Here is a 43049-nt window from a genome sequence, read left to right as displayed (position 1 = left end):
GTCGGCACGTCAATGCCGGTTTCAATGATGGTGGAGCACAGCAGCAGGTTGTAGCGCTGGGCCACGAAGTCCTTCATCACGCGCTCCAGTTCGCGCTCGGGCATCTGCCCGTGGGCCACGGCAATGCGGGCTTCGGGCAGCAGTTCTTCGAGCTTCTGGCGCCGGTTTTGAATGGTTTCGACTTCGTTGTGCAGAAAATAAACCTGCCCGCCGCGTTTCAATTCGCGCAGCACGGCTTCGCGGATCACGCCGTTGCTTTCGCTGCGCACAAAGGTCTTGATGGCCAGCCGGCGCTGCGGTGCGGTGGCAATCACGCTGAGGTCGCGCAGGCCTTCCAGCGCCATGCCCAGCGTGCGCGGAATAGGCGTGGCGGTCAGCGTCAGCACATCGACTTCGGCGCGCATGGCTTTCATGGCCTCTTTATGGCGCACGCCAAAGCGGTGCTCCTCGTCAATGATCAAGAGGCCCAGCCGCTGGAACTTCACGTCCTTGCTCAGCAGCTTGTGCGTGCCGACCACGATGTCCACGGTGCCGTCAGCCAGGCCCTTGATGGCGGCGCTGATTTCCTTGCCGGATCGGAAGCGGCTCATCTCGGCCACCTTGACGGGCCACTTGGCAAATCGGTCCACCAGCGTCTGGTAATGCTGCTCGGCCAGCAGCGTGGTGGGCGCCAGCAAGGCGACCTGCTTGCCGCCGGTGATGGCAATGAAGGCGGCTCGCAGGGCGACTTCGGTTTTGCCGAAACCCACGTCGCCGCAGATCAGACGGTCCATCGGGCGCGGGCTGATCATGTCCTGGATCACCGCATGAATGGCGGCCAGCTGGTCGGCGGTTTCATCAAAGCCGAAATCGTTGGCAAAGGTTTCGTAGTCGCCAGGGGAGTAGCGAAACGCATGGCCTTCGCGCGCTGCGCGGCGGGCGTAGATATTGAGCAGTTCGGCGGCGGAGTCGCGGATCTGCTCGGCGGCCTTGCGCTTGGCTTTTTCCCACTGGCCGCTGCCGAGCCGGTGCAGCGGGGCCTCTTCGGCACTCACGCCGGTGTAGCGGCTGATTAAATGCAGCTGGCTGACTGGCACGTACAGCGTGGCTTTGTCGGCATATTCGAGGTGCAGAAATTCCTGCAACGACGGCGTGCCGTCGGCATTTTTCTCGCCCAGGTCCAGGTTGACCAAACCCCGGTAGCGGCCAATGCCGTGGGCGCTGTGAACCACCGGGTCGCCCACGTTGAGTTCGGACAGGTCCTTGATCAGCGCTTCGACGTCGCTGACGCGTTCCTGCTTTTTGTTGCGGCGGCGCAGCGTGACGCCGGCGGCGAACAGTTCGGTCTCGGTGACAAAGTCAATGCCTTCTTCCAGCCAGCTAAAGCCGGTGTTCAGGGAAGACGTGGCAATGCCCAGCGGCTCGCGGCTCTTCTGAAAGTCCTCCAGTGAATCAAACGCGGGCGGGCTGACGTTGCTGGCGCGCAGAAAGTCAAGCAGGCTTTCGCGCCGGCCATCGCTTTCGGCCAGCAGCAGCACGCGGTGGGCGCTATTGCGCGCATGGCTCTTGAAGCGGGCCAGCGGGTCTTCGGCGCCGCGCACCACGGCCATTTCACCGAGTTTCTGGAACTGGGCGTTGTCGGCCACGTCTTCGATGCTGCCGCGCAGCGCCAGTTGGGCGTAGTCGTTGGCGCGCGCGTAGAACTGCTCGGTGCTTAAAAACAGCGACTCGGGCGGCAGCGCCGGGCGGTCGGGCGCGTCCTTCACCAGCCGGTAGCGGTCTTTGGTGTCTTGCCAGAAGCGCTGAAACGCCGGTTCGAGGTCGCCGTGCAGGACCACCGTGGCGCGCGACGCGTCCTGGCCGAGGTAGTCAAACACCGTGGCGGTTTCTTCAAAAAACAGCGGAAGGTAATACTCGATGCCAGCGGTGGCCACGCCATTGCCCACGTCTTTATAGATGCGGCTTTTGGTCGGGTCGCCCGCCAGCAGTTCGCGCCAGCGGCTGCGAAATTTGGCGCGCGCGTCGTCGTCCATCGGGAATTCGCGGCCCGGTAGCAGCCGCACTTCGGGCACGGGGTACAGGCTGCGCTGGCTGTCAGGGTCAAAGGTGCGGATGCTGTCAATCTCGTCGTCAAACAAGTCAACCCGGTACGGCACCAGCGAGCCCATGGGAAAGAGGTCAATCAGCCCGCCGCGCACCGCGTATTCGCCCGGGCTGACCACCTGCGTGACATGGCTGTAGCCTGCCAGCGTTAATTGGGCCTTCAGGCGTGCTTCGTCGAGCTTTTGCTTGACCTTGAACTCGAAGGTGTAGCCCGCCAGAAAGCTGGGCGGCGCCAGCCGGTAGAGGGCGGTGGTGGCCGGCATGATGACCACATCCGCGCCGGTTTCCTTGTCGCGCTGCTGGATGCGCCACAGGGTTGCCAGCCGTTCGCTGATCAGGTCCTGGTGCGGCGAAAAGGTGTCGTAGGGCAGCGTCTCCCAATCGGGAAACAGGGCGCAGCGCAAGTCGGGTGCAAAAAACGCGATCTCGTCCATCAGGCGCTGGGCGGTGGTGGCGTCCGAGGTGATGATGGCCGTGACTTTGCCGGCGGCCTTTTCGCGTTGCCCCAGACGGGCCAGCAGCAAAGCATCGGCAGAGCCAGCGGGCTGGGGCAGGGTGTAGCGTTTGCCGGAAACGAGTGAAGGTAAAAGCATTAATCAGTGCGCCGTGAAGGTCAGGTCAAGGATCAGAAAAACAGTCAAAAGCACGCGACAAAAGCCCCCAAACCATTCGGAGTGGGGTGCTTTCTGGCTTTCAGTCGCCGGGCTCATTGCTGATTTTAGAATCTATGATGAAGCGATGACGAAATACAGCGCCAATACCCGTGACAGCCGTGACAGCCGTGATACCTGCCACACCCGCTTTTTTGCACTGCTGCCGTGCGCCGGGCAGGGTAGCCGGGCCGGGGTATCTGTTTCCGGCTTGGCCAAGCAATACCAGGTGATTGCAGGCCAGGCGATGGTGCTGCACACGCTGGCGGCCTTTTTGGCGGTGACGCGCCTGGCCGGCACGCTGGTGGTGGTGGCGCCGGGCGACCCGTTTTTTGAGCAGTTGCCAGAACGCTCGTTTGAGGTCGCCGCCTGTGGCGGTGCCAGCCGGGCGGCCAGTGTGCGCAACGGACTGGACGCGCTGCTCCATGCCGGGGCTGCCCCCCACGACTGGGTGCTGGTACACGACGCGGCCCGTTGCCTGGTGAGCGCCGCGCAAATCAATCAGTTGATCGATGCCTGTGAACACGATGCGGTGGGCGGGCTGCTGGCGCACAAACTTCCTGACACCCTCAAGCGCGAGGCGGGCGGGCGTGTGGTCGCCACCCTGGACCGCAGCGACAAGTGGTTGGCACAAACACCGCAGATGTTCCGCATTGGCACCCTGATGCAGGCGCTTGATGCTGCAGGCAGTGCCGTGACGGACGAATCCAGCGCCATCGAAGCGCTGGGCTTGGCCCCCAAACTGGTAGCGGGCAGCGCTCAAAATTTCAAGGTCACGTACCCCGAGGACTTTGCCCTGGCCGAGGCGATGTTGCTTGCGCGGCGCTGCGCAGGCTGATGTGCGCTGCACCGGGCGGTGCATCTGCGCAAAAAAGCAATTCTTTAAATCCACGTGAAAGACCCCGTCATGAATCCCACTCCCAGCCCTTTGATTCCACCCTTCCGGATTGGCGAGGGCTGGGACACGCATGCGCTGGTGCCCGGGCGCAAGCTGATCGTGGGCGGCGTCGAGATTGCCCACACCCTGGGGCTGCTCGGGCATTCGGATGCCGACGTGTTGCTCCATGCCATCATCGACGCCTTGCTTGGTGCAGCAGGGCTGGGCGACATTGGGTCCCATTTTCCGGATACCGATGCGCGCTTCAAGGCGGCCGATTCGATGGCGCTGCTGCGGGCGGTTGGCCACCTGCTGGCCGGGCGGGGTCACAGAATCGGCAACATCGACAGCACCGTGATCGCGCAAGCCCCCAAGCTTGCTCCGCACATTCCGGCGATGCGCGCGCGGATCGCCGAGGCGCTGGGTCTGGACGGGGCCCAAGTCAATGTCAAGGCCAAGACCGCGGAAAAGCTCGGTCCGGTGGGGCAGGGCTTGAGCATGGAAGCCCGCGCTGTGGCGCTATTATATTAGTAGCTTATGGCGCCCGTAGTTGCTGAGCCAAAGCCGTATTTTGTCATGAGTCCAGAGGCGGTCCACGGAAGCCCTTGGCATCTGACGGCCGTCCTAACTTCTGCGCAGCCTGATGTGCGCGGCCAGTCCGCCCGAGCTGGCATTGGCCAGACTGAATACGCCGCCCATGCGCTGAAGGGTTTTTTCAACAATCGCCAGGCCCAGTCCAGCACCGGACGCCGCCGTGCGTGCCGCATCCCCCCGAAAAAACGGGCCGGTGAGCTTGGGCAGGGTCTCAGGCGGCACACCCTGGCCGTGGTCGCGCACCTTGATCAGCACCCACTGGTCCCGGGTCCTGGCGGTAATTTCGACCAGGGTAATGCCTGTTTCGGGCGATTTGCCGTAACGTCTGGCGTTTTCAAGCAGGTTGGAAATGACGCGGGACAGCTCGACTTCATCGGCCAGGACGACCGTGTTGTCAGGGATGTTCACCGTCACGCGCATGTCTTCATAGTCGGCAACGGCATACACCGCGGCATCGACCACGGTATTGAGCGATACCGGTGCGAGCTGCTGCGGCTCGGGGCGCGCGTAGTCCAGAAATTTGTCAATGATGGCGTCGAGCTGGGTGATGTCGGCAGCCATGTGCTCGCGCGCATCGGGGTCTGACACGCTCATTTCGGTTTCCAGGCGCAGGCGCGCCAGCGGTGTTCGCAAATCATGGGAAATACCGGCCAGCATGATGACGCGGTCTTGTTCAATTTTGGACAGCTGCTGGGCCATGCGGTTAAAGCCAATGTTGACCTCCCGGATTTCGCTGGTTGCCACTTTCTCGTCGAGTCGGCTGGCATCGAAATCCCCGTCGCGCATGCGGCTGGCCGCAAACGAAAGGTCCTTGAGCGGGCGGTTGATCAGGCGCGCAATGAACGCGGCGCCGGCCAGGGACAAGGCACCGGCGGTCATGAGCCAGATCACCCAGGTGCTGTTGCGCGAGGGTCCGACCTTGGAGGGGTCGGTGATCAGCCAGTAGGAGTCGCCGTCAATGGCAAAGCCTATCCACAAGCCCTTTTGCCCGTTAACGCTGCTGGCCACGACGGTGTCGCTGCCTAACTTGGCCTTGAGTTTTTCGGCGATGCGTTCGCTCAGTTTGTCGCGCTCGAACACGTCGACCTTGTCCATCGGTTCACGCGGCGTGATGCGGACCTGTTCCTCGTCGGCCAGCGTTTTAATCAGCGAAACCCGGGCGATGGCGTCGGAGTAACGAAGCGCCGCACGGCTCAGGTTGACCAGAGATGCCAGTTGTTGCGCGCTTTGAATCGCGCGTGGCTCGGATTCCAGCGCGCGAAAGGTTTGCAGCCAGGCCACGATGGAGCCAAGCAGCAGCAACGCCAAAAAGAAGAAGGTTCGCCAAAACAGATTGACACCCCGGCGCGGGCGTATCTCCAGCGCTGCTGGAGCTGTTTCAAGGGGCATTGGGCTGGTATCGTCCATGGGCGCAGTGTAAGTTCGGAGCGAAAGATGGACGTCGCCGATCTGAAACAGGCTTGCTGCGGAGCCCACGAACCCCTTGATGGGGGCAGAAGGCCGCCGCGCAGCCTGTTAGGTCGGCGTGCTGTTATGGCCGCGGGTGCAATGGGGCTTAGCTGTTTCCGTCTGGTACAAAAACATAGCCAACGCCCCACACCGTCTGAATGTAGCGCGGCACCGCAGCGTCCGTCTCAATCAGCTTTCGCAGGCGCGAAACCTGCACATCGAGGCTGCGGTCAAAGGGCTCGAATTCCCGGCCGCGCGCCAGCTGCGCCAGTTTTTCGCGCGAAAGCGGCTGGCGTGGGTGACGCACGAGGGTTTTCAGCATTGCAAATTCGCCGGTCGTCAGGGGCAATTCTTCACCGTTTTTATGCAGGGTGCGCAGGCCCATGTCAAACGAAAACGGGCCGAAAGTGATCACTTCCTGATCGCTGGACGGTGCGCCCGGCACTTCAGCGGTGGGGCGGCGACGCAGCACGGCATGAATGCGGGCCAGCAGTTCACGCGGGTTGAACGGCTTGGCCAGGTAGTCGTCGGCGCCCACCTCCAGACCGACGATGCGGTCCACGTCTTCACCCTTTGCGGTCAGCATGATGATGGGGGTGCGGTCATTGGCCGCACGCAGGCGTCGGCAGACCGAAAGGCCATCTTCGCCGGGCATCATCAAGTCGAGCACGATCAGGTCGACGGCGTCACGCAGCATGATGCGGTTCAGGGCCTTGCTGTCTTCGGCCAGGATGACTTCAAAACCCTCTTGGGCCAGGTAGCGGCGCAACAGGTCGCGGATGCGGGCGTCGTCGTCAACAATCAGGATTTTGTCGGCGCGAGTGCTTGTCAAAGAGGGATTCATGTTGGACTTCAAATTTGTAACAGCGCCATTTTGAGTGCTAAATGCCAAAAGTGTCTCTTTTTTTAATCACTCTGACACACTATTACAAAAGTTTCTAATGTGTGCAGATAGTGCATGCGGTGGACGTATTCCTCGTTTAAGCTTGTCGGAAGATGATGAAAAAAGTCATTCGCCCCTCGTTGATGGGCGGCTGAAATTACCCCCCTCTTCGTCTGAAAAACACGCAAGAAACCTTTTTGAGTGCGCTTGAATCCTTTGCCTTCGCTGCGTGACATTCGCGCTGCCGCACCCGCTGGAAGGGCGGTATCAACGCCGCTTTTTGCAGTTAAAACCCGGTATTTTGTGGTCTGGACGGGCCTTGTGCCAGCCCAGCCCGGCATGAACGTCTTGACAGGTCGGTCTGATGTTTTGCTATTTTGGCCGGTACTTTTCATGGCAGGCGTCGCTCAGAGTGTGAACTGCACGCAAAATGCGCACGCCGGCCCCGTTTTTGTCATCTCTGCGCCACCGGCGCCAGAGCCTGCTCATTAATTTTTCATTGTCCAAAAGGTAAACGACATGATGCGTACTACAAAATTAATAGTTTCTTGCGCCCTGCTGGCGAGTGCTGCAGGTGTATTTGCTCAAAATATTCAACGTGAACCGCTGCAGAATGTGGCCCAGCTGTCAGCCAGCGGTTCGGTAGAGGTGCAGCAGGACCTGCTGTCCATTTCGATGAATACCACGCGCGACGGCACGGACGCCGGTACGGTGCAAGCCCAGCTCAAGCAGGCACTCGATACCGCGCTGACTCAGGCCAAGCAGGCTGCTGCCCCCGGCCAGATGGACGTGCGTACCGGCAATTTCAGCCTGTACCCGCGCTATGGCAAGGACGGCAAGATCAATGGCTGGCAAGGCTCGATCGAGCTGGTGCTGGAAGGCAGGGACTTTGCGCGCATCACCAGCACCGCCGGAAAAATCCAGACCCTCACCATGGGCAACGTCAGCTTTGCATTGAGCCGCGAGCAGCGCACGAGGGTGGAGGGCGAAGCCCAAACCCAGGCGATTGAGCGCTTCAAGGCCAAAGCCGGCGAGATCTCCAGGAGCTTTGGTTTTGCCGGCTATGCCTTGCGCGAAGTTTCCGTCAACGCCAACGAGCAGGGTTACACGCCCCGTCCCCGCGTGATGGCCATGCAGGCCAAGTCCGAAATGTCGGACTCGCCGATTGCGGTGGAAGCCGGCAAGAGCACGGTTCTGGTCAATGTGTCCGGTTCGGTCCAGATGAAGTGATGTGCCTCGGATGAAATGCCGAAAACAAGCGGAGGGCCCCCGCAACGCCCGGACTGAAAGAGGCATTGGCTGACAGACCTCCTGCCGTGCGGTGCATATGCTTGTCGCATGACTTTTCCCGATGCTTCAGCCCAGAACGCCGCGCGCTCCGGGCCTTTTTTTGTCGTCATCAATGCGGGCTCGGGCCACCACAACGTCGACGACGCGCAGCAGGTCATGGCGCGTGTTTTCAGGCAAGCCGGGCGCACGTTCGAATTTTTGCCAATCGGAAAAACCGAGCCGATCAGCGTCGTCGCCCGCCGCGCCGTGGCGTTGGCGCAGGCCCGCCAGGGTGTGGTGGTGGCGGCCGGTGGCGACGGCACCATCAATGCTGTGGCCAGCGCCGTGCTCAGTAGCGGTTGCCCGTTCGGCGTCTTGCCGCAAGGCACGTTCAATTACTTTGGTCGCGCCAACGCCATTTCGCAGGACTCCGAAGCGGCGGCCACCGCACTGGTGGGTGCCAGTATTTCGCCGGTTCAGGTCGGGCAGGTGAACGGACGGATTTTTCTGGTCAATGCCAGCGTCGGGCTGTACCCGCAATTGCTGGAAGACCGCGAAGCATGGAAGCAGCGCTTTGGGCGCAGCCGTTTTGTGGCCTTTATGTCAGGCATTGCCACACTTTTGCAGGCCCGCAAGCAGCTCCATCTGCTGGTCGAGTCGGCCGGGCGGGTGGTCGCGTTACGCACACCCACGCTGTTCGTCGGCAACAACCATTTGCAGCTCGCGCGCGTCGGCATTGACGAAAAGCAGGTCGATTCGGTCGATGCAGGCGAGTTGGCAGGCGTCCTGGTCAGGCCGATAGGCACGCTGGCGCTCTTCGGATTGCTGCTGCGCGGCCTGGCCGGGCGCCTGGGCGATGCCGACAGCGTGGACAGCTTTTCGTTTCGCCGCCTGACCATCACGCCGAAAGGCCGTAAACGCATCAAGGTTGCGACCGACGGCGAGGTCGCCTGGATGCAGGCGCCGCTGGTCTTTGAGGTGGCAGCCGAGCCCTTGCTGCTGATGGTGCCCGCGCCTGCGGACCGGGTTGAAGTGGCATGACATTGCTGCTGCACATGTCCGACCCGCATTTCGGCACCGCACAGCAGCCTGTGCTGGAGGCACTGGTGCGCCTGGCGCAGGCGCAGCGCCCCGATGTGCTGGTGCTGTCGGGGGACATCACCCAGCGCGCGCGCGCGTCGCAGTTCAAGGAGGCGCAGGCGTTTTGTGACCGCCTGGCGATTGCGCGCCTGATGGCGCTGCCGGGCAACCACGACATTCCCTTGTTCAATCTGTATCAGCGGTTATTTACGCCCTATGCGCGCTATCTGCACGCCTTTGGGCCCGCGCTGGAAACCTGTCTGGACACGCCACAGCTGCGGGTGGTGGGCGTGAACACCACGCGGCGCTGGCGGCATAAAAACGGCGAGGTGTCGGCTGCACAGATCGACCGGGTGGTGGCGCAGCTTCAGTCGGCCGGACCGGCGCAGTTGCGCGTGGTCGTGGTTCACCAGCCTGTGTATGTGATGCGGGCCGAAGACGAGCACGACCGCCTGCGCGGCTGGGAGCCGGCGGTGCGCGCCTGGGCGGCGGCGGGGGCCGACCTTGTGATCGGCGGCCACATTCACCTGCCGTATGTCTGCGAGCTGTCATCCCGCGTAGCAGGCCTGGGCCGGCGCCTTTGGTGCGTGCAGGCCGGCACGGCGCTGTCGTCACGGGTGCGCTGGGAGGCGCCCAATTCGGTCAACCTGTTGCGCTACGACGCAGCCGGTGATCCGCTGCAGTGCCAGTTGGAGCGCTGGGATTACCTGTCAGTGGCCGGGCGTTTTGAGCTTGTCGATGTCAGCGCGCTGCTGCTGGACCGCAAGTGGTCGTAAGTCCAGTTGAAGGCAAAGGTGTAGGGCAGGAAAAACAGCACAATCGCGATGTCCAGCCACCAGGCGGCCAGTGGCACCATGGCCATGACCAGGCCGATTTCAAACAATACGGCATGAACGGCGCGGGCGCCCAGCGTCCGCTGAAAATCCAAGCGACGCTGGGCCCGCCCGTTTTATCGGAGTCGCACTTTGTTCTTGAATCCGCGAGCTAAATCGAAGTTTTTCCCAATAAGTACGGGAATAGTTAGCTATTATTTGTATGGCATACATGCAGGTGTTTGCCCATGCAAAAAGCCTGCGAGCCCAAAGGCTGGCAGGCTGGGCTTGAAGGCGCTGTGCGCCCCCGCCGACTTAGAATTTGTAGCGCAAGCCCGCCGTGGTGGCGCTGACGCGGTCGCGGCCACTGCCGGCAAATTTCAGGTCATGCGAGTCGTACTGCAAGACGGCTGACAACTGGGGGTTGAACGCATATTCGGCGCCCAAACCGTAGGACACGCCAAAGCCGCTCTCACTGCCGGAAGCAACACCGGACGCGGGTGCGGCGGAAACGTCGGTTCGGCCATAGGTGGTGCCCAGTTTCCCGAGCAGATTGAACGAGGGGCTCAGCGGCAGCCGGCCAACCAGACTCAGATTAAAGCCTTGTGCCTTGGTGGTGCCACCCGCGCGGTTGACCTTGCCAAAGTCGGTAAAGCCCAGTTCCATGCCCAGGTTGTTGTTGAAATAGCTGCCGCCGTAAATGTTGTAGGCCGTGTCCTTGTTCTCGGACGCAAAAACGCCGGTTCCGTTGCCCACTGAAAAGTCTGATTTCCCGGCGTTCAGCCCAACGTAGCTGGCGCCTGGCCCGTAAAGGGAGTAATTGCTGCCTTGCGCATGCGCGACTGTGCCGGCGGCCAGTGCGGCTACGGCCAGAACGGTGGCTGAAAAACTTCGTGTCAATGAACGCATGGTGTTTCCTGTCGTAAATAAGGTGAAAGAGGCTGCCCTTATAAAAGAGCTTTTTTTTGTTTGAAAGTTCACTTTAAAAGGGCGGAGTGGACGTTTTTATCGGCGCAAAAAGTAAAGGTTTGTAGGGCAAACCGAGGCTTGCCAAGTGCATGAGGCGCCGGAGGCGGTGAGTGTTTGGTGCGCCGAGCGCGGCCTGCACGGTTTGCCATTTGCTGGAAATGATGAATCTGTTCCGGTCCAAATCCTGCTGCTAAAGTCGGGTCATGCAGCCCATTACCCATCTGCCAGGAAGCAGCGCTCTGGTTCTCGATTCCCCGCACAGCGGGACCGCTTATCCGCCGGACTTTTTGTACGCGTGTGCAACGGCAACACTGCGCGGGGCCGAGGACACGCATGTCGAAAAACTCTACGACTTTGCTCCGGCCCTGGGCGTGCACTGGATAGAAGCGCACTTTCCGCGCAGTTACCTCGATGCCAACCGCAACACCACCGAGATTGATGTCTCGCTGCTGGATGCGCCCTGGCCTGACCCGGTAGAGACCGACCCGAAAGTGCTTTCAAAGGTTCGCCTGGGCAAGGGACTGGTCTGGCGCACCATGGACGACGGCGCGCCGATTTACGCGCGCACGCTCAGTGTGGCGGAGGTTCAGGCGCGCATCGAACGCTGCTGGAAGCCCTACCACGCGGCCGTGGCGCAGGCTATTGATGCCGCGCGCCAGGCGCATGGCTACAGCATTCATATCAACTGCCACTCGATGCCCGCCATGGCCTCCAGCCATGCCACTGATTTTCCGGGCGAAGCGCACGCCGACTTTGTGGTCGGAGACCGGGACGGCAGCACCGCCAGTTCGGCCCTGTCAAGCCTGGTCTGCGAGCATTTGCGCACGCTCGGCTACAGCGTGGCTTACAACCACCCCTACAAGGGCGTGGAGCTGGTGCGGCGCTACGGTAACCCGGCCCAGCACCGGCACAGCCTGCAGCTGGAGATCAACCGCAAGCTCTATATGAACGAAGAAACGCTGGCAATACTGCCGGGGTTTGAGTCCCTCAAGACCACGCTGCGCGGTCTGGTGGATGTGCTGCTGAAAACCGACCCACGGACGCTATAAATGGATCAGATCGATTGCGTGGTGATTGGGGCCGGCGTGGTGGGACTGGCGGTGGCCCGTGCCCTGGCGCTGCAGGGCAGGGAGGTGATGGTGCTGGAAGCGGCTGACGCCATAGGTACGGGTACCAGTTCGCGCAACAGCGAGGTGATCCATGCAGGCATCTACTACGGCGAAGGCTCCCTGAAGGCCGGGCTGTGTGTGCAAGGCAAAGACCTGCTGTACGCCTACTGCGCCGAGCGCGGCATTGGTTTTAGCCGCTGCGGCAAGCTGATCGTGGCGACCAGCGACGCGCAGGTGGCCCAGCTGCACGTCATGATGGCGAAGGCCGCCGCCAACGGCGTGCATGACCTGGTGCTTCTGACGCGTGAGCAGGCCAGAGCGCTGGAGCCGCAGCTGGAGTGTGTGGCGGCCGTGCACTCGCCGAGCACCGGCATTGTGGACAGCCATGCCCTGATGTTGGCGCTGCAGGGTGATCTGGAGAACGCAGGCGGTCTGGTAGTGCTCAATTCGGCTCTGGCGCACGCGGAATTTGCGCAAGACGCTATTGTTTTGGTTGCGAAAGACGGCACGGAGTTGCAGGCCAATGCCGTGGTTAACGCCGCTGGCCTGCAGGCCCAGGCCCTGGCCAGGCGTTTTGCGGGCTTGGCTGCGGAATTTGTGCCGCCCAGCCATTACGCCAAAGGCAGCTATTTCACGCTGGCCGGACGCTCGCCGTTTGCCCGGCTCATCTATCCCGTCCCCGAGGCCGCAGGCCTGGGCGTGCATCTCACGATTGATTTGGGTGGGCAGGCCAAGTTCGGCCCGGATGTGCAGTGGGTCAGCTCGCCCGATGATCTGGTGGTGGACCCGGCGCGCGGTGATGCGTTTTATGCGGAAGTGCGCAAATACTGGCCCGAGTTGCAAGACGGCGCGCTGATACCGGGCTATGCCGGCATCCGCCCCAAAATTCAGGGGCCTGGCGAGCCGGCCAGGGACTTTTTGATCCAGGGCCCCGCTGTACATGGCGTGGCCGGGCTCGTCAACCTCTTCGGAATGGAGTCGCCTGGCCTGACCAGCGCGCTGGCCATCGGCGAGCACGTTCGCCGATTGCTGCCCTGAATTTATTGCGCGGTCCAGCCGCCATCCATGTTCCAGGCAACGCCGCGCACGTTGTTGCCCGCAGGGGAGCAGAAAAACACGGCCAGCGCGCCCAGTTCTTCGGGCGTGGTGAACTGCAGTGAGGGCTCTTTTTCGCCCAGCAGTTGCTGCGTTGCCAGTTCATTGCTGATGCCGCTCGCCTGGGCCCTGGCATCCACCTGTTTTTGTACCAGAGGCGTCAGCACCCAGCCCGGACAGATGGCGTTGCAGGTAACACCGGTCGTAGCGTTTTCGAGCGCGGTGACTTTGGTCAAGCCCACAATGCCGTGCTTGGCAGCCACATAGGCCGATTTTTCTGCGGAACCAACGAGACCGTGAATCGAGGCCACGTTGATGATGCGGCCCCAGCCCTTGCCCTGGTTGGCGGCCAGCATGGCGGGCAGCGCCAGGCGGGTCGCATGAAAGGCGCTGCTCAGATTGATCGCAATGATGGCGTCCCATTTTTCAACCGGAAAATTCTCGATTCTGGCCACATGTTGAATGCCCGCGTTGTTGACCAGAATGTCGACCTGGCCAAATTGGGCGGCCGCAAACTTCATCATGTCTTCAATTTCGGCGGGCTGGCTCATGTCAGCGCCGTGGTAGGCCACCTGCACGCCCAGCGCAGCGATCTCCGCCTTGGGGCCGTCCACATCACCAAACCCGTTGAGGATGATGTTGGCGCCCTGGGCGGCCAGGCATTTGGCGATGCCCAGACCAATGCCGCTGGTCGAGCCGGTGACGAGCGCTGTTTTACCTTTGAGCATGATGATTCTCCGTATGGTTTACGATAATTGAAACGAGCTTTGAAGAGCGCCTGCAGTTCAGGCGCCACAAAAGTTTCAAATACATTATCAAGCCTCATCCGCGGACTGCCTGCACCATGACTGAACCCAGCCTGAACTACGTAAATTGCCCGGATGCCGAAGGCAGCCACCGCATGGCCTACTGGCAGTGGGGGCAGCCCGACAGCCCGCATGTCGTGCTCTGTGTGCATGGGCTGACGCGCCAGGGGCGGGATTTTGATGCGCTGGCGCAGGCCTTGTGTGCACAGGCGGCGCAGCAGCCGGGCGGCATTCGCGTGGTCTGCCCCGATGTCGTGGGCCGCGGCGAAAGTGACTGGCTGACAGACCCCATGGGTTACCAGGTGCCCGCCTATGCGGCGGACATGCTGGTGTTGCTGGCCCATTTGCACGCCCAGTCGCCCATCACCGCGCTGGACTGGGTGGGCACCAGCATGGGCGGGCTGATCGGCATGGTGGTCTGCGGTCAGCCCGGCTTGCCGCTCCCGGTCCCGGTACGCAAGCTGGTGCTGAACGACGTTGGGCCGACCCTGCAGTGGCAGGCGATTGCGCGGATTGGCGCCTACCTGGGGGCGGCTGGGCATTTCAGTTCCGTGCAGGAAGCGGCCGACGCGATGTGGGTGATTTCCGAAAGCTTTGGCCCGCACACCCCGGCGCAATGGCTGGCGTTGTCGCACCCCATGGTCAAGCCGGCGTCTGGCGCGGCTGACGGCAAGTTTCGGCTGCACTACGATCCGGCCATTGCCGTGCCCTTCAAGCTCGCGACCGAAGCGTCGGCGCAGCAGGACGAAAAAATGCTTTGGCCGCTTTACGACAACATCACGGCCGCGACCCTTGTGGTGCGCGGCGCGCAGTCGGATTTACTGAGCCAGGAAACCGCCCAGGCCATGACGCAACGCGGCCCGCAGGCCGCACTGGTGGCGTTTGACGGTGTGGGGCACGCGCCCACGCTGATCGCGCAAGACCAACTCGCTGCCGTGACGGGTTTTTTGCTGGCTTGATGTGGGGTAACGATGTGACTGGATTTTTATGAAAAGCCATGCTGTGGGGCCGAACAGTCAAGCTAACGCAGGCACGACGGGGGGGGCATCGGCCTCTCATGGCAACACGGCCTCCATCGTGACGGCGACGGCTGACAGCCTGCCGGACCAGCCGCAGGCTTTGGCGCGGGCGCGGGCGTTTGCCGAGCCGCTGATCGCCAGCGAAACGCTGGACACTGGCGAAAACATCCTGGCACACGCCGATGCGGTGGCGGCTATCCTGAAAGTGATTGGCGGCTCGGAGGCCATGCAGGCCGCCACCTATCTGGTGCATGCGTGCCAGCATCTCAACAAGCCGCTAGAAGTGATTACCAAGGCCTTCGGCGCCAACTATGCCGCGCTCGCCGTTGAGACCACCAAGCTGGTCCTGGTGCAGCGTCAGGCGCGCAGTGCAGGCGCTCATGCGCAGCTGCACGACGATGCTGCGGCCCAGACGGAGAATGTGCGCAAGATGCTGCTGGCGTTTTCGCGCGATTTGCGCGTGGTCATGCTGCGGCTGGCCTCGCGCCTGCAGACCTTGCGCTACTTCGCGGCGGTCAAGCAGGCGGCGCCCGCATCGCTGGCGCATGAGTCGCTGCATGTGTTTGCGCCGCTGGCCAACCGGCTGGGAATATGGCAGATCAAATGGGAAATGGAAGACCTGGCTTTCCGTTTTTTTGAACCCGAGACCTACCAGAAAACAGCTCGCCTGCTCGACGAAAAACGCGTCGAGCGCGAAGAATTCATGGAGGCTTTGCGGGCGAAGCTGGAGGGCGAGCTGAACCACAATGGCATTGCCGCGCTGGTGCAGGGCAGGCCCAAGCACATCTACAGCATTGTCAAGAAAATGCGCGGCAAGTCGCTCGACTTTGAGCAGGTGTTTGACATCCGTGCCTTGCGCGTGATCGCCGCCGATGTGAAAGGTTGCTACGCGGCCTTGGGGTTTGTGCATTCGCGCTTTACGCCCATTGAGGGCGAGTTTGATGACTACATCGCCAAGCCCAAATCCAATGGCTATCAATCCTTGCACACCGTGGTGCGCGATGAAGCGGGTCGGGCGGTCGAAATCCAGATACGCACGCAAGCCATGCACGATCACGCCGAGCACGGCGTGGCAGCGCACTGGGCTTACAAGGAGGCCGGCACCAAGGGCTACAGCGGCGTTTCAGCCAGCAGTGACTACGATGCCAAGATTGCCGTACTCCGGCAGTTGCTGGCATGGGAGCGCGATCTGTCGGGCCCTGCCTCAGCGCGCGCGCGTGAAGCCAATAAAGGCTTGTTTGAAGACCGTATTTACGTGCTGACGCCCGATGCCGCCATTGTGGAGCTGCCCCAAGGCGCCACGACCGTGGATTTTGCCTACAGCGTGCACACCAGCCTGGGACACCGCTGCCGCGGCGCCCGTATTGATGGCGCCATGGTGCCGCTCAACACGCCGCTGCAAAACGGCCAGACGGTCGAGGTGATCACCGCCAAAGAGGGTGGGCCTTCCCGCGACTGGCTCAATCCCGAGCTGGGCTTCCTGTCCAGCCACCGTGCAAAATCAAAGGTGCGCGCCTGGTTCAATGCATTGGCCATGGAACAAACCGTGGCGAAGGGCCGGGAAGCCGTTGAAAAGCTGCTTCAGCGCGAAGGCAAAACCGCCATGAAGCTGGACGACCTGGCGGCTCAACTGGGTTTCAAGGCGGCCGACGACCTGTTTGAAGTCGTCGGTAAAGACGAGTTGTCTTTGCGCACCATTGAAAACATGCTGAGGCCCCAGGAGCCCGCGCTGTCGCAGGACGACTATGTACTGGCCAAAAAAATACGCCCGTCTGACAAGTCCAGCAAACGCGGCAAGGGCAATGTCCTCGTGGTCGGTCTTGATTCGCTGCTGACCCAGCTTGCCAAGTGCTGCAAACCCGCACCGCCCGACGAGATTCTTGGCTTTGTGACCAAGGGCAAGGGTGTGAGTATTCACCGCAGCGACTGCAGCAATTTTCGCAACATGGCCAGCGGCAGCCCGGACCGCGTGATTGAAGTCGAATGGAGTTCGCCCAAAACGCCGGACGGCTCGGTTTACCCGGTAGATGTCGCGGTGGAAGCAGCCGACAGGCAGGGCTTGTTGCGCGATATTTCCGAGGTCTTTGCCAAGGAAAAAATGAACGTGATTGGCGTGCAAACGCAGTCGGTCAAAGACAACCGCGGGGGTACGGCGCGCATGACCTTCACCGTGGAGGTGGCCCAATCAGGCCGGCTCAATCAGGTGCTGGGTATCGTCGCGGACGTGGCCGGGGTTCGATCGGCCCGGAGGCGGTGAGGCCGATGCATTTATTTTTGCAATTTTTTGCAGCAGCGCAAGACCGGTGTTTTGCCCTGCTACAATAACGAGATCGAACAGCATTTAGGCGCGTAGCTCAGCTGGTTAGAGCACCACCTTGACATGGTGGGGGTCGTTGGTTCGAGTCCAATCGCGCCTACCAAAATCTGTTCAGAATGAAGGACTTAGCATTGCTGCTAAGTCCTTTTCTTTTGTCCGATTGTGTTTGAAAAGCCATAAACAGCGTGGAGCAGGCTGTCGCAGCGCTTTAACGCAGGCCGTCATCACAGGAGCAAGCAGTGCAAAAAAGCAATCCCACCAGCCTGAAATCCGGCGCTTCTTCGTCGCAAGAAAAGCCCGCTGCGGGAGGCATTCGCGGCGCAAAAAGCGACAAGAAGCTGGATGGCCAAGCGGCAACAATCCGTGTCGTCAAGAAATACCCGAATCGGCGGCTCTACGATACTGAAACGTCGACTTACATCACGCTTGCCGACGTTCGGCAATTGGTGATGGACGGCGCGCAGTTTGTTGTGCGTGATGCAAAAACCAATGAAGACCTCACGCGCAGCATCCTGCTTCAGATTATTCTTGAGGAAGAGGCGGGCGGCGCCCCGATGTTTACCGAGGCCGTGCTGGGCAACATCATCCGTTTCTACGGTAACGCGATGCAGGGATTCATGGGGGCTTATCTTGAGAAAAACCTCCAGGCGTTCATGGATCTTCAGGTCAAGATGGCCGAGCAATCCAAGGGCATGAGCCCCGAAATGTGGGCGCAGTTCATGAACGCAAAATCGCCCATGATGCAAGGCATGATGGGGAATTACGTTGAGCAGTCCAAAGATGTTTTTACGCAGTTGCAGGCGCAAATGCAACTGCAAAGCGAGCAGATGCTCGCGGCTTTGGGTCTGAAACGCTGAACCCCAAGTTTTTTGCCTGAATCCCATGGGGGGTCATCAAGAGGATTTGCGCTCCCTGTCCGGCCTGCTCTGAGACAATAGGGGCTATGAGTGAAGTTTTCTCCCCTACCCCCCATGCAGCGACGCCTTCTCCCAGCCTCAAACCCGCACCGCGCGTCGGTTTTGTCAGTCTGGGTTGTCCCAAGGCGTTGACCGACTCCGAACTGATCCTCACGCAACTGAGTGCGGAGGGCTACCAGACTTCCAAAACCTTTGAGGGTGCGGACCTGGTGATCGTCAACACCTGCGGCTTTATTGACGATGCCGTCAGGGAAAGCCTGGACACCATCGGTGAGGCCCTGGCCGCAAACGGCAAGGTCATTGTCACGGGCTGTCTCGGGGCCAAGTCTGATGAAAGCGGCGGCAATCTGGTGCGCCAGATGCACCCCAGCGTGCTGGCAGTGACTGGCCCGCATGCCACACATGTGGTGATGGATGCGGTGCTTCTGTACCTGCCCAAGCCGCTCGACCCGTTTGTGGACCTGGTGCCCAACAGCTTTGGTATTGCCGGCATCAAGCTCACGCCCCGACACTATGCCTATCTCAAGATCAGTGAAGGCTGCAACCATCGCTGTACCTTTTGCATTATTCCGTCCATGCGCGGCGATCTGGTGTCGCGGCCTATTGGCGATGTGCTGAACGAAGCGCGTGCCCTGTTCGAAGGCGGCGTGAAGGAGTTGCTGGTGATCAGCCAGGATACCTCTGCCTATGGCGTGGATGTGAAATACCGCACGGGCTTTTTTGACGGCAAGCCGGTCAAGACCCGCATGCTGGAGCTGGTCCAGGCGCTCGGTGACATCGCCGAGCCCTATGGTGCCTGGGTGCGCCTGCATTACGTGTATCCCTACCCGAGCGTTGATGCAGTGCTGCCGCTGATGGCGACGGGCAAGGTGCTGCCTTACCTGGATGTGCCTTTGCAGCACAGCCATCCGGATGTGCTCAAACGTATGAAACGACCTGCCAGCGGCGAAAAAAACCTGGAGCGTATTTCCCGCTGGCGCGAGCTTTGCCCTGAAATCGTCATTCGCAGCACTTTTATCGCGGGTTTTCCGGGGGAAACCGAAGCTGAGTTCGAGCATCTGCTGGATTTCATGCGCGAGGCCAAAATCGACCGCGCAGGCTGCTTTGCCTACAGCGCAGTGCAGGGCGCCACCGCCAACGACATTCCCGGCATGCTGCCGCTGGAATTGCGTGAAGAGCGGCGAGCGCGTTTCATGGCAGTGGCTGAAGCGGTCTCGAGCCAGAAGCTGCAACTGCGCATCGGAGCCACGATGCAGGTCCTGGTGGACTCTGCGCCAGCGCTGGGCCGCAAGGGTGGAACGGGCCGTTCCTATGCCGACGCGCCCGAGATTGATGGCGTGGTCAAACTGCTGCCGCCCGAAAAAATCAGCAAAACGCTGAAGGTCGGCACGTTCACCAAGGCCCGCATTGTCGGAACCCAGGGCCACGATCTGGTTGCGGTTCCCGTCTGATTGGTTTTTGCCGCATGTGAGGTTTGCTGGCCCGAATGGCTGTTCGGGCCGCAGCACAATGACTGTGGCAAAGCTGATGTCGGCGAGGTGATTGCGCAGGACAATTTGCTGCGGCGATCCTGGAAAACAAAAAAGCCACTGTTTTGCAGTGGCTTTTTTCTGACTTCACTAAAAATATTTAGTGAGTGGTGTATCTGTGGTGCCCGGGAGAGAACTCGAATCTCCACATCTTGCGATACACGGACCTGAACCGTGCGCGTCTACCAATTCCGCCACCCGGGCACAGAAGGCAGTTTACCATCACCTTTGTGGCTTAATCGCTTACATCGCTGAAATATTTCATTGTTCTGTGAAAACGCGCGGCTCCACCATGGCAAGGGCGGCAGGCGATCCGGGGATTTGTCAAAATTTTTGGCAACACCGAGACATCGCGCAAGTGAGTCACCGGCTTTTCATGGAACGGGGCTAGTATTTGGTGTAAAAACTGATACAAAAGCCTATCGCGCTACGTCGCCAAGCCTATTATTTTTAAGTCCCTGCTTCACCTATACGGCGCCAGCGGCATTTCACAAAAGGAAATTCTTATCAAAACAACTTATCAAGCTTCCGGTGCGTCGTCCGGACTCCTCGCTGAATTCGAAGGTACCGTTTCTGGTCATCGCGATGGCCACGGCTTTGTCTTGCGTGATGATGGCGAGGCTGACATTTACCTGCCGCCCAACGAAATGCGCGCAGTGCTGCACATGGACCGGGTCAAGGCGCGCATCGTCCGGTATGACCGCAAAAACCGGCCCGAAGGCCGCGTGACCGAAATTATCGAGCGGTCGTCCAACCCCATCATCGGTCGGCTGCTGCAGGAAAGCGGCGTCTGGCTGGTCGCGCCCGAGGACAAGCGCTACGGTCAGGACGTGCTGATTCCCAAGGGCGCTACCGGTTCCGCCAAAACGGGGCAGGTCGTGGTGGTTCAGCTGACTGAACCCCCGGCCCTGTTTGGCCAGCCTGTGGGCCGCGTCGCGGAAGTACTGGGCGAGATGGACGACCCGGGCATGGAAATCGAGATTGCCGTGCGCAAATACGGCGTGCCGCACGAATTCAGCGACGAGGCGCTGGCCTTGGCCCGGACCTTGCCGGACGCCGTGCGACCCGGCGATAAAAAACATCGCGTTGACCTGACCGACATCCCGCTCGTCACCATAGACGGCGAGGACGCCAGGGACTTCGATGACGCCATCTACTGTGAACCTGCCAAGGTGGGGCGCGGCAAGGGCTGGCGCCTGCTGGTCGCCATTGCAGACGTCAGCCATTACGTTGAAACCGGCAGCGCCATCGATATTGACGCCTACGACCGGGCCACCAGCGTGTACTTTCCGCGCCGCGTGATTCCCATGCTGCCGGAAAAGCTGTCCAATGGCTTGTGCTCGCTCAATCCCGCGGTCGAACGCCTGTGCATGGTGTGTGACATGCTGGTCAATGCCAAAGGTGAGGTGCACGCCTACCAGTTTTATCCGGCCGTGATGTTCAGCCACGCCCGCTTCACCTACACCGAGGTGGCCGCCATTCTGGCCAATACGCGCGGGCCCGAGGCGCTGCAGCGCAAGGAACTGGTGCCGCATCTGCTCGACCTGCACGAGGTCTACCAGGTGCTGCTCAAAGAGCGCAGCGTACGCGGCGCGGTGGACTTTGAGACCACTGAAACCCAGATCGTCTGCGATGACGCGGGCCGCATTGAGAAAATTGTGCCGCGTACCCGCAATGTGGCCCACCGCATCGTGGAGGAATCCATGCTGGCCGCCAACGTGTGCTCGGCTGACTACATTGCGCAGAGCAAGCACATTGGCCTGTTCCGCGTGCACGAAGGCCCGACGCTCGAGAAAAAGGAGATGCTGCGCACCTACCTGAAGACGGCCGGCGTGGGCATGACCATCAGTGACGACCCGACACCGGGGGAATTTCAGCAAATCGCCATGGCCACGAAAGACCGGCCGGATGCGCCGCAAATTCATTCGATGCTGCTGCGCTCGATGCAGCAGGCCATCTACACACCCATGAACGAGGGACATTTTGGTCTGGCTTACGAGGCCTACACGCACTTCACCAGCCCGATCCGCCGTTATCCGGACTTGCTCGTGCACCGCGTCATCAAGGCGGTTCTGAACAAGGCCAAATACCAGCTACCGGCCTTGCCCACGCCGGGCGAGGCCGAGGCCAAGCTCTCCAAGCGGCTTGCCTCCCGGGTCAAGGAGCCTGGCGAAAAGCCCGTAAAAACCAGCGTCGATCAGCTGGCGTGGCAAGCGGCCGGCCTGCATTGCAGTGCCAACGAACGCCGGGCCGACGAAGCCAGCCGGGACGTGGAAGCCTGGCTCAAGTGCAAGTACATGCGCGAGCATCTGGGCGAAGAATTTGGTGGCGTGGTCACGGCGGCCACCGGCTTTGGCGTGTTTGTGACGCTGGACGCCATGTATGTGGAGGGTCTGGTGCACATCACCGAACTGGGCACCGAGTATTTCCGCTTTGACGAAGCCCGGCAGGAATTGCGCGGAGAGCGCTCCGGCATGCGCTACGCCATCGGAACGCGGGTCAGGGTGCAGGTCAGCCGCGTGGACCTGGATGGCCGCAAGATTGACTTTCGTCTTGTGCATGAAGGCGAAGAGCTGCCGGGCCGGGCAACGAAGGACAAGAGCGGGAGCCGTGCCGCAGAACTGCCTGCACAGGAGCGGGGTTCACCGCGTCATGCCGGCGGCAAGGGGTCGGGAAAACGTTCGGAGTCGCGCGCTGGTGGCCGTGGTGCCGCTTCGGCCGGTGGCGATGCGCCTGCAGAAAATGCGGCGGGCAGATCGCCGATTCAGGCGCTCAAGGCCGCAGTCAAAAAATCAGCCAGTAATCCAAGCCGCAAGCAGGGGAAAAAGCCCAGGCGCTGAGGTATCCCATGATGCTTTCGTTTAATTTGCTTCATATTGCCGGGAATTTATGCTGATTCGGATTTTGGCCTTTTTACTTGAAACGGTATTCTTCGTACTGATTGCGGCTGCGCTGTTGCGCGCCTGGATGAACTGGGTTCGCGTCAACCTGCGTGTGCAGCCAGGCAGCTTCGTGATGGCCTTGACCGACTGGCTGGTCAAGCCGCTGCGGCGCACTTTGCCCAAGGCGCTGACGCAGTCCCGGCTCGATTGGGCCAGCGTGGTGGCTGCTGCGGTGTTGGCCTTGGCTTATGCCTTGTTATGGGGCCTGCTGTCTGGCCTGGGTTTTTCACCCATGGCTTTGGGGGGGCTGCTGCTGTTTGCCCTCAAGATGCTGCTTCGTGTGGCCCTGCAAACGCTGCTTATTCTGGTGCTGGGTTACGCCATCCTGTCATGGATCCAGCCCGGCTCGCCCGCCTATGGCTTGCTGGCGCGCTTGACGGAGCCCCTCTTGAGCCCGCTGCGGCGCGTGGTTCCGATGATTGGCGGCGTCGATCTGTCGGCGCTTGCGCTGCTGGTGCTACTGCAGATCGGCCTGATGGTGCTGGGCTAGTCTCAAGCCCTTGGTGCGGCGGCCAGCGCCGATGCGGTCAGTGTCTGGTTGGGCTGCTCGGCGGCCCATGCGTCAGCGGCCCGCCCGTGCGTAAACACCGCGCTGCAAGCCGCCTCAAAAGCGTTTTGCCCGTGGGCCAGGTTGGCCCCGAGCATGCCGGCCAGCACATCACCGGTGCCGGCTGTCGCCAGCAGAGCGTTGCCGGTGCTGTTGATGACGGTTTGTTGGCCCGGAGCCGCCACAACGGTGCCTGAGCCCTTGAGTACCACCACACACTGAAATCGTTCCGCCAGACGCTGGGCTGCCGCCAGACGGTCGGCTTGCACCTCGGCGGCGGTCATGCCTGCCAGGCGCGCCGCTTCGAGCGGATGGGGCGTCAGCACCGTGCTGTACCCGTCTTGCTGGCGGGCCGCCAGCAGGGTTTGCAACCGCGGGTCTGCCGCAATGGCATTGAGCGCATCCGCATCCAGCACCAGGCGCGTCGCCGTTGACAGGATGGTCGCGATCACGGTTTTGACCGCTTCACCGCCACCGCAGCCGCACACCACGACCTGCTGCTTCAAGTCCAGGGCGTCAGGCGCGCGAAACATCAGTTCCGGTTGCATGGTATCGACGGTCGGCCCCGCGTTGCCCAGCAAGGCGACAAACACGCGGCCCGCACCTGCGTGCAGTGCCGATCGGGCCGCCAGCAGGGCTGCACCCGTCATGTGGGTCGCAGTGCCAGCGTCGGACTGGCCGCCGACCACGGCGACATCGCCAAAGCTGCCTTTGTGGCTGGTGTGTGAGGCGCGCGCACGCTGCGGCTGGCTGGCGCGGTCGGTGCCCAGCAGCCAGGCGCAGGGCACGGTGTCCTCGGGCTTGATGCCGAGATCATCAAACCACACCTGGCCCGCGCTATCGCGGCCGCTGGCGGTGAATAGCCCCGGTTTAAGCGTCAATAAACTTAAGGTAAAAATGCCTGTAGCGCTTGCTCCACGAGCGGTGGCTGCTATTAATATTGTAGCGCTTGCGAGGCCCGTGTCTGCATCCAGTCCGCTCGGTACATCGACGGCCAGTCGCGGCGCCCCGCTGGCCTGCATCCGCTCCAGCCACTGCTGCATCAGATCGTTGCCCGCCCGCTGGGGATTTAGCGTGGCGCCAATGCCCAGCAGGGCATCGATGCAGAAATCAAAATCCGGCGGCGGCTCAGTTGCCATGGGCACACCTGCAGCCAGGGCGCGAGCGCGTGCGGCGTGGGCATCCGGGGGTAACTTGGCGTTGTCAGACGGCAGTCCGGTCCAGGTCACGCGCACCGTTTTGCCCCACTGGTGCAGGTGCAGCGCCGCTTCGAAGCCGTCGCCGCCGTTGTTGCCAGGTCCGCAGGCGACCCAGATGCAGCGGGCATGTGGCGCCAGCGCCAGCGCCAGACGGGCAACCGAGAGTCCTGCGCGCTGCATCAGCGTGTGCGGCGGCAGGCTGGCTGCGGCCTGTCGTTCAATCTGGCGCGTGGCCGCAATGCTGTAAAGCGGCTGGCTCAAGGTGCTGGAGATTCTGTGCATCAGCGGATTGTGAGGGCTTATGACGTGGCCCGCCAAGCGATGTGCTCAGCCCAGGCGGCTGATGTCCAGCCCTTCCATGTCGATCTCTGTGGGCCTGCCGGCCATCAGGTCGGCCAGCGCGCGCGCACTGCCGCAGCTCAGTGCCCAGCCGCTGGAGCCGTGGCCGATATTGAGCCAGACACCGGGCAGGCCGCTGTCGCCAATGATCGGCGGCCCGTCGGGCAGCATCGGACGCGCACCTTTCCACTCCTGCACGCTGCCGTGGGTGTTGGAATGCTGCGCAGCACCGGGAAACCAGTCGTGCAGCACCTTGTACAGCGTCTGAAGGGAGGAGGCGCGCCTGCTTTCAAGCGAGCCGCCAATTTCTGCGCCGCCGGCCACACGCACGCGGTTACCGAGGCGGGTAATCGCGACCTTGTAGCGTTCGTCCATCAGCGCGCTGCGCGGTGCGTTGAGCGGTTCGCGAATGGTGGCGCTGATGGAGTAGCCATACACGGCAGCCATCGGGATCTTCAGGCCCAGCGGCCTCAGGAGTTGCGCGGAGGCCAGGCCGGCGCACACCACCACGCGGTCAAAGGCGCGCGGTTTATCTTCACCTGCTATTGAAATGCTAGCTGCTTGCGACCGTTCTAACTGCGCCACAGTCGTATTTAGCTCAAAATTGACGCCCAGGCGCTGCGCTTCATTTTTCAGCAGCAGCGCAAACTGCCGGCAATTGGCCACTTCATCGTCGGGCAGGTGCACGGCCCCCAAAAACGCGGTGTCGGGGTTGAGTGCGGGCTCGATCTGGCGGACCGCATCGGGACTGATTTGCCTGAATGCCACCCCTGCATCCCGCAGCACCTGCAGGCTGGGCTCAATCAGCCGGCTGTCTTTTTCGGAGCGAAGGAGCACCATGTAGCCCGGGCTGCGCTCGTAGTCCAGTTGCAGCTCAGCGGTCAGGTGGTGGAGTCTTTCCCGGCTGTAAAACGCCAGGCGCTGCAGGCGCGAGCGATTGGCCAGATAGGGCGCAAGCTTGCAGGCGCGCAGCCATTTCCACGTCCATGCCAGCTCCCGGCCTGACAATGGCAGGCTCAGCTTGACCGGCGCATGGCGGCTGAAAAGGTAGCTGAGCACCTTGCCCGGCATGCCGGGCGCGGCCCATGGCGTGACATAGCCGGGTGCGACGATGCCCGCGTTGGCAAAGCTGGTTTCTTCTGCCGCAGCGCCCCGACGCTCAAAAACGGTGACTTCGTGACCGTCCGCAGCCAGCTCATAGGCGGTGGTGATGCCGATGATGCCGGCGCCAATGATCGCCACCCTCATGCGGTGGTATCGGGCAGGGCGGTGACGGAGCGGAAGGACATGGTGCTGTTCATTGTTTTTATAGATAAAAAAGGCTGTTGACCCATGATTGGCGGGTGCAGGCAGCGATTGGTGGTGTAGTGAATGGGCCAGTGCTGTTTCAACCTGGAGCGCCAGGTCCAGCACCGTGTCGTCGTGCAGCGCCGCGTGCCAGAGCATCAGGCCAACAGGCAATTGGTCAGGCGCGTGGCAGGGCAGCGAAATCGCGCAACCGTCGAGCATGTTAACCACCGCCGTGTTGCGCAGCAAAAGCCCGTTGATCCGGAAGAACTCGGCATCATCGCTCAGCACGCTGGCAATCGGCGGTGCCACGATGGGCACGGTGGGCGACAGCACGGCGTCAAAGCCGTCCAGGCGCGCCTCCATGCGTGAAATCCACTGCTTGCGTGCCGCCAGCAAATCGATGTAGTCGGCCGCACTCATTCGGGCGCCGCGCAAAATACGCTGCGCCACCCGTGGGTCGTACTCGGCCTCATGTCCGGCAATCAGGGTCCGGTGCCAGGCATAGCTTTCGGCCGCCGACAAGCCACCGCTGGCATTGATGGCGGCCAGATCATTGATTTCTGCAAGGGTGACTTCTTCAATACGGGCACCGGCTTGACGCAGCACCTGCAGGCTGCGCTCGAATGCCTGGGCCACGGTAGGGTCCATCCCGTCCAGCATCTGCGTTTGCGCTACTGCAAGGCGGCAGGCTGACAGGGGTTTGCCCCCCATCCGCACACGGCGGGCCGCCAGCACCTCATGCACGGTGACCGCGTCGCGCACCGAGCGGGTCAGGGCGCCTACCGTGTCCAGGCTGGTCGACAGCGGCAGCACCCCGGCGGTGGGGACCAGGCGGGCCGTGCTTTTAAACCCGACAATCCCGCACAAGGCTGCAGGGATGCGGAGGGAGCCGCCCGTATCCGAGCCGAGACCCACCAGTGCGGCACCCGTGGCGACCGACACCGCCGCACCCGACGAAGAGCCGCCCGGAATCCGGTCTGTGCTGCGGTCGGCCGGGTTGATGGGCGTGCCATAGTGTGGATTGATGCCGACGCCGGAAAAAGCAAACTCCACCATGTTGCTACGCCCGATCAGCACCGCACCCGCCGCACGCAGCCGCGCCACGGCGGGGCAGTCGGCGTTGGCAGGCGCTGCACCGGCAAGCACCGTTGATCCCGCTGAGGTGGTTTGGCCTGCGACATCAAACAGGTCCTTGACAGACACCGGAAGCCCCGCCAGAGGCAGCGCCGAAGGGCTGAAGTCGTCTTTCGGCAGCCCTTTGATGCTGGAAGACGGGTTTTCTGCCGTGGCCGGCATAAAAACGTGACGGCAGGCTTCGCTTCGGCCGATGGCGGCTGCGCGCTCAAGGACTTCCCGGGGGCTGGTCTGGCCCGCTTGCAGGGCCTGGCGAGTGGCATGAAGGTCGCCCGTGGAAGGCATCTGGTTCGGCTGGTTCATGGGGTGGGGGATGTTATACTCAGCGGGCTCTGCAGATGACGATCTTGTTGTCTGCAGGGAAAATCGCAAATCAGCCACTCAAGGTGTTGGCCAGTCACTGTATTCATAGTTTCTGGGCGATAAGCGCTGATTTTAGACACAACCTTTGGAGTTAATTATGTCCACAAACATGCGTGAAATGCTCGAAGCCGGCGTCCATTTTGGTCACCAAACCCGCTTCTGGAACCCGAAGATGGCCCCGTACATTTTCGGCCATCGCAACCGTATTCACATCATCAACCTGGAAAAATCGCTGCCGATGTACCAGGATGCGATGAAGTTCGCGAAGCAGCTCGCTGCCAACCGCGGCACCATCCTGATGGTCGGCACCAAGCGCACCGCGCGCGAAACCGTCGCCATGGAAGCCAAGCGTGCTGGCATTCCTTACGTTGACCAGCGCTGGTTGGGCGGCATGCTCACCAACTTCAAGACGGTCAAGACCTCGATCAAGCGCCTGAAAGAGTTGAAAGCCCAGCAAGAAGCCGGCCTTGACTCCATCAGCAAAAAAGAACAACTGACCTTCAAGCGCGAGATCGACAAGCTTGAAAAAGACATTGGCGGCATTCAGGACATGAATGCGTTGCCGGATGCCATTTTCGTGATTGACGTGGGTTTCCACAAAATCGCGGTTCTGGAAGCCAAGAAGCTGGGCATTCCGCTGATCGGCGTGGTCGATTCCAACCACTCCCCCATCGGCATTGATTACGTGATTCCCGGTAACGACGACTCGTCCAAAGCGGTTGCCTTGTACGCCCGCGGTATCGCTGATGCAGTCATTGAAGGCCGTGCCAGCGCCGGCAACGAGCTCGTCAAGGCCGTGTCGGCTGAGAGCTCGGACGAATTTGTGGAAGTTCAGAACGCAGCTGCCTGATAAAGGTGCCTGTTAGTTTTGGCGCTACGCCAGACGCGAAAAAGGGGCTCGCGTAGCCCCTTTTTCACAATTTGAATAGATATACGACAAATGTGCCCGGCGTGAACTTGGCGCCCGCTATCAAAGTCAATACGTTAAACGGAGAAAAAAATGGCAATTACCGCAAGCATGGTCGCTGAACTGCGCGCAAAAACCGACGCGCCCATGATGGAGTGCAAAAAAGCACTCACAGAAGCTGAAGGCAATTTCGAGAAGGCCGAAGAAATTCTGCGCGTCAAGCTGGGCAACAAGGCCGGCAAGGCTGCATCCCGTATCACGGCCGAAGGCGTGGTCGCCACGCACCGCGAAGGCGATGTCGGTTCCCTGGTTGAAATCAATTGCGAAACTGACTTTGTCACCAAGAACGACAGCTTCCTGGCTTTCACCAAAGCCGTTGCAGAAGGCATCGTCAAGAACAACCCGGCCGATGTGGCGGCCATTGGCGCCATGCCCCTGTCGCTGGACGGTTTTGGCCCGACGGTGGAAGATGTTCGCAAAGGCCTGATCGGCAAGATCGGCGAGAACATGAGCGTGCGTCGCTTCAAGCGCTTTTCCGGTAGCCCGCTCGCGGCTTACCTGCACGGCACGCGCATTGGCGTGGTGGTGGAGTTTGAGGGCGACGAAACCGCCGCCAAGGATGTGGCCATGCATGTGGCCGCGATGAAGCCCGTGGCGCTGTCCAGCGCGGATGTGCCTGCGGAACTGGTCGCCAAAGAGCGCTCGGTCGCTGCTGCAAAAGCGGCTGAAGATGCGGCCAAGGCCCAGGCCGAAGGCAAGCCTGTGCAATCTGCCGAAATCGTTGCAAAGCGTATTGATGGCGGCGTTCAAAAGTACCTGAAGGAAGTCAGCCTGCACAATCAGACCTTCGTCAAAAACGACAAGCAGACGGTTGAGCAGATGCTGAAAGAGCGCAGCACCACGATCAAGTCCTTCACGTTGTACGTGGTGGGTGAGGGCATCGAGAAAAAGGTTGACGATTTCGCTGCTGAAGTCGCTGCCCAGATCGCTGCTGCCAAAGCGGCCTGAACGGTCAAGGCTGCGCAAGCGGCTTTGTCGTCAGTCCAGCCGGAAAGCGGCTCAACGTCCTATTCAATCCCTCTTAGAAAGCCCACACATGCCAGCCTACAAGCGGATCTTGTTAAAACTGTCAGGTGAGGCCTTGATGGGGGATGATGCCTTTGGTATCAATCACGCCACCATCGTTCGCATGGTCGAGGAGATTGCCGAAGTCACCCGCATGGGTGTCGAGGTGGCGGTGGTGATTGGTGGCGGCAATATTTTCCGGGGTGTGGCAGGCGGGGCTGTCGGCATGGACCGTGCCACCGCCGATTACATGGGCATGCTGGCGACCGTGATGAACGCGCTGGCATTGGGTGACACCATGGACAAGGCCGGGCTGGTGCCTCGCGTCATGTCAGCGATTGGCATTGAGCGCGTGGTCGAGCCTTACGTGCGGCCCAAGGCGCTTCAGTACCTGGAAGAAGGCAAGGTCGTTATTTTTGCGGCCGGCACCGGCAACCCTTTCTTTACCACCGACACGGCAGCCGCTTTGCGCGGTGCTGAAATTGGGGCTGAAATCGTCCTGAAGGCCACCAAGGTCGATGGCGTGTACAGTGCTGACCCCAAGAAGGACCCGACGGCCACGCGCTACACCAGCATCACTTTCGATGAAGCCATGGGCAGAAACCTAGAAGTCATGGATGCCACCGCCTTTGCGCTGTGCCGCGACCAGAAGCTGCCCATCAAGGTGTTCAGCATTTTCAAGCACGGTGCACTCAAGCGCGTGGTGCAGGGCGCAGACGAAGGGACTCTGGTTCACGTCTGACGCCAGTTCTGCGCCTCACTTTGTACTTTTTTTGAACCTAATAATCCGGAGAGTTGACCATGAGCGTTGTTGAAATCAAGCAGCATGCAGAGCAAAAAATGCAGCAGTCCGTGGACTCGTTCAAAGTCAGTCTGACAAAAATCCGTACGGGTCGTGCCAATCCGGGTTTACTCGACACGGTGCATGTGGATTACTACGGCTCCATGGTGCCCATCAGTCAGGTGGCCAATGTGTCGCTGCTTGACGCGCGTACCATCAGCGTCTCTCCTTGGGAAAAAGGGATGGCGGCGAAAATAGAAAAGGCCATCCGGGATTCCGATCTGGGCCTTAACCCGGCCTCTCAGGGCGAGCTGATTCGCGTTCCCATGCCCGCGATGACCGAGGAGCGCCGCAAGGAGCTCACCAAGGTCGTGCGCGCCGAAGGCGAGCACGCCAAGGTGGCCATTCGCAACCTGCGACGCGATGCCAACGACGGCGTCAAGAAGCTGGTCAAGGACAAGCTGGCCTCCGAAGATGACGAGCGCCGTTCGCAGGATGAAATCCAGAAGTTCACGGACCGTTTCATTGCCGAAGTTGACAAACTGGTCACTGGCAAGGAACAAGACATCATGGCGGTTTGATCAAATCACGTTTGGCCTGAACTGACTTATGGCCTCTTCCCGTCTCACCGTTCCGCACCACGTGGCCATCGTCATGGACGGCAATGGCCGCTGGGCGAGCCAGCGCTTCCTGCCCCGTATCGCCGGCCACAAGCAGGGCGTCGATTCGCTGAACCGCTGTGTCCGGGCTTGCCTGGAGCGCGGCATTGGGGTTCTGACGGTCTTTGCTTTTTCATCCGAAAACTGGAATCGTCCTCCCGAAGAGGTGTCCGGCCTGATGGAGTTGCTGGCGCTGTCGCTGTCCAGGGAAGTCCCCAGCCTGAACGCCCAAGGGGTCAGGATTCATTTTGTAGGGGCTCGCCAGCGACTGTCCGAAAAGGTCCAGGCGGGGCTGGCGCAGGCAGAACTCAGTACGGCCGGCAACCAGCGCCTGATCTTCAACGTGTGCTTCAACTATGGCGGACGCTGGGACATTGCCCAGGCGGCCCACAAGCTGGCCAGCCGGGGCGAGGCCATCACCGAGCTGTCGCTGGACCGGGCGATGGCGATGGCGCACGTGCCCGATCCTGATCTGCTGATTCGCACTGGCGGCGAGTTGCGCCTCAGCAACTTTTTACTGTGGCAAGCGGCGTATTCAGAACTGCATTTTTCCAGCAAGCTATGGCCCGAGTTTGATGATGCGGCGCTGGATGAAGCGATCGCATTTTTCAACACCCGCGAGCGCCGGTTCGGCCAGACCTCGGCGCAGGTCAGCGGGCATGACAAAAACCAAGATGCAAGGGTCGTCTGATGCTTAAGCAGCGTGTGATTACTGCGATGGTCTTGCTGGCGATTTTATTGCCTGCGCTGTTTTACAAGACGCCTTTTCCTTTCAGCGCCATTGCCTTGCTGATGATAGCTGCCGGGGCTTGGGAGTGGGGACGTCTGAATGGGTTGACGCATGCCAGGTCGGTCGGACTTTCTGTGGCGTGCGTGCTGGCATGCGGTCTGTCCTGGTATGGAGGGCTGCTTGAAAAGCCCTTGCCCATGCTGTGGGCTGCCGCGGGGGCCATCTGGGTGCTGGTGGGTGGCTGGCTGTTGCGCTCTGGTGTCGCTGGCTGGCCACGCATTCCCAAGATGCTGCGTCTGGCGGGCGGCCTGGTCGTGCTATGGCTGGCTTGGCTCGCGATTGCGCAGGCGCGTGTGATCGGTATCCAATTCTTGCTGTCGGTGCTGCTGCTGGTCTGGGTCGCCGACATCTTTGCTTACTTCGCCGGCCGCACCTTTGGTGGACGCTTCAGCAAAGGCAAGCTCGCGCCTTCCATCAGTCCGGGTAAAAGCTGGGAAGGGGTGTGGGGCGGCATGGCCGGTGTGGTGGTGTTGTCGCTGGTCTGGGTTTCTCTGGGCGGCGAGACGCTTTACAGCCAATTGGCCCAACGCCACGGCATCGCCATGATGTTGCTCGCGGTTATCTTTCTGGCAGCCATGAGCGTCGTGGGTGATTTGGTCGAGTCCCTGATCAAGCGCAGCGCAGGCGTGAAAGACTCCAGCGGCCTGCTGCCTGGCCACGGCGGTGTGCTGGACCGCGTCGATGCCTTGCTGCCGACCTTGCCGCTGGCCATGATGCTGGCCACTTTTTAGGCTTATTTTTTGCACACCTCATGACCTTCAAAAAGCAGCGCGTTACGGTGTTGGGCTCCACAGGGTCCATCGGTGTCAATACCCTGGACGTCATTGCACGTCATCCCGAGCGTTTTGAGGTATTCGCCCTCAGTGCGGCGACCCAGACTGACCTGCTACTGGCGCAGTGCGCACAGTTCAAGCCCAGGTATGCCGTCATGGTGAGCGAGCCGCATGCCCGCCTCCTGGCTCAAAAAGTAAAGGAAAATCAGCTTCCTGTCCAGGTTTTATGGGCGGTAGATGCTCTTGAAATGATAGCGTCTCACGAGCTCGTGGATACCGTGATGGCCGCCATTGTCGGGGCTGCGGGCTTGAAGGCGTGCATGGCGGCCGCCAAAGCGGGCAAGCGCCTGTTGCTGGCCAACAAGGAAGCGCTGGTGGTCGGTGGGGACGTGTTCATGCAGGCGGTGCGCGCAGGCGGCGCGCATCTGCTGCCTATTGACAGCGAGCATTCCGCCATTTTTCAGTCTTTGCCCGAGGATGCAGCAAGCTGGCCCCAGCGCGTTGAAAAAATCATCCTGACCGCATCGGGCGGACCATTTCGTACCCGCGAGCCCGGCAGCCTTCGACATGTCACGCCCGATGAAGCCTGTGCGCATCCCAACTGGGTCATGGGGCGCAAGATTTCAGTGGATTCGGCGACCATGATGAACAAGGCCCTGGAGGTCATCGAAGCCAAATACCTGTTTGGCTTGGCGCCGCAACAAATTGAGGTGGTGATCCATCCTCAAAGCATCATTCATTCGATGGTCCAGTACCACGATGCGTCAGTGGTGGCCCAATTAGGAACGCCCGACATGCGGGTACCAATTGCCTATGGCCTGGCGTGGCCGGACCGGATCATCTCGGGCGCCAAGGCCCTGGACTTTGCCTGTCTGGCCAACATGACGTTTGAGGTGCCTGACCACGCGCGGTTTCCGGGCTTGCCGCTGGCCTGGGACGTCCTTAACGCGCCTGTGGGTAGCACGGCAGTGCTCAATGCTGCCAACGAGGTGGCAGTGGCGGCCTTTTTGGGCAAGCAAATCCGCTTCGACCAAATCCACCATGTAAATCATGCAACTTTGGAGGCCGTCGCGGTCTCTGAGGTCAACGATATCGAAGGTTTGCTTGCGCTGGATGCGCGAGCGCGCCGGGTGGCCGGTCAATTCGCTGAACGTCTGGAGCCCTGACATGCTGACACTGATTTCTTTTGTCGTCACGCTGGGCATCCTGATAGCTGTCCACGAGTATGGCCATTACCGGGTCGCGGTTGCCTGCGGCATCAAGGTTCTCAAGTTCTCCATTGGCTTTGGCAAGCCCATTTACACCTGGCGACTCAAAAATAAACCCACGGAGTTTGCCATTGGCATGCTGCCCTTGGGCGGCTACGTCAAGATGCTCGACGAGCGCGAGGCCCCGGTCGACCCCGCCGAGCGCCATCTGGCGTTCAACGCGCAGCCCCTGAAGTCCCGCGCGGCCGTTGTGGCCGCCGGTCCTGCGGCCAATTTGCTGCTCGCCGTGCTGCTCTACGCCATCGTCAACTGGAGTGGCTTGCAGGAGCCCAAGGCCGTCCTGGCCAGTCCTGTGGCGGGCTCCCTGGCCGAGCAGGCAGGTCTGCGTGGCCAGGAAACTGTCCAGCAGGCGGCTTTCGAGGGGGATGCGCTGGAAACGGTCCGCTCGTTTGAGGATCTTCGCTGGCGCCTCACGCAGGGCGCGCTCGATGGCCGCGATCTGACGCTGGTGCTGGGCGATGATTCCGCACCGGTGTCGCGAACGGTGCTGCTGGCGCTCAGCAAGCTCGATGCGCCCGAAGCGGATGCCCAGCTATTCCGGAAAATCGGCATTCTCGGGCCATGGACCAGGCCCGTGATTGGCGAGGTGATGGCGGGCGGCGCAGCCGAAAAGTCCGGCCTGCGTGCGGGCGATGTGGTCCAGCGTGTGGACGATCGCGCCATAGTCGATGGTCAGCAGTTGCGTGAAACCATACGGGGTTCCGCGCCTTCATCGGGCGAAAATTCTGCCGCTGCTGCGCCGCAGCGCTGGCAAATTCTGCGCTCGGGCCAGCCCCTGGTGCTGCAGGTGAGTCCGCAGGTCAAGCAGGAGGGTGGCGTAGCCGTGGCCCGGATAGGCGCCTACGTGGGCGAGCCCCCCGAATTTGTGACTGTGCGTTACGGGCCTCTGGATGGCTTGTGGCAGGGGGCTGTTCGCACCTGGGAAGTGTCGCTTCTCACGCTGAAGATGATGGGGAAAATGGTGATTGGAGAAGCCTCGCTCAAGAACCTGAGTGGACCGCTCACCATTGCGGACTACGCCGGGAAATCGGCCAGTCTGGGCTGGTCTTCCTATCTGCTTTTTCTTGCACTGATCAGCGTCAGTCTGGGTGTGCTGAACTTGCTGCCGCTGCCGGTTTTGGACGGTGGGCACCTGATGTATTATCTTTGGGAGGGAATTACCGGCCGAGGCGTGTCTGACGTCTGGATGGACCGGTTTCAGCGCGGTGGCGTTGCTATCCTGTTAGGCATGATGTCTGTCGCCCTGTTTAATGATGTCGCCCGACTTTTGGGCTAATTCCAACATTTCATGCAAAAACAATTCAATCGATTCAAAGTTCGTGCAGTCTGCGCTATTGCCGCCGGTTTGTTCATGGTCAATGCCGCGTGGGCCGTTGATCCATTTACGGTTCGTGACATCCGGGTTGAGGGCTTGCAGCGCGTCGAGCCGGGGACGATTTTCGCCTCGCTGCCTTTTCGCGTGGGTGAAACCTACAACGACGACAAGGGCTCCACGGCCATTCGCGCGCTGTTTGGTTTGGGTTTGTTCAAGGACGTGCGGCTTGAAGTCAGCGGTGACGTGCTGGTTGTCATTGTTGAAGAGCGTCCCACCGTCGCCGATGTAGACTTTGTCGGGACCAAGGAATTCGATAAGGACGTGCTTAAAAAGGCGCTTCGTGACGCCGGTATTTCCGATGGCCAGCCTTTTGACAAGGCGCTTGCCGACAAGGCCGAGCAGGAGCTCAAACGTCAGTACATCAACAAGAGTCTGTACGGTGTCGAGGTGATCACGACAGTGACGCCGATTGAGCGCAACCGCGTGAACCTGACTTTCAGCGTTGTCGAAGGCGATGTGGCCAAAATCAAGGAAATTCACATCACGGGTAACAAGGCTTTCAGCGAATCCACGCTGTTGGGGTTGTTTGACCAGGATACCGGTGGCTGGCTGAGCTGGTACACCAAGTCCGACCGCTATTCGCGGTCCAAGCTCAATGCGGATATCGAGACCTTGCGTTCCTACTACCTGTCGCGTGGGTATCTTGAGTTCAGGGTGGATTCAACCCAGGTTGCGATTTCTCCCGATAAGCAGAGCATCGCGGTCACCGTCAATGTGACTGAGGGCGCGCGTTTCGTGGTGTCGGGTGTCAAGCTCGAAGGCAATTACCTGGGCAAGGAGGAAGAATTCAAATCCCTGGTGTCCATCAAGCCTGGCGAGCCTTACAACGCCGATTCGGTGGCTGAAACGACCAAGGCCTTTACCGACTACTTCGGTACTTTTGGATTTGCTTTTGCCAAGGTCGAGGCCACACCCGAAATTGACCGGGTTAACAACCGGGTGGCTTTTGTGCTGCAGGCCGAGCCTTCGCGCCGGGCCTATGTACGGCGCATCAATGTGACGGGCAACAACCGCACGCGCGACGAGGTCGTCAGGCGGGAGTTCCGCCAGTTCGAATCGTCCTGGTACGACGGCGACAAAATTCGCCTTTCTCGTGATCGCGTAGACCGTTTGGGCTTCTTTACCGATGTGAATGTGGAGACCCAGGAAGTTACGGGCACGGCGGACCAGGTAGACCTGACGGTGGCCGTGGCTGAAAAACCCACCGGCAACCTGCAATTGGGTGCGGGTTTTTCCAGTGCCGACAAACTTTCCCTGATGTTTGGCATCCGGCAAGAAAACGTTTTTGGTTCGGGCAACTACCTGGGCATTGAACTCAATACCAGCAAGTCAAACCGTCAGCTTGTCCTGAGCACGATTGACCCGTATTTCACGGCCGATGGCATTTCGCGCACCATTGACGTCTATGACCGCACCTCCAAGCCGCTGTCTGGCCAGGGCGGCGACTACAGCCTGAAGACCCGGGGCGCCAGTATTCGTTTCGGCGTTCCCTTCACCGAGAACGATACGGTTTATTTCGGCACGGGATACGAGTCGTTGACGATTGTGCCGGGCACCGGTCTTCCCAATCCTTACCGTCTGTACGCTGAGGAGCGCGGCTACAAGACCAACTCCGTGCCCTTGACCGTGGGCTGGTCGCGTGACAACAGGGACAGTGCGCTGGTACCGACGACTGGGCGCTACCAGCGACTGTATGGCGACTGGGGCGTGGCAGGCGATGTCAGGTTTGTGCGCGCCAATTACCAGATCCAGCAATACATACCGATCAACAAGCAGTTCACGGTGGCGCTGAATGGGGAATTGGGCTGGGGTAAAGGCCTGAGCGGCCAAACTTTCTCGATTTTCAAGAATTACTACTCCGGCGGACTGGGTTCGGTGCGCGGATTTCAGCAGGGCTCTTTGGGACCGCGCGATCTCCTGGATCCCACCTTGGCGCTTGGCGGCCCCAAAAAGCTCACACTCAATGCCGAAGTGCTGGCGCCATTCCCGGGTGCCGGGAATGACCGCACCCTTCGCCTCTACGGGTTTGTAGATGCAGGCAACGTGTTTGGTGAAAAAGAGAGCTATAACTTCAACGATCTGAGAGTTTCCAGCGGGATCGGCATCAGCTGGATTTCTCCTGTAGGTCCTTTGCGCATCGCTTATGCGGTGCCCCTACGTAAACAGGCGCAAGATAAAATCGAACGCTTGCAATTTCAAATTGGTACATCTTTCTAATGAAGCATTTTTCAAGCAAAATTTTCCTGGGTCTTGCCATTGCGTTGGTTGGCTTCACCGCCAGTGCGCAGGAGTTCAAGGTCGGTGTGGTGAATCTGGACCGGATTTTTCGCGAAGCCAACTCAGCTAAAACGGCCCAGACCAAACTGGAGCAGGAGTTTAGCAAGCGCGAAAAAGAGCTGGGCGATCTTGCGACCCAGCTCAAAACGCTGTCCGACAAGTTCGAGCGCGAGGCGCCCACGCTTGCGGAAAGCCAGCGCACGACACGCCAGAGGCAGCTGGTCGATCAGGACCGAACCTTTCAGACCAAGCGCCGCGAATTTCAGGAAGATCTGAACGCCCGTAAAAACGAAGAACTCCAGCAGGTCATCGAACGTGCCAACAAAGTGGTTAAAACGCTGGCTGAAACCGAGAAGTACGACCTGATTCTTCAGGAGTCGGTGTATGTGAATCCCAAGCATGACATCACCGACAAGGTGATCAAGGCGCTGAACGCTTCCCGTTAATTGCGGGCGGCCAGCACACGCATGAGCGTAGAAATGGCAGACGCCCCGTGACGCTTCGGCTTGCTGATATTGTCCAGTCCCTGGCTGACAAGGCGCAGGGCGAACTGGTGGGCAATCCGGAACTGCTGATTGAGCGGCTGTCCACGCTGGAGGCGGCCGGTCCACGTGATCTGACCTTCCTTAGTCACCCCAAGTACCTTGGCCAGCTTGCACAGTCTGCTGCGGGCTGTGTGGTGGTGGGGCCTGCTGCCCGCGAAGCCGCCGTAGGCCGCGGTGCCTGCATCGTGGTGGACGATCCCTACCATTACTTCGCGCTCCTCACGCAACTCTGGAAGCGCCAGCATTTTCCGGCATCAACGCCGCAGATTCATCCCAGCGCCTTTATTGATCCTGATGCCAAACTCGGTGCGGGCGTTTCGATCGGGGCGTTCGCATGTGTCGCGGCGGGTGCCGTGATTGGTTCGGGCGCGCGCATTGCGGAGCATTGCGTGATTGGGCGGCAGGTGTTCATTGGCGCCGACAGCCGCCTGTCAGCCCGGGTCACCGTGGCCGACGGCTGCCGTATCGGCGAGCGCTGCATCGTTCATTCTGGCGCGGTGATCGGCGCTGATGGCTTCGGCTTTGCGGCGCACGAGGGCCAGTGGGTCAAGATCGAGCAGCTCGGTGCGGTACAGATCGGCAATGATGTGGAAATTGGTGCCAACACCTGTATTGACCGGGGCGCTTTGCAGGACACCGTGCTGGACGACGGCGTCAAGCTCGATAACCTGGTGCAGATTGGTCACAACGTCCGGATCGGCAAGCATACCGCCCTGGCCGGTTGCGCCGGTGTGGCGGGCAGCGCAACGATTGGCGCGCATTGCACGGTGGGCGGCGGCGCCGTCGTGCTGGGCCACTTGCGCCTGGCCGACCATGTGCATGTTTCGGCGGCTTCCGTGGTGACACGCTCAATTCTGAAGCCTGGGCACTATACCGGCCTCTTTCCTATCGACGACAATGCGGCCTGGGAAAAAAATGCCGCAACGCTCAAGCAGCTTCACGTTTTGCGTGAAAGACTCCGGCAGGCTGAAAAATCCATATTGCAGATCCAAGGCACATTCAAGAAAAATCATGATGGACATTCACCAAATCCTTAAAAAGTTGCCGCATCGCTACCCGTTTTTGCTGGTTGACCGTGTGCTTGAAATCGAAAAAGGCAAAAGAATCAAGGCGCTCAAGAACGTCACGATCAACGAGCCTTTTTTTGTGGGGCATTTCCCCCACCATCCGGTCATGCCCGGCGTGCTGATGCTCGAAGCCATGGCGCAGGCGGCGGCCTTGCTGGCCTTTGACACCCTGGACGTGACGCTCGACGACAAGACGGTGTATTACTTTGCCGGCATTGACGGCGCCCGTTTCAAGCGGCCCGTGGAGCCGGGCGACCAGTTGATCATGGACGTGGAGTTGACGCGCATGAAGTCCGGCATTTTCAAGTTCAAGGGTGTCACGCGGGTCGGCGAGAACGTCGCTTGCGAGGCCGAGTTGATGTGCACCATGCGCACCCTTGCCTGAGCGCGGCGACATGACGCTGCCTGCTGCCATGCCCGGCATTCATGCCACGGCGCTGGTTGATCCAGCGGCCCAGCTCGACAGTTCCGTGAGCGTCGGGCCTTACACCGTGATTGGCCCGCACGTGCGGGTGGGGGCCGGCACCCGCATCGGCGCGCATTGCGTGATCGAGGGCCACACCACGATAGGCCGCGACAACCGGATTTTTCAGTTCAATTCGCTGGGCGCGATTCCGCAGGACAAAAAGTACGCGGGCGAGCCCTGCGAGCTGGTGATCGGTGACCGCAATACCGTTCGCGAGTTTTGCACCTTCAACATCGGCTCGCCGGGCGACAGTGGCGTGACGCGCGTGGGCGATGACAACTGGATCATGGCGTATGTGCACCTGGCGCACGACTGCATGGTAGGCAACCACACCATTTTTGCCAACAACTCCCAGCTGGCAGGCCATGTGACGGTGGATGATTGGGTCATACTGGGCGGGTTCACGGTGGTGCACCAGTTTGTCCGTCTGGGTGCGCACAGCATGACGGCCATGTGTTCGCTGCTGCTGGCAGATTTGCCGCCTTTCGTGATGTCGCAAGGCCAGCCGGCCCAGGCCCGCTCCATGAATTTTGAAGGGCTGCGGCGCCGGGGCTTTTCTTCCGAACGGATTTCTGCCGTCAAAGCCATGCACAAGGCCTTGTACCGCGACGACCTCACGCTGGTGCAGGCGCAAGTTCGAATTGCCGGGTTGACTGAAAAGTATCCGGAGTCATTGCCAGATGTGCAGATGATGCTCTCCTTTTTACAAAAAACCGCTCCGCAGCGCGGTATCGTCCGCTAGGCGCTGATGTCGTTTGCGCCACCCCCTCTGCCCCCCCGGAGCGAGGCCGGTGGGCCTGCCGCCACGCAGTCCGCGCCCAACGTGGCCATGGTTGCGGGCGAAACTTCCGGTGACTTGCTGGCGGGCTTGCTGCTCGATGGCCTCAAAGCGCGCTGGCCGGCCCTGACCTGCAGCGGCATAGGCGGGCCGCAGATGGCGCGCCGTGGGTTTCAGGCCTGGTGGCCCAGTGACAAGCTGGCGGTGCGGGGTTATGTCGAGGTGCTGCGCCACTACCGTGAAATCGTCGGCATCCGGGAACGGCTGAAACAGCGGCTGCTGGGCGGGCAAGACCCGCGTCCCGACATTTTCATCGGTGTGGATGCCCCCGATTTCAACCTCGATCTTGAGGCCGCGCTCAAAAGCCACGGTATCAAGACCGTCCATTTTGTCAGCCCCGCCGTTTGGGCCTGGCGGGCGGACCGCGTTGAGAAAATCAGGCGCAGTGTGGACCATGTGCTGTGCATTTTTCCGTTTGAGCCCGCCTTGCTGGCCGCCCACGGGATTGCAGCGACCTATGTGGGGCACCCGCTGGCCAATGTGATTCCCATGCGGCCCGACCGGCTGGCGGCCAGACGCAAGCTGGGCCTGCAGGTTGACGATACGGTCATTGCCATTTTGCCGGGCAGCCGCGAATCCGAAATAAAGTACCTCGCCAGCAGGTTCTTCAAGGCTGCGGGCCTTGTTAAACGGGCGCGGCCAGCTATCAAATTCATAGTTCCTGCAATTCCCTTGCTGAAACGCCAGATTGAGCGGCTGGCCGATGAAGCCGGTGTGCGGGCTGATCTGCAGATTCTCGAGGGCCAGTCGCACACGGCGCTGGCCGCCTGCGATGTCACGCTGATTGCCAGTGGCACCGCCACGCTGGAAGCCGCCTTGTTCAAGCGGCCCATGGTGATTGCCTACAACATGAACTGGCTGTCGTGGCAGATCATGCGGCGTAAAAAGCTGCAGCCCTGGGTGGGCTTGCCCAATATTCTCTGCCGGGATTTTGTCGTGCCCGAATTGCTGCAGGAAGCGGCCACGCCCGAAGCGCTGGCGGCTGCGCTGCTGGCGTGGGTGGACGCAAAATATTCAGCACCCGAAAAAATAGCGACGGTTGAACAACGATTCACAACGCTGCATGCCGAGCTGCAGCGCGACACTTCACAATTGGCCAGCAATGCAATCCAGAAAATACTTGAAGCCTGAGCAAACACCCCTGTCCTGGTACGTTCCGGGACTGATCGCCGGGGTGGATGAAGCGGGGCGCGGGCCGCTGGCGGGGCCCGTGGTGGCGGCGGCGGTCATCCTGGACGACCTCAACCCCATCAAGGGACTGGCTGATTCCAAAAAACTTACCGCACTGCGGCGGGAAAAGCTCTACGACGAAATCCGCGCCAAGGCGTTGTGCTGCTCGATTGGGCAAGCCAGCGTGGAAGAAATTGACACCTTGAATATTTTGCAGGCCACCATGCTCGCCATGAAGCGTGCGGTCGAGGGCTTGCGGCTCAAACCCAATAAGGTGCTGGTGGACGGCAACCGTCTGCCGACGCTGAGCATTCTGGCTGAAGCTATTGTCAAGGGAGACGCCCTCGTGCCGTGCATCTCTGCTGCCTCCATTTTGGCCAAGGTGTACCGGGACCGCTGGTGTGCCGAGTTCCACCTCGAATACCCGCAGTATGGTTTTTCCGGCCACAAGGGTTACGGCACGGTCAAGCACCTGGCCGCGCTGCGTGAGCATGGCGCCTGTCCGCAGCACCGAAGGTCGTTTGCGCCTGTGGCCGAGGTTCTGCGGTGAGCAGCGGTTTTTCCGTACCCGTCATCCAGATCACGTCACGCGACAACCCGCTGATCAAGGAGTTGCGCAAGCTTTCGCAGGACAGCACGGCGTACCGAAAACAGCAGCGGGTATGGCTGGAGGGGGACCACCTGTGCCGTGCCGCGCTGGCACGCGGTTTCAAACCGGTCATGGCTGTATTTTCGGCATCTTTTTGGCCTCTAGCGCCCGTTGAATGGACGCAAGTAGCTATTAAAAACATAGTAATTCCAGACGCGCTGTTGCCCGAAATAAGTGGCCTGGAGTCCCCGGCCCGCATGGGATTTGTACTTGATCTGCCCGCTGCGCCGGCATGGCTGCCGGGTGCTGCCTCGGTCATCCTGGACCGCGTGCAGGACGCCGGCAATGTCGGCTCCATCTTGCGCAGTGCGGCGGCGTTTGGTTTCAGGCAGATCATTGCGCTCAAAGGCACGGCCGCACTCTGGTCGCCCAAAGTGCTGCGTGCGGGCATGGGGGCCCATTTTTCCTTGCAGCTGGTGGAGGGTGTAGAACCGGCTGCGCTGGCTGCGCTGACCATTCCCATCGTGGTCACCAGCTCGCACCACGGCAGTTTTCTGCATCAGCAGCCACTGCCTATGCCCTGCGCCTGGGCCATGGGCCATGAAGGGCAGGGCGTCAGTGACGATCTGATGGCCAGGGCCAGCCTGTCGGTGCGTATTGACCAGCCCGGGGGCGAAGAGTCGCTCAATGTAGCGGCCGCTGCGGCCATTTGCCTGCACGCCAGTGCCTTGTCGCAGACCGTCAAACCCTGAACCAGAAGGCAAGGAAAGCACGGCCCCTCGGGGGCAGGGAGCTGCGCGCAGTGAGCGAGCTGGCGTTAGTGCAAGAATGCGCTACGTCAAGCAATGTCTGCCGCAGAATGTGGATCACTCGGAACGATTCACTTATCCGCCCCATGCCTGACGAGCACAATACCGCTATTCGGCATCACATTCCGATCCGAAAATCCGCCAGATTGCGCAAGATAAGGTGGCAGCCCTAGGGTTATTGCGGCCCTTAGTACGGATTGGTCAACGTATCGTTCCGGAGCCGGTGGCGGGTGCCGTAGGACTGGTCAACGTCGATCCGGAGCCGGGGTTCGAAGGACTGGTTAACGTCGGTCCGGAGCCAGTGCCGGGGTTCGAAGGATTGGAGGAAAGCGGGCCAGAACCGGTAGATTGCTGCTGAGTAAAACCGCCGCCAAAGGTCTGGCTGCCAGAGCCGCTGCC

The 43049-nt window shown here is 60.8% G+C and carries 38 protein-coding genes, 2 tRNA genes and 1 pseudogene; 30 read left to right on the top strand and 11 right to left on the bottom strand.

All coding sequences use genetic code 11. The features are described 5' to 3' along the window. Positions 1 to 2675 (bottom strand): transcription-repair coupling factor (locus Q8K05_RS07510; protein WP_305245880.1); only part of this gene is annotated, 2675 nt, incomplete at its 3' end. Between the two features lie 145 nt (positions 2676 to 2820). On the opposite strand from Q8K05_RS07510, the gene ispD reads away from it, so the two are divergent. Both ispD and ispF read left to right on the top strand, forming a co-directional pair. Beyond that, complete coding sequence (gene ispD / locus Q8K05_RS07505) at positions 2821 to 3570, top strand: 2-C-methyl-D-erythritol 4-phosphate cytidylyltransferase (RefSeq protein WP_305245878.1); 750 nt, start codon at positions 2821 to 2823, stop codon at positions 3568 to 3570. A 69-nt stretch (positions 3571 to 3639) separates the two neighbouring features. After that, a complete protein-coding gene (ispF, locus tag Q8K05_RS07500) occupies positions 3640 to 4140 on the top strand; it encodes a 2-C-methyl-D-erythritol 2,4-cyclodiphosphate synthase (RefSeq protein ID WP_305245876.1) in 501 nt (166 codons plus the stop codon). A gap of 93 nt (positions 4141 to 4233) precedes the next feature. On the opposite strand, the gene Q8K05_RS07495 is transcribed toward ispF, so the two are convergent. The 3 genes from Q8K05_RS07495 to Q8K05_RS07485 form a co-directional block, all read right to left on the bottom strand. Continuing rightward, a complete protein-coding gene (locus tag Q8K05_RS07495) occupies positions 4234 to 5610 on the bottom strand; it encodes a sensor histidine kinase (protein WP_305245874.1) in 1377 nt (458 codons plus the stop codon). A 148-nt stretch (positions 5611 to 5758) separates the two neighbouring features. Beyond that, positions 5759 to 6496 (bottom strand): two-component system response regulator OmpR, encoded by a 738-nt coding sequence (gene ompR / locus Q8K05_RS07490; protein ID WP_305245872.1) that lies wholly within the window; start codon positions 6494 to 6496, stop codon positions 5759 to 5761. Positions 6497 to 6558: 62 nt separating this feature from the next. Continuing rightward, complete coding sequence (locus Q8K05_RS07485; RefSeq protein ID WP_157648654.1) at positions 6559 to 6930, bottom strand: hypothetical protein; 372 nt, start codon at positions 6928 to 6930, stop codon at positions 6559 to 6561. 127 nt (positions 6931 to 7057) lie between these two features. On the opposite strand from Q8K05_RS07485, the gene Q8K05_RS07480 reads away from it, so the two are divergent. From Q8K05_RS07480 to Q8K05_RS07470, 3 genes are all read left to right on the top strand, one after another. After that, on the top strand, positions 7058 to 7765 hold the full coding sequence (locus Q8K05_RS07480; protein WP_305245894.1) for an SIMPL domain-containing protein: 708 nt from the start codon (positions 7058 to 7060) through the stop codon (positions 7763 to 7765). Between the two features lie 108 nt (positions 7766 to 7873). Beyond that, positions 7874 to 8845: a diacylglycerol kinase family protein gene (locus Q8K05_RS07475; protein ID WP_305245869.1), complete on the top strand. Its 972-nt coding sequence runs from the start codon at positions 7874 to 7876 to the stop codon at positions 8843 to 8845. Then, a complete protein-coding gene (locus Q8K05_RS07470; RefSeq protein ID WP_305245868.1) occupies positions 8842 to 9660 on the top strand; it encodes a metallophosphoesterase in 819 nt (272 codons plus the stop codon). The genes Q8K05_RS07475 and Q8K05_RS07470 overlap by 4 nt, the downstream gene beginning before the upstream one ends. Here the strand turns inward: Q8K05_RS07470 and Q8K05_RS07465 are convergent. Both Q8K05_RS07465 and Q8K05_RS07460 read right to left on the bottom strand, forming a co-directional pair. Next, complete coding sequence (locus tag Q8K05_RS07465) at positions 9588 to 9740, bottom strand: chlorhexidine efflux transporter (protein WP_305245892.1); 153 nt, start codon at positions 9738 to 9740, stop codon at positions 9588 to 9590. The genes Q8K05_RS07470 and Q8K05_RS07465 overlap by 73 nt on opposite strands. 271 nt (positions 9741 to 10011) lie before the next feature. Then, a complete protein-coding gene (locus tag Q8K05_RS07460) occupies positions 10012 to 10605 on the bottom strand; it encodes an outer membrane beta-barrel protein (RefSeq protein WP_305245867.1) in 594 nt (197 codons plus the stop codon). 263 nt (positions 10606 to 10868) lie between these two features. Between Q8K05_RS07460 and Q8K05_RS07455 the strand changes: the two genes are divergently transcribed. Then, entirely contained in the window at positions 10869 to 11714 is an 846-nt protein-coding gene (locus Q8K05_RS07455) for an N-formylglutamate amidohydrolase (protein WP_305245866.1), read from the top strand. Next, positions 11715 to 12812 (top strand): NAD(P)/FAD-dependent oxidoreductase, encoded by a 1098-nt coding sequence (locus tag Q8K05_RS07450; RefSeq protein WP_305245865.1) that lies wholly within the window; start codon positions 11715 to 11717, stop codon positions 12810 to 12812. Between the two features lie 2 nt (positions 12813 to 12814). Here the strand turns inward: Q8K05_RS07450 and Q8K05_RS07445 are convergent, their stop codons facing one another. After that, a complete protein-coding gene (locus Q8K05_RS07445) occupies positions 12815 to 13597 on the bottom strand; it encodes a 3-hydroxybutyrate dehydrogenase (protein ID WP_305245864.1) in 783 nt (260 codons plus the stop codon). Positions 13598 to 13713: 116 nt separating this feature from the next. Between Q8K05_RS07445 and Q8K05_RS07440 the strand changes: the two genes are divergently transcribed. From Q8K05_RS07440 to rimO, 5 genes are all read left to right on the top strand, one after another. Next, the gene (locus Q8K05_RS07440) at positions 13714 to 14634 is read left to right on the top strand and encodes an alpha/beta fold hydrolase (protein ID WP_305245863.1); all 921 of its coding nucleotides are present in this window, start codon (positions 13714 to 13716) and stop codon (positions 14632 to 14634) included. A 28-nt stretch (positions 14635 to 14662) separates the two neighbouring features. Continuing rightward, on the top strand, positions 14663 to 16951 hold the full coding sequence (locus Q8K05_RS07435) for a bifunctional (p)ppGpp synthetase/guanosine-3',5'-bis(diphosphate) 3'-pyrophosphohydrolase (protein ID WP_305245862.1): 2289 nt from the start codon (positions 14663 to 14665) through the stop codon (positions 16949 to 16951). An 86-nt stretch (positions 16952 to 17037) separates the two neighbouring features. Next, positions 17038 to 17114, top strand: a tRNA-Val gene (locus Q8K05_RS07430). Between the two features lie 208 nt (positions 17115 to 17322). Further along, positions 17323 to 17868, top strand: coding sequence for a polyhydroxyalkanoate synthesis repressor PhaR (gene phaR, locus Q8K05_RS07425; RefSeq protein WP_305245890.1), 546 nt, complete (start codon positions 17323 to 17325; stop codon positions 17866 to 17868). 86 nt (positions 17869 to 17954) lie between these two features. After that, positions 17955 to 19379, top strand: coding sequence for a 30S ribosomal protein S12 methylthiotransferase RimO (rimO, locus tag Q8K05_RS07420; RefSeq protein ID WP_305245861.1), 1425 nt, complete (start codon positions 17955 to 17957; stop codon positions 19377 to 19379). Between the two features lie 197 nt (positions 19380 to 19576). Here rimO and Q8K05_RS07415 read toward each other — a convergent pair. Beyond that, positions 19577 to 19661 (bottom strand) — tRNA-Leu (locus Q8K05_RS07415). A 296-nt stretch (positions 19662 to 19957) separates the two neighbouring features. Here Q8K05_RS07415 and rnr point away from each other — a divergent pair. Next, positions 19958 to 22297, top strand: a complete 2340-nt coding sequence (gene rnr / locus Q8K05_RS07410) for a ribonuclease R (RefSeq protein ID WP_370868796.1) — start codon at positions 19958 to 19960, stop codon at positions 22295 to 22297. 49 nt (positions 22298 to 22346) lie between these two features. Then, positions 22347 to 22889, top strand: a complete 543-nt coding sequence (locus tag Q8K05_RS07405) for a YggT family protein (protein WP_305245860.1) — start codon at positions 22347 to 22349, stop codon at positions 22887 to 22889. 2 nt (positions 22890 to 22891) lie between these two features. Here Q8K05_RS07405 and Q8K05_RS07400 read toward each other — a convergent pair whose 3' ends face one another. From Q8K05_RS07400 to Q8K05_RS07390, 3 genes and pseudogenes are all read right to left on the bottom strand, one after another. Beyond that, positions 22892 to 24427 carry an NAD(P)H-hydrate dehydratase gene (locus tag Q8K05_RS07400; protein ID WP_305245859.1) on the bottom strand — a complete coding sequence of 512 codons (1536 nt, stop codon included), beginning with the start codon at positions 24425 to 24427 and terminating at the stop codon, positions 22892 to 22894. A 45-nt stretch (positions 24428 to 24472) separates the two neighbouring features. Then, positions 24473 to 25732 carry a D-amino acid dehydrogenase gene (locus tag Q8K05_RS07395; protein ID WP_305245886.1) on the bottom strand — a complete coding sequence of 420 codons (1260 nt, stop codon included), beginning with the start codon at positions 25730 to 25732 and terminating at the stop codon, positions 24473 to 24475. Between the two features lie 129 nt (positions 25733 to 25861). Then, positions 25862 to 27193: pseudogene (locus tag Q8K05_RS07390) on the bottom strand (amidase); the annotation flags it as partial. 175 nt (positions 27194 to 27368) lie between these two features. Here Q8K05_RS07390 and rpsB point away from each other — a divergent pair. The 16 genes from rpsB (at position 27369) to Q8K05_RS07310 (ending at position 42593) form a co-directional block, all read left to right on the top strand. Continuing rightward, positions 27369 to 28121 (top strand): 30S ribosomal protein S2, encoded by a 753-nt coding sequence (gene rpsB / locus Q8K05_RS07385; protein WP_305245858.1) that lies wholly within the window; start codon positions 27369 to 27371, stop codon positions 28119 to 28121. Positions 28122 to 28271: 150 nt separating this feature from the next. Then, the gene (tsf, locus tag Q8K05_RS07380) at positions 28272 to 29186 is read left to right on the top strand and encodes a translation elongation factor Ts (RefSeq protein ID WP_305245857.1); all 915 of its coding nucleotides are present in this window, start codon (positions 28272 to 28274) and stop codon (positions 29184 to 29186) included. 88 nt (positions 29187 to 29274) lie between these two features. Continuing rightward, the gene (pyrH, locus tag Q8K05_RS07375) at positions 29275 to 29985 is read left to right on the top strand and encodes a UMP kinase (RefSeq protein WP_305245856.1); all 711 of its coding nucleotides are present in this window, start codon (positions 29275 to 29277) and stop codon (positions 29983 to 29985) included. A gap of 59 nt (positions 29986 to 30044) precedes the next feature. Then, the gene (frr, locus tag Q8K05_RS07370; RefSeq protein WP_305245855.1) at positions 30045 to 30605 is read left to right on the top strand and encodes a ribosome recycling factor; all 561 of its coding nucleotides are present in this window, start codon (positions 30045 to 30047) and stop codon (positions 30603 to 30605) included. Positions 30606 to 30633: 28 nt separating this feature from the next. After that, entirely contained in the window at positions 30634 to 31374 is a 741-nt protein-coding gene (uppS, locus tag Q8K05_RS07365; protein ID WP_305245854.1) for a polyprenyl diphosphate synthase, read from the top strand. After that, the gene (locus tag Q8K05_RS07360) at positions 31374 to 32204 is read left to right on the top strand and encodes a phosphatidate cytidylyltransferase (RefSeq protein WP_305245853.1); all 831 of its coding nucleotides are present in this window, start codon (positions 31374 to 31376) and stop codon (positions 32202 to 32204) included. Before uppS ends, Q8K05_RS07360 begins: the two co-directional genes overlap by 1 nt. 20 nt (positions 32205 to 32224) lie before the next feature. Next, positions 32225 to 33412: a 1-deoxy-D-xylulose-5-phosphate reductoisomerase gene (gene ispC / locus Q8K05_RS07355; protein ID WP_305245852.1), complete on the top strand. Its 1188-nt coding sequence runs from the start codon at positions 32225 to 32227 to the stop codon at positions 33410 to 33412. 1 nt (position 33413) lies between these two features. After that, a complete protein-coding gene (rseP, locus tag Q8K05_RS07350) occupies positions 33414 to 34790 on the top strand; it encodes an RIP metalloprotease RseP (protein WP_305245851.1) in 1377 nt (458 codons plus the stop codon). Positions 34791 to 34802: 12 nt separating this feature from the next. Next, on the top strand, positions 34803 to 37106 hold the full coding sequence (gene bamA, locus Q8K05_RS07345) for an outer membrane protein assembly factor BamA (RefSeq protein WP_305245850.1): 2304 nt from the start codon (positions 34803 to 34805) through the stop codon (positions 37104 to 37106). Then, positions 37106 to 37612 (top strand): OmpH family outer membrane protein, encoded by a 507-nt coding sequence (locus Q8K05_RS07340; RefSeq protein ID WP_305245849.1) that lies wholly within the window; start codon positions 37106 to 37108, stop codon positions 37610 to 37612. Before bamA ends, Q8K05_RS07340 begins: the two co-directional genes overlap by 1 nt. Positions 37613 to 37659: 47 nt before the next feature. Continuing rightward, the gene (gene lpxD / locus Q8K05_RS07335; protein WP_305245848.1) at positions 37660 to 38748 is read left to right on the top strand and encodes a UDP-3-O-(3-hydroxymyristoyl)glucosamine N-acyltransferase; all 1089 of its coding nucleotides are present in this window, start codon (positions 37660 to 37662) and stop codon (positions 38746 to 38748) included. Next, positions 38723 to 39163, top strand: coding sequence for a 3-hydroxyacyl-ACP dehydratase FabZ (gene fabZ / locus Q8K05_RS07330; RefSeq protein ID WP_305245847.1), 441 nt, complete (start codon positions 38723 to 38725; stop codon positions 39161 to 39163). Before lpxD ends, fabZ begins: the two co-directional genes overlap by 26 nt. A 10-nt stretch (positions 39164 to 39173) precedes the next feature. Continuing rightward, positions 39174 to 39986 (top strand): acyl-ACP--UDP-N-acetylglucosamine O-acyltransferase, encoded by an 813-nt coding sequence (gene lpxA / locus Q8K05_RS07325; protein WP_370868795.1) that lies wholly within the window; start codon positions 39174 to 39176, stop codon positions 39984 to 39986. Between the two features lie 87 nt (positions 39987 to 40073). Then, positions 40074 to 41213 carry a lipid-A-disaccharide synthase gene (gene lpxB / locus Q8K05_RS07320; protein ID WP_305245882.1) on the top strand — a complete coding sequence of 380 codons (1140 nt, stop codon included), beginning with the start codon at positions 40074 to 40076 and terminating at the stop codon, positions 41211 to 41213. After that, the gene (gene rnhB, locus Q8K05_RS07315; RefSeq protein WP_305245846.1) at positions 41185 to 41802 is read left to right on the top strand and encodes a ribonuclease HII; all 618 of its coding nucleotides are present in this window, start codon (positions 41185 to 41187) and stop codon (positions 41800 to 41802) included. Before lpxB ends, rnhB begins: the two co-directional genes overlap by 29 nt. Further along, the gene (locus tag Q8K05_RS07310) at positions 41799 to 42593 is read left to right on the top strand and encodes an RNA methyltransferase (protein ID WP_305245845.1); all 795 of its coding nucleotides are present in this window, start codon (positions 41799 to 41801) and stop codon (positions 42591 to 42593) included. The genes rnhB and Q8K05_RS07310 overlap by 4 nt, the downstream gene beginning before the upstream one ends. The last annotated feature ends 456 nt before the right edge of the window (positions 42594 to 43049 follow it).

Origin of the sequence: Polaromonas sp. (assembly GCF_030682935.1) — a bacterium.
Lineage (GTDB): Bacteria > Pseudomonadota > Gammaproteobacteria > Burkholderiales > Burkholderiaceae_C > Polaromonas.
Note: the sequence above shows the minus strand (reverse complement) of the source record. Positions and strands in the feature narration are given on the sequence as shown.

Excerpts from the sequence above, each read along its gene's own strand:
- ispD (WP_305245878.1), top strand. The coding sequence starts at position 2,821 with ATGACGAAATACAGCGCCAATACCCGTGACAGCCGTGACAGCCGTGAT.
- ispF (WP_305245876.1), top strand. The coding sequence starts at position 3,640 with ATGAATCCCACTCCCAGCCCTTTGATTCCACCCTTCCGGATTGGCGAG.
- Q8K05_RS07495 (WP_305245874.1), bottom strand. The coding sequence starts at position 5,610 with ATGGACGATACCAGCCCAATGCCCCTTGAAACAGCTCCAGCAGCGCTG.
- ompR (WP_305245872.1), bottom strand. The coding sequence starts at position 6,496 with ATGAATCCCTCTTTGACAAGCACTCGCGCCGACAAAATCCTGATTGTT.
- Q8K05_RS07485 (WP_157648654.1), bottom strand. The coding sequence starts at position 6,930 with ATGAAAAGTACCGGCCAAAATAGCAAAACATCAGACCGACCTGTCAAG.
- Q8K05_RS07480 (WP_305245894.1), top strand. The coding sequence starts at position 7,058 with ATGCGTACTACAAAATTAATAGTTTCTTGCGCCCTGCTGGCGAGTGCT.
- Q8K05_RS07475 (WP_305245869.1), top strand. The coding sequence starts at position 7,874 with ATGACTTTTCCCGATGCTTCAGCCCAGAACGCCGCGCGCTCCGGGCCT.
- Q8K05_RS07470 (WP_305245868.1), top strand. The coding sequence starts at position 8,842 with ATGACATTGCTGCTGCACATGTCCGACCCGCATTTCGGCACCGCACAG.
- Q8K05_RS07465 (WP_305245892.1), bottom strand. The coding sequence starts at position 9,740 with ATGGTGCCACTGGCCGCCTGGTGGCTGGACATCGCGATTGTGCTGTTT.
- Q8K05_RS07460 (WP_305245867.1), bottom strand. The coding sequence starts at position 10,605 with ATGCGTTCATTGACACGAAGTTTTTCAGCCACCGTTCTGGCCGTAGCC.
- Q8K05_RS07455 (WP_305245866.1), top strand. The coding sequence starts at position 10,869 with ATGCAGCCCATTACCCATCTGCCAGGAAGCAGCGCTCTGGTTCTCGAT.
- Q8K05_RS07450 (WP_305245865.1), top strand. The coding sequence starts at position 11,715 with ATGGATCAGATCGATTGCGTGGTGATTGGGGCCGGCGTGGTGGGACTG.
- Q8K05_RS07445 (WP_305245864.1), bottom strand. The coding sequence starts at position 13,597 with ATGCTCAAAGGTAAAACAGCGCTCGTCACCGGCTCGACCAGCGGCATT.
- Q8K05_RS07440 (WP_305245863.1), top strand. The coding sequence starts at position 13,714 with ATGACTGAACCCAGCCTGAACTACGTAAATTGCCCGGATGCCGAAGGC.
- Q8K05_RS07435 (WP_305245862.1), top strand. The coding sequence starts at position 14,663 with ATGAAAAGCCATGCTGTGGGGCCGAACAGTCAAGCTAACGCAGGCACG.
- rimO (WP_305245861.1), top strand. The coding sequence starts at position 17,955 with ATGAGTGAAGTTTTCTCCCCTACCCCCCATGCAGCGACGCCTTCTCCC.
- Q8K05_RS07405 (WP_305245860.1), top strand. The coding sequence starts at position 22,347 with ATGCTGATTCGGATTTTGGCCTTTTTACTTGAAACGGTATTCTTCGTA.
- Q8K05_RS07400 (WP_305245859.1), bottom strand. The coding sequence starts at position 24,427 with ATGCACAGAATCTCCAGCACCTTGAGCCAGCCGCTTTACAGCATTGCG.
- Q8K05_RS07395 (WP_305245886.1), bottom strand. The coding sequence starts at position 25,732 with ATGAGGGTGGCGATCATTGGCGCCGGCATCATCGGCATCACCACCGCC.
- rpsB (WP_305245858.1), top strand. The coding sequence starts at position 27,369 with ATGTCCACAAACATGCGTGAAATGCTCGAAGCCGGCGTCCATTTTGGT.
- tsf (WP_305245857.1), top strand. The coding sequence starts at position 28,272 with ATGGCAATTACCGCAAGCATGGTCGCTGAACTGCGCGCAAAAACCGAC.
- pyrH (WP_305245856.1), top strand. The coding sequence starts at position 29,275 with ATGCCAGCCTACAAGCGGATCTTGTTAAAACTGTCAGGTGAGGCCTTG.
- frr (WP_305245855.1), top strand. The coding sequence starts at position 30,045 with ATGAGCGTTGTTGAAATCAAGCAGCATGCAGAGCAAAAAATGCAGCAG.
- uppS (WP_305245854.1), top strand. The coding sequence starts at position 30,634 with ATGGCCTCTTCCCGTCTCACCGTTCCGCACCACGTGGCCATCGTCATG.
- Q8K05_RS07360 (WP_305245853.1), top strand. The coding sequence starts at position 31,374 with ATGCTTAAGCAGCGTGTGATTACTGCGATGGTCTTGCTGGCGATTTTA.
- ispC (WP_305245852.1), top strand. The coding sequence starts at position 32,225 with ATGACCTTCAAAAAGCAGCGCGTTACGGTGTTGGGCTCCACAGGGTCC.
- rseP (WP_305245851.1), top strand. The coding sequence starts at position 33,414 with ATGCTGACACTGATTTCTTTTGTCGTCACGCTGGGCATCCTGATAGCT.
- bamA (WP_305245850.1), top strand. The coding sequence starts at position 34,803 with ATGCAAAAACAATTCAATCGATTCAAAGTTCGTGCAGTCTGCGCTATT.
- Q8K05_RS07340 (WP_305245849.1), top strand. The coding sequence starts at position 37,106 with ATGAAGCATTTTTCAAGCAAAATTTTCCTGGGTCTTGCCATTGCGTTG.
- fabZ (WP_305245847.1), top strand. The coding sequence starts at position 38,723 with ATGATGGACATTCACCAAATCCTTAAAAAGTTGCCGCATCGCTACCCG.
- lpxA (WP_370868795.1), top strand. The coding sequence starts at position 39,174 with ATGACGCTGCCTGCTGCCATGCCCGGCATTCATGCCACGGCGCTGGTT.
- lpxB (WP_305245882.1), top strand. The coding sequence starts at position 40,074 with ATGGTTGCGGGCGAAACTTCCGGTGACTTGCTGGCGGGCTTGCTGCTC.
- rnhB (WP_305245846.1), top strand. The coding sequence starts at position 41,185 with ATGCAATCCAGAAAATACTTGAAGCCTGAGCAAACACCCCTGTCCTGG.